Genomic DNA, 57,671 nt, shown 5'->3' with positions numbered 1-57,671 from the left:
ATTCGGCAAAGTATATCTGGCGAGCGAAGATACGTTGTTGCTCGGGCGCCAAGCTGGTGAAGTATGCCAATGCTTCATCCATGACCGATTCTTCACTGCTGGGCACAAAACCATAGCGCTCGCCCAGCCACTTGATCAATTCGGATTCATAGGTCTTGGCGACCATCCCTTCCTGATCAGCCAGCGGCATATCCGGGTCCGCCAAGTACTCAGTAGTTAGGTATTGGGCCAGGAAACCAGAATAGTTCCCGCCATTCGCCCCAAGCCCCACCTGAACAACAATACTCGCACCGGGGCGGCTGTCGCCCGCGACAACAGGTCCGATGCTCGTCAGATTGGCCAGGTTGTTTTGAACGATGTTGCGTCCAGCGCTAATCTCCAAAGTGCCAGGGCCAGCAACGTCGAAGTTGGCATAGAGGATATCGCGACCGGCTTCAATGACGGAGACGTCGTTTGCGTGGTTGTGGACGATCAGATTGCCGGAAGCCGTAACATATGAGGAATCACTGGTGAAGCCATCGAGCAAGGGCAACGTTTCGTCAGCGCGCGTCCCCGTGTAGACGATATCCCGACCCGCACGCACCGCGATCGGGCCAGCCGCCACGTAGTCCGTCTGGCTTGCACGCACACCATAGGTCGGATATTCCACCACAGTGCCGGTGCGCAGGCCAATGATGTCGCCATCCACTGCATAAAAACGCGAGGGCAAGAATTGGACATCGGTGACGCCCACATCACTGCCGATACTGTTGATACCAAAGGCGAATAACGGGTACAGACCAAGGTCCACGGCTGGTGCGTAGGCACTGGTATTACTGACGAGCAGGCTTCCTGAAGTACCATACCCGGCGAATGCCGGATTGAACACCGTGGCGATGCTGGAGGCATCGCCACCGGAACTGCTGATAGCATAGCCACCGCCATAGATCGAGTCACCCGCCAGCAGTTCAATGGTACCTTCGCCAAGCGGGGCCAGCAGCAGGCCACCAGTACCGTTGTAGAGAGACGACTTGAGATAACCCGCCGACGAGCCGTAGTAGATGCTCCCTTCGGCCGCCACAGCGCCGACGTTGCCGGGCAGCAGGAACCAGCCGCCATTGCTCTTGTAATCCCAGTGACTCGTGGCGTTGTTGGCAATAGTCTCGCTTGCGCGGGTATCGAGAGCCAGATTGCCCCCTGCAGATGCCAAACTCAAGGCCGTACTATCAGTCAACAGGCTAAACCAACTCTGGCCAGCTTCTCCAGAATCGGAGGCGCCGCTGAAGGCCGTGTAGTTGCCCGTCGTCTCCACCAGCCCTGCATCGGCGGTACCGCCCAACACCAGATTGCCACGGCTGGAAATGGTGGCCGTGCTGTCGCCTTGCACCAGCATCAGGCCGCCTGTCGCCAGCGACAAGCTGGAGGTGTAGGGATCGGATGCGCGAACTTCCTTGGCACCCTGATTGGCTTGAGTGCCCGAGCTGTTCAGACCGTAGATCTGTTCAATGGTGCCGATCTGGGCAGCCGCCATCGTAATCGGGCCACGCAAGTTGACCAACGCACCGTATAGCTCATGGGTCTGGGCCGTTTGACTGCCTGCGGTCAACCGGCCGCCGGTATAGCTATTCCAGCCACCGCCGATGCGCACATCCAGATCACCGCCGCCGGCCAGGATCAGGCTGCTATCCTCCAGCACGCGCCCGGTGCTGCCCACAGCCAGCACGATACCTTGGCTCCGCGCTGAGGCACTAGTGGAGAGACTGCTGCTGGTAACCATCGCGGTCGAACGAGTCGTAATGACGCCAGCGTTCCCGCCTACTTGGATGGTGGCATTACCTCCCCCGAGTGTTCCTATCCCTGTAAACCCCGTCAAGACTGGCCAGTCGGTATTGGCATAGGTGGAATAAGGGTCGTAGGTATAAGTACCAAAATTGATCCACCACGACGTGGGAACGTACGCCACGCTATCGGTGGTTCCCGTCCCCTGACGCCACAGCCAATTACCTACGCTGGAACTGGCTGTCGTCAATTCTCTACTCGAACTCCAAGAGTCGCCCGTCAGGTCACCGTCAACGGACACCCACAGATTACCCCCCTGATCCGGATACCAGGCCTGATACAGGCTGTGGGCCCCGCTGACCAATGCCTCATACTGCTCAGCCAAGTCGCCTGCATTGGTGCCCAAAACGCTCTTGGTGTTCGGGTCCACACCATTGGCGACGTAACCGCGCGCCCGGTTGTAGGCGGCATCAAGCGTAGCGTCACCCAACGTGCTCTGAGTGCCTGCGGTATATACCCCGTACGGTGACTGCATCGAGAAATCACCGCCAGCGGCGATATCCAGATCACCTTTGCCCGTGCGCAGCACACTGAAAACTGGCGACTTGGGCCTCACCGCGACCAGCACGGGTTCGCCCGAGCCGCCAACCGACACGCACTGTCCTGGCTCGAACTCACAAACGTTGTAGCCGCCCAGTTCCTCGAAATTGACAGGTTTGCCCGGCTCGTACCCCCAGTAGTTTTCGTCCGACCAGACCCACGAGACCTGAACGCATTGCCCAGGCTCAACCGAACACACGTCGTAGCCGCCCAACTCATCGAAGTTAACGGGCGTGCCTGGCTCGTATCCCCAGTAGTTCTCGTCCGACCAATACCAAACGTCGCTGCTGGTCGTTTCCCATTGTTTCTCGGCCGTGTAGTGAGTATCCGCCAGGATCATATTGCCGCCAGCCAAGCTCGTCAGGCGACTATCAACCGCCGTAGTGTCGGCCCCGGCCACCAGGCGCATGCTCCACGATTGCGATCCAGCTGGCAGCATCTCAGCCACTGCCCAGTTGCTACGCGAAATTGTGTTGCCTTCAGCGTCCCGAGGCCGTAAATCCACCGACAAAGTGTCATCAGGTAGCACAACATTGGTGCCGGAGGCGATCAGCGCACCCACCGGCAAGGCCAACGACCCGGACTGCACCATGGTCACCGGCAGCTCCACGCCCTTGGGCCAGGTCAGACTGGCCAGCGTCACCGCCACCGGCAGGCGGGTACCAGCCTGCAACTGCGCGCCGCCCGGCAGGGACATGCCACCCGTCCCCACCAACTTTCCCGCCGGCAGCAGCACACTGCCATCGGCAGCCAGCACATCGACTGCCAGCACCGTGCCCTCGGGCAAGTTCAGCGCGCTGCTCAGTGTGACGGTCTCCGGAAGCGTAGTGCCGCTGGGTAGAGTCACATTGCTGGCCGTGATGGCGTAGTTCAACGTCTTGCCCTGCGGATAGGTCGTACCCACGGCCAGCGTCACGCCTGGCACTGGCACCACCACGTCTCCACCGAAGGCCTGCACGCCCGGGGTCAGCAGCCAGCCATCGTCGTCCGGAGTGGTAGGCGGCGGCGCAAAGCCGTCGTTGATGCTGCCGTAGAGGGACAAGTCGCCGCCGGCGCGCAGGGTCAGTTGCCCCACCTCGCCCGAGCCGTAGATACTGGTTTGCTGGGTGTTGCGGTTCAGACTGGCATAGCGGTGGCCCGACATATCCAGATCACCGCTGACGATCAGGTCTCCATTGAGTGTGGCGCTGACGATCTCCACTGCGGGGCGCAGATGGAAAACCTCGGCATAGTTGCCGTTATTCAGTCCTGCGAGCTTGCTGTCCAGCAGACCGCTGTTGGCCAATGCCGCGTCGATGAAAGCGGTGCTGTCGGCGTGCTTGCCGTCTAGGTAGATCTGGTCGATGACCTGATATGGGCGGCCGCTGGCGGCCTCGTGGCTGCCATCCGGCGCATCGCTATAGGTTTGGCGGCCATAGACAGCGATGGACTTGGCACCCTGGATGTCCAGGTTTCCGCTGGCTTCGATGGCGATGTCGCCATGGGTGGCGGCATCCGCCGTTTGGGCACTGCCCGTGGCATCCAGGCGCGGCGCATACAGTTCTAGTGAGCCCCGGTTCTTGCCATCGCCACCCGTGGATTCGGTGCCGTGACGCAAATCAATGGTCGCTCCCTCGACCAAGGTGAGCATGCCGGCGCCGGCATCAAGTTCAACGAGGGCGCGATTAGGGCTATCGATGATCTTGCCGTAGCCATCCACCCGCAACACGGTGCCGTGGGCGTCGAGCACGGCATCCCCGGTCAGGGCCAGGCCATCCTTACCAGCCAGGCGGATGGAGCCGACCCGCTCGCCGCTGGCGTCGATGATGCCATTGACGGTGAGCGCACCACCGTCTAGCGAGACGTTGATCTCGCTGGCCTTGAGTTCGTCGCCGATGGTCAGGTCACCCTGCTTGAGCTGGAAGCTGCGCTCGCCCAGAAAGCCACCTTCATTGAGCCGGGTATTCAGGGCAGTGAACTCATCGGTCAGGCTGCCGCCACCGCCCAAGTGCTGGGCTGCAATGTCCACACCGCCCGCGCGGTAAGACACCAGGGTGCCGCCCGCATCGTAATGGCCGCTGGCGCTGCCTAGCAGCGCACCCTGGAAGTTCACGCGGCCGGCTGATTCATCCAGCGCGGTAGCGGTCAACACGCCAGCGTTGTTGTACTCCGCTGACAGGTCGATGGTGGAGCCCGCCGCCTGGGTGATGTTGCCCGCCATGCTGCGCAGGATCACGTCGCCACCCCAGCTATAGCTGCCTGTGTCGTACATGGCTATCTCGCGACCGGAGAGATCTAGGTATGCCGCGTCACCCAGGGTGATGTCACCATCGGCCGTGACCGAGAGCTTGCCGCTGGGCAGCGCCACGCTGGTGTCAATCAGGACAGAGAAACCGGTCAGGTTCAGTTCGGCACCGGTTTCCACATTCCCATCCAGGGCAACTACGGAAGCATCGGCTGCGCCGCTTTCAGGGGCCAGCACCTTCAGCGAGCCACCAGCCGTAATGCGGTTGATCGAGCCACCTTTGCCAGTGACCAGCGGAGCAGTAAGGGTCAGGCTGCCACCCTCGTATTGCATACCAGCCGCACCAACGGTCTTCGAGTGATAGACCGCCAACGAACCCTGCTGGCTAGCGGTAAAGCGCTCGCTGGCGTTGAAAGCCACGTCGGCAAAGCCCAGGATGGTGCGCGCGTAATCATCGATCCCGCTGACTTGGGCACGCTCATCGTAGCCGAACTCGATCAGGTCGGCATTAACCACCAAGCTGCCGTTGCCGGTGCCACGTCCGCCGACTACCGGCGTCGGAGCCTCGCCATCGAGCCCAGCCCAAGTAAGCTTGGCGGTGGTGATGCTGGCGGTGTCGCCCGCCTCGCCGTAGCCATAGATGGCTGGCGTGGAAAGCACTAGATTGTCAAGCGTGGAATCGCCGGTACCCGGATCGAGAGTATTCAAGCCGACATTACCGAAGAAGTTGAATGACTCGCCAGCGGTGAGCACCAGCCGCTCCAGCGCCGGAGCGCCGTAGGCAGTATCGCCCTGGAGCAGCCGATCAAGGAGCGACTGGTTGAGCGTCAGGCCAGTGGTGAGGGCGTCGCGCGCGGCGGCCGCAGCCAAGTCCTCGTTGCCGCCTGAATTGACCGTTCCCACGGCTAGCACCAGGTTGCGGGTGCCATAGCGCACAGAATCGTCGAGCTCGAAACTGGACAAGGTCGCCGCCAGAATTGTGCCTTCCGAATACAGTTCGGTGGCACCAGTGCAAGTGGCTCCGCAGACGCCAATCATAATGGGACCAGCGCCGCCGGCTGAAGCGCTGTCAGCTACGGGTGCCAGCATATCGAGCCAGCCGTTGGACGCAGCTACCACTGCGGCATCACCGGGCCGATAAACGTAACCATCGGTCGAATCGTAGGCAACGTCGCCCAGGCCAATGGTGTTGATACCTGCGCCGGCCTCGATGGTAATACCGCCATCAGCATGGGCTGCGATTAGAAACACTTCCGGTGCGCGCAGGATTGCTCCTTCCCGCATAAAGACGGCGCCCGTCTTGCGCTCTACGTTGAGGTAATTGCTCAAGTTCGCACCACTATTGTTTTCGCCATAGCTCGAATACAAGGCTCCACCAATTAGTAGGCGGCTGGCGCTCATGGCATTGAGGTCGTCCGCGTAGATGGAAGCCCCATTAAAACCTTCGGTCGACGAATAACCTGTAGCCAGAATCTCGATGGCACCATTGCTAACGCCTACATCACTGGTCACCAAGCTGGCCGTGCCGCCATAGCCATCTTTATCCGGCGCAAAGTCCACCAGGCCCTCGAAGCTGAAGGAACTCTCAGAAGACGATGGCAAACGAATCGCCAAAGTCCCCGCATCTGCCGGCAACAGCGCACGAACCGTTCCATTGAGCTCCGCCTGAGCTGTCACGAACTCCGTATAGGTGGTCTCGTTGTACTGCGAATAGGTGCGCAGCACGTCGGCAGGCGTGATGATCAGTTGACTGACCAAACTGTCGGCAAGGCTGGTGTTGACCACGCTCAGCACGGCAGAGGCCGTGTAGGAGCCATTGCGCATGGCGATAGCGCGGGAGGAGGCCCAGCCCATAGTCGCGTCATTGACTTCGACGCGAAAAGCACCCGGTAGCAGTGCGTAGTTGGACGGCAGCAGTGTGTAGGTGCCGGCCTCCAAACCGGGAATATCCCCCGTCTGTATGGTAATCTGCTGGCCGACAAGTGGATCGACCGCACCAGTACTATCCGCCGGGGCGTAGGCCGATGAATAGCTAGGCAGAATGGCGTAGACCGGATTAGTTTCCAGGTTCGGCAGAGTGAACCCATCGCTACCGACCTGGACCAGCGGGTTGTAGCGCGCGTCAGTGGAGCCGCCGCGGCCAGAGACAAAGCCCGCACCGACCAGCTCGCCGCCTCCAGAAAGATCCAGTGTGGCGCCATCCTTAACCGCCACGTCCGTCCCAGACAACGTAATTGTCAAGCCATTGCCCACGCCGTTAAAGCTGACTTTCTCATCCAGGTAGTACCAAGTTACCCCGTCGGGAGTTCCGCCATAGGGCATCACTAACCCTGCTGCGCTCACCGAGGTGAGGCTGTCCACTCCAAGCGTGACGACCCTTGTATTGCCGACTCCACCGCCCGAGGAGGCATCCGTACCCACCGTGATCGAACCCATTGGAGCGCGTACTACGCCGTTTTGCTCGATGTTGGCGGCGCTAAGAGTCAGGCTGCCGAATACCGAATAGGGCAATGATGGATCGGCCTCCGCCGCATCATAGCGCTCGATGACCAACCGTCCTTCCGGGTCATAGTTGCTTTCGCTTGCACGTCCCGCCACCACGCGCGCGCCCACTCCGGTTGCCGGATAGATTTGAGCGGCACGCAGCAAGATATCCCCGCTGGACTTCAGGTCCGTTGCCAAAGCTGCACTTCCACCATTCAAGATAGGCTCAGCATCCACGAAACGGACATCGCCGGTGCTGACCAGTTTCATTTGATCGAAACCCGCGCGCTCGACTCGCACCGAGTTCGCCGTCGCGTTGAGACCGGAAGTAACCACCCCCTTGATATCAAGCAGATCGGCCGTCGCACTCAAAGCGGCCCCTGCGGCCAACTTACTTACGCCGCCTTGATAGGACGGACGGTTATAAGTATCGGCCGAGGCCCCATTGTCCGTGATACCGGACAACAGTACATAAGGCGCCGACAGCGACACACTGACCGACGGATCAATACCCTCGGCCACTGCCAACGCGCCGGAATAGATGCGCAATTCTCGGTTCAACGCCAGATCGACGTCACCGCCAAAACTCACTACACCATTGCTGTAGAGCGAAAGCGAGGAAAACCCGCCCCCCAGGACCTGATCGACGCCAAGCACGGCATGACCGTAGACCAATCCTTCCGATTCATCTTCGGCGCCCGCCTCGCGCAGTGGCAGCAGTTTCAACTCTCGCATAGCCATCACTGCGGCATCCGCCGTGGCGCTCCGGTAGTTGGGCGCTTCCAACGCTACCGTCAGGCTACCGCCCGAAGCTTCCCCGCCACCGGTATCGGCCCTTAGCGTGCCGTTCAGGTACAGACCGCTAGCCGATGCGATGCTGATGCTGCCACCATCGCTAACGATGGTACTACTGCCGGCACCATTCACATTCAGCGACACAGATCCACCCGAGGCTTCGATCAACGCCCCGTCCTTGATGATGACGAAGGCATCTGAAGCGAGGGCGCGGCTGCCCGACTCCTGTATTGTGCCGCCGATAACGATGCTACCGCCATTGGTCAGCGTGCCATAGGACCGGCCCAAAATGTCATAGGCCACATATGACGCAGCCGAAGCATCTAGCACTGTATGCGCGCCGAGCATAATGGATCGCTCATTGGCCGAACCATCGGCAAGGCTGTTGCCGTCGGCCAAGATTTTTTCGGGCAAACTGGTCTGAGGCCCAAGCAGACTGATGTTGCCCCCCTTCGCCTGCAATAAGCCATTAACCATAAGGCTTCCGCGGCTGGACAGCGCAATCGACTGCCCTGGATCGACCCGCACTCTTGCCCCCGAGACAACATGCAGGCTTCCACTGTCGCCCACAGTTGCAAGCGATCCGTATCCTGCAGTCAATCCATTTTCAACACCAGCCGCCAGCGACACGCTTGCCCCAGCACGCTGGCTGATCTGGAGCTTTTCGCGGTCCTCTTGGTACAGATCGGGTAGCCAAACTTGCAGCAGATTGGGCGGGCTGCCAGGAGTCAGCGCTGCGGCATTCATACGCAGCACCGGCATAGCTACGTCCAGCGTGGTGTCGGCTACAACCAGGCCGTTATAGCTACGAATGTCATAATTGGAAAAGCCACTCGAAAACAGACCGTCTGACAGGGCGGATGTTTCCGCCACCACTGCCGACCTTACCAGAGAAGTACCTGCCGCCAACCTAGTCCCTGCAAGCACCGCGACGTCAGCCGGAGCAACTTCCCCTGCAGGCGTCATGATAGTCGCAGCCGTTCTTAGCTGCATACCGTCAGGAAAAACATTCTCTTCAACCACGTACCCTTCAAAGTATCCGGCTCCGTAGCTCGAAATACGCACCCTGGATCCCGCTGGAACAACAACACTCCCTGGCGTGGTATAGGAATACACGGTGTAGTCGGTGCCATCTTCGGTCGTTACTCGATTAACTCCGGACCTAGGAACTGGGATAACCCAATCGCCTCCGAGTACATACCAGACGTCCGTCGAGAGTGCCCCTCCCTTCAGAGCCTGACCCGGCTCGGCCGTATACGTTTCATATAAGTAGTCAACTGGCAGAACCTCTCCAACCCTGACCGCATAATCCTCCAAGAGAATGAGATCCACTAGTGTCGATTCGCCGGGTTGCAGCAGGCCATCGGTCTGCAGCAGTTCACCGCCGATAGAAATCGCACTGGCCGCTTCGATTTCCAGCGTGCCGCCGCCGTGAACTCCATAACCACGGATATCACCGTCGAACGTGAGAACTGCCGCCCCATTGCCCGCACCCGTACTTACCAAGCCCGAACCAAGTTGCACATTCCCGCCCGTGCCGCCGACTACGCTTCCATTGGCAAGTACCGTCGCACCTGATGACACGTCGATCAGCGAGCCACTGGCCAGCATCACGCTATCTGTCGAGCGGATACTGATGGTGCCACCATCTGCATAAGCCAAAGTGCTGTTGCTGCGAGCTTCTTCATTGTGCAAACCAGTGACTAGGCCCGTCGCATCCAGCGCGACGCCTTCGCGAATCATAACGCCGCCTTCGATAATGTCCGGAACGGTGATACTGTCGTCAATGACGCCGTATGTCGTACCTTCCGTGGATACCGTCACATATGGCCGCTCAAGCACATTGCCCAGCCGGATAGTACCGCTGTTGGCGGTTAGATTGGCCGCCACATTCACTGCCGGCGCATACAGCAGGATCTCGCCGCCTGGGGCCACTTCTAATATACCCTCGACGGCAACAATTTCCTTGGCAGCGATACGCAGCGCTCCCAGCCCGGACTTGTTCAGCAAGCCGCTATCGAGCACCAGCTTGCCATGGCGGTTTTCCGCTACAGTGTTATTCAGCTGCAATCCATCTGCAATGCTGTCTTCGACTTGGGCCAGCGTTACGCTGTCCAGCACTGGTGACAGCGCATAGCGCAGAAGACCGGCATCGGCATCGTAGATAGGCATGAATTGCCCGATGATCAACTGCCCCGCGCGCGCCACCGCTGTTTGCGACTGGTAGTAGCCGTCTAGCCCGGCCTGCGCCGCTTCTGTCTGAAAATCACCCTGGTATACATCGCTGAAGATGTCACCTTCAAGCGCGGCACTGCCGGTTGCGACCACCAACTTGCCAGAGTCACGACCTACGGTATACCCAGGCTCGTAGCGTCGCGTGGCTCCGACCAAGGGGCTGTAGTAGTTCTCGGTATGCCCCCAACGTTCGCTGGTTGCCTCATACCCTTGATACAATCCTTCATAAAGCAAGTCTCCCGGGGCAGTGGAGAGTTCATACAAACGCCCGTCATTGCCCCTGAGCCAGGTTTGATTGACGTAACCGCTTTGAACGTCGAGCGTACCGCCCGAGAGATTTACAGTGGAGCCGGCCCTTGTGACCAGGTCGCCGCCGGTAACCGTCACCGTACCTCCTTGAGCCATCCACTCACCTACCGTGTGACCGCTCGTAGCTAGGTAGCCACTGACTTCGAGCAAGCCTCCGGCGGTGTACCAGCGTTCGGTTTCGTAACCATTGGTTCCAGCTGGCACGTAGACGAGGCGGCGGCGGTCGACCCAGACGTTGCTATTGTTAAGGTTCTCACTGTCCCGATTGACCGAGCTGTCGCGCTGCTCATTCCCCTGCACGTTGATAGCGATGTTGTTGGACTCCATCGCAACCTGCACACCGACGGCACCAGAGACGTCAAGCGTGGCACCATCGTCGACCAGTGTGCGCCTGGTAGCCGAGACCGCGATCTCGCCGCCTGTGGCCAAAGTTAGGGAACCTCCTTGGAACTCAACCGTATTACCGCTGACGATCTCAATACGCGAAAGGCCAGATCGATCAACGATGGTGCTTAGGTTATCGAAGTTGCCAGTGGCCAATTGGTTGGCGACATTTCCATCCAGTTTCCCCAGAGCTGCATCGCGCTGGCTGTCCATTGCGGTTTTTTCAGTGTCAACCACCAGCACCGCTGTGGTGGCCCCATCAGCGAATGTTACTTTGCCCGTGCTGTCGCTGGCGCGGTTGGAGAGATGAACGGTGCCCCGCTTGTTTGTTGTGGTGGTGGCTACGGCGACGCCGGCCTGCAAGACTTCATGCCCGGTGAGGCTGATGTCGCCCGTGGAAGCGATGATCAGGCCGGTGTTGACAGCTCGCCCGGCCGTACTGTTGGTCATGCGTACCGTGGAAACCTCATTACCCGCCGTAGTGGAATCGACGTTGGCATCCGTGCCCACGCCCTTGCGAATGAAGAAGCTGTCGCCGGCTGCCAGCACAGCCTGGCCCGAAGCTGTAGTGATCTGACCGGCATTGGCGACATTGGCTCCAAGCATTAGCACATAGCCGCCATCGGTAGTGGAAGACACTGGAGAGTGCGTATTGATCTGAGCGCCGGCATGGAGCACGACGTCACCGCGTGCATCAGTGAAGGTGGGTTGGGTGCCGTTGGTGTTCACGTAAAGGCCATTGTTCGAGAACTGGCTGTCGGTGATGCCCCCCGCAGCGACTACCAAATTACGCACATTGACCTGACTGCTGCCGGTAAAAATGATCCCGTTCTGGTTGACCACCATTACAGTACCATCCCCCTGGATTGTCCCAAGGATCTGACTGGGTGTGGCCTCTACGCCGACCACGCGATTGAGTACGGCATCGGTGCTGTTCTGCTGGAAATCGACCGTGGTATCGCGGCCAACGTTGAAGGTATCCCAATTGAGAATAGCCTTGCTCTCGGTCTGCTTGATGACCACTTTCGTCCGGCCATCCACCACCGTCTGCGCTGCCCGGTCGGCTCCTGTCCACGGCAGTTGATTGCCCTCGGCATCACGATCCCAAAGTCCTCCTTGGATCAAACCGTTGGGCACACCCGTCACTGCAATGCTGGCTGCATCGCGTGCCGCGCGTTGCGCGGCCTGCTGAGCGGCAATCGCTGCCGCCGTTCGCTCCAGGTTGGCCACCGACCTCTGCAAGGTCTGTCGCGCAACCTGTTGCTGACGCAGCTTAGCCGCTTCCATTCCGGCATTGGCTTCTGCCACACCTCCGTGGCGCGCGCTGCGCGCTGAACTGGCACCCTGCGACGTGGAGAACCACGCACTCCCAACCGGCGTGGCAGACTGAGCTGCCACTGGAACCATAGCCAACCCCATCACCACAAGAGTGAGAGCTTCAGCAAGAGGGGAGAGGCGCAACCGTCCGCTCACGGGCTCGCCAGAACGCAGAGAAGAAATGGCGGAACGGGTATTGGCCATGTTGTAGGTTCTCCGTATCTATTTAAAGTGTGAATACACCAAAAGGCCAGCCGGATGCTTGCGCACCCGGCGGCCCAGTTCGAACTCCGCAAAAGACAATGACGCTGTCACTACCCTTGTGGATTTTTCATGTACAAGACTTACGAGGGACGACCTTGAACGCCATTGCAATTGTTGGCGTTGCCAAACTGCAGGTTTCGGCTGGTGCCGACCAGGAACTCTTCCTCGATAGCCTCGTTCCACGCAGGCGGGAGCTTGACGAAGTTGTGACTCGTGATCTTGGCGTCATATGCACCGTTGTTGAGCTTGGTGACGAAGTCCTTGATCGCGGCCCCCTTGCTACCCGCAATGAAGCCACCGGCGTAGCACTGCCCAACCAGCAGGTTGGTAGTGCCGAAAATCGGATAGGCCGCTGTCGGGAGACTGTAGGCCGGAACCCAGTTCACGGGATTGCTACGTGCGGCACCCACGGGAGGAGCCGGCAAGGCAGCTTGGATGCTCGCCGCATTAGGGAGGTGACCGTTGATCTTGGCGACAACGCTGTTGTCGTTTCCGGTGTAGTCGACATCCGGGCTCAGGTAACCCACGCGGCCTTCCGACGCAGTACCTTCATTGAAGGCATTCGAAACACCGCCGCTACCAGTGCGACCAACCCAGTGGCTAGGAATGGTACCGCCGGGCAGAGCGCCCGCCACCACGGTGGCGAAATTGGTGTTCTTCACGAAGCCCTTACCCGGGCACGCAGCGACCAGATAGTTGCTGAGTAGCTCGGTGGTACCGCTGCCTTCGAGACGGTATACGACGTTGACCAGCCCACCACCCGGCGTGCCAATGGTTCCTTCCGGAGCCGTCAGTTCATTCCACGTGTAGGCGGGATCGGAATAGAGCTCGCACAGGCGATTGTCCGTAATGTTGAGGTTAGCAAGGCCCGAACGCTTGTACGGGATCAGAACAGCAGTAGCCACCGCCGGCACTTGGATCAGCGGCCCCCACGAAGCACGGTTCGAACCGTTGTAGGCGCCGTACTCAGGAGTGGTCAGCGCTGAATCACTACCGGCGAAGTTCACGGTGTTGGTGGTGGTCAGGAAGCGGCTTTTACCCGAGCTGCTACCACCGCCCGCATAGGTCCAAGTGCCGATGACACCATTGGCACCGCCAGTGCTGAAGATGTCTTCATACAGCGGCTGCGGCAGGGTCGCTCCAGCACCGTTGACGCTCTGCGCCGAAGCAGCGCCAACTGCCATCATCATGCCAGTCGCGACGACCGCGGACAGCGCCTTGAGTTTGAACGTTTTCATCAGAATTGCTCCTTTGCAATTAATGAATCTGAGACAAAAAAATACTAACTAACCAACCATAAGGGCGTCGCATTAGCTATCTCGTTCACAACGCCCGTCACCCTTTGGGCCGACATGTCACCATTGCTTTGGCGACGGTTCCATTGTGAAGATCCAAGGTGACGTGGCGACTAAATAAAATCCCCAACACGAATAAAAATTCTCCCGATAATTCGGGCACTTACATTGAATAGTGATAGCTTGACATGGCCCGCCACCCTAGCTCTCCAACACAGCAAGAAAGACACGTAAAGGCTTGTAATTCCACGCATCCTGATGTGCTGCCGCACTGCGTCCCTGCATGGGATACTTGCGCCAAAGCGCCGCTCGGAATCTGCGCCATGCACGCCGTTCTCCCGACTTTTGAAATACAGCTCCCGAATACAAGCCCTCGTAGACCAAAACGACGCTCCACAATCTCTCCTGGGAGAACACAAGCCGCAAAACTCATCGTCTGTTTCATCGGAAAAAGGAATTGAGCCAACTCATTTCGAGCACCCGTACCATTCATCACTGCACCATCTGATTGATTTCCATGATCGGTAGCAATACCGCCAGCACGATCATCATTACTACGCCGCCCATGCCCAAAATCATCATGGGCTCAAGTACAGCACTGAGACGGGTAGCGCGACGCTCCAGGTCGCGCGATAAGTTCGTAGCCGCACGATCCAGCATTGGGGCCAGCGCACCGGTCTTCTCTCCACTAGCAACCAGGTGGATCAAATTGGATGGGAAGACCTTTTGCACACGTAATGCGCTGGCCAGCGGCGCACCTTCTCTTACCCGCGCCGTGGTATCGGCCACACATGCTTTGAGCCGTTCATTGCCCATGGTCTGCCGAGCTGCTTCAAGCGCACGCAGCAGTGGCACACCGGCGTCCATCAAGATCGCCAACGTCGACGCAAAACGCGCCGTATTCACGCCCAGCACGTACCGCCCGACCATCGGCAAGCGCAGCACGGCAGCGTGCCAGCGCAAACGCACACCGTCGTCTCGAAGCGTCCAGCGCCAAAAAGCAAATAGACCTATCAGCACAGCGGCCGTCAGAAAACCCCAGTCCCTCACGTAGTGGCTGGCGGCCAGCATGACCAGCGTGATCGTGGGTAATTCCTGGCGGGCCTGCGAGAACGCACCGACCACCTGCGGCACGACATAGCTCAACAAGAAAATCACTATGCCAACGGAGACGCACGCAATGACGCCAGGATAAATAAAGGCGGTCAGCATCTTGCTGCGCAAGTTGTCGCGATTCTCCAGGTAATCGGCAAGCCGTTCCATGACGCGCGCCAGATCACCCGAATCCTCACCGGCGCTGATCAGAGCTCGATAAATTGAGGGAAAGTCGCGCGGCCTCTGGCCGAGCGCATCGGCCAGCCTCATCCCCCCGCGCACCTGGTCGCGCACCACGATCAATGCCTCGGCGACGACCTTCTTTTCCGCTTGCTCAATGGTGGCGCTCAGTGCGCCTTCCAGCGGCAGGCTCGCGCCAAGCAGGCTCGCCAGTTCTCGGGTCGCCCAGCACAGGTCCGCTGCACTTAAGGCCGGGCTGAGCCACGACAGGTTGGTGCCAGCAGAGACCTCGCGCACGTCCAGCGCGGTCAGCCCGCGGTCACGCAGTTGTAGCCGTACCGCACGCGTTGACTCAGCCTCCATCGACCCTGTTTGGGTCTGGCCGGTAGCATTGGCGGCTTCAAAATGGAAACGAGGCATCATCGTGCTCCTATCCCTCGTCCCGGGTCACGCGAAGGATCTCTTCGGGTGTAGTAACACCGGCACTGACCCAACGCTGCCCATCTTCACGCATGGAACGCATGCCGCGTCTGCGAGCAGCATCGCGCATCGCCTGTTCATTGCCGCCGTCGTGAATGATGCGGCGGATCTCATCGTCGATAACAAAGAGCTCATGGATACCTGTTCGCCCCTTGAAGCCAGAGTTATTGCAGTGCACGCAGCCCACGGGCACCCAGCGCACAACGCCGTCTGGTAAGGTTTCTTGTCGCTTGCATTCCGAACATAGGCGACGCACCAGACGTTGGGCCAGCACGCCAAGCAAGGATGAAGACAACAGAAATGGTTCGATCCCCATGTCGGTCATGCGCGTGACAGCGGATACCGCATCGTTGGTGTGCAGCGAGGCCAGCACGCCGTGCCCGGTCAGCGACGACTGCACAGCGATCTGGGCAGTCTCCAGGTCGCGGATTTCACCGATCATGATGTTGTCCGGGTCCTGACGTAATGCTGCGCGCAAGGCGGCGCCGAAGCTCATGCCGATTTTGCTGTGGACGGGTATCTGGTTGATTCCGGGTAGGTCGTACTCCACCGGGTCCTCGACCGTCAGGATGTTACTGACGCTCTTGTCAAGCTGCCCCAGCGCAGCGTAAAGCGTTGTGGTCTTACCGCTACCGGTAGGGCCAGTGACTAACACGATGCCATGCGGCTGACGGATAAGCCGAGTAAGCTCCTCCAGCGTATCCGTGGCGAGACCCAGTTTTTGGAGCTGCAAGCGCCCAGAATCCTTCTCCAACAATCGCAGCACGGCTCTTTCGCCATGCACGGTAGGCACAGTGGAGACTCGTACATCAATTGGTCGGCCGGCCACCCGCAGGGTGATTCGGCCATCCTGAGGAGTGCGCTTTTCGGCGATGTCAAGCTGCGACATGATCTTGATGCGAGAGATCAACGCCGCGTGCAGGGCTTTACGTGGCGAGACCACGTCGCGCAAGGTGCCGTCCACTCGGTAACGCACCACTGAGTGCGTTTCGAACGCCTCGAAATGAACGTCGCTGGCACCGTCACGAGCAGCTTGAGTCAAGAGGGCGTTGATCATACGAATCACGGGCGCGTCGTCTTGAGCATCAAGCAAATCGGTGACGGCTGGCATGTCCTGCATCAACCGTTCGAGATCGACCTCGGATTCAGCCGCACCAACAACTTCGGCCGCACTACCGGCTTCCGCGTACGTCGCAGCAAGCAACGCATCCATCTGCTTGTCTTCGACCTCATGCCAACCCGCGATGCCAGTCTGACGCGCAGCTTCTGCCAATGCCCATCCAGGGGTATGCGAGCTAATCACAAGTTGAGGCTCGTCGCCGTCCTTACGCACGACGATGCGCTGAGCGCGAGCCCAAGCGTGCGGAAGAATCGGGATGACGTGCGACAAGGCATTCATCTCAACTCGGCCTCCACGTAGCGACGAAGTTGTTGCACTGCCTCCTTCGTCCCCCAAAGAAGCTCCTTCTCCTCCTGCGGACTCAACAGGGCCTCGTCAAGTGCCCGAACTGTCGAGCGCCAACGTCTGTCGACCGCCTCGGGAGCATCAAACAGATAGGCTTGAAGACGATTGCATGACTCGTCCCTTTGGCGTGGCCGGCGTCTTTGAATCAGGCGATACAAAATGGCGGCATACAAATTTGTGGCCTCACCAACGAACAACCAACCCGTTACACTGGCCCACGTTGTGCTTGCAGATAGTCTTTGGCGTGTGATCGGAGGAAAGCTGACGCCCAGCGCGCTCAGCGCATATTCGAGCTTCAGAAGTTGGCGACGCTGATGGCAATCTGCCGCCAGAACTCGCAAATCCGGTCTGCCATAGACCGCGTCGAGGTCTCGTTGCAGCAGATAGAGAACCCTTAGAAACGCACCATAGCGCCGGCTGCTCTCAACACCCTTTACTTCGATCTGCATATCCAAGGCCTCATAGGCACCTTCCACAATCGTTCCAAGGTGCCAGCTGCGTCTTGCAGTCTTCTCAACTCCATCGTGTTTCGTCTCATGAGAGGCCCGTCTCAACAGCAAACAGCTTTGATCAACACAGGTAGGTTGCACAGTGCTCATGGCGTCACCACCAGTTCTGGTCGATACCCCAGTTCGCGCAGTACTTGCGTAGAGTTGTCCACAGCGCGCGAGTCCCGCGGTAAATCGACACGAACGGCGTAGCCTGTTCCACCCGGCCCCACCACGATATATGCGGGCAAACCACTGATGCGGACTCGCTGGGCGATACGCGTCGCATCTCCTTCCTGCTGAACATCAGCAATCTGCACCACTGTTTTGTTGATAGAGCGTGGGGCGTAAAGTGCCGCGGGATCGCTACTCAATCCGACGTTCGCCGGCAGTCGTGAACGTGCGATGGACGACACGTCCTCGGGAGGTAGGGGCTGTTCCCTGATATCAGTTGTCACTACTGTGGGAGGCGCCTCCTGGTCCCGAGTGGTCTCCCATTGCTCGGGACGAAGATCCACAGAAGGCTTTCCGGCAACAGGCATATTGACAGGAGGAAGGATGGGGGCCGTCATATCTGGCAACAGGGGATGTCGGCCGGGTTGCACCAGGCTTTGCACTGATCGCATAAAGTTGTAGCGATCCTGCGTCAATCCACGTCCAGCATTGGCGTCCCTGATCACATAAGGACGCAGGAAAATCATCAGATTGGTCTTAACGCGCTGACGACTCTCGTAGCGAAACAGGTGCCCCAAAATCGGTATGGCACCCAACACGGGTACAGCGTCGGTGGTACTTTGCACACTGTCTTCGAGCAGACCACCGAGCACCATAATTTGGCCGTCATCGAGCAGGACGCTGGTATCCAGAGCACGCTTGTTGGTCACGATGCCCCCGATACCCGAGTTCTGCTCATCAATGCTGCTGACTTCCTGATAAATATCGAGTTTGACCGTACCTCCTTCTGATATCTGTGGCCGAATCTGGAGCTTCAATCCAACATCCTCTCTCTCGACTGTTTGGAACGGATTTTCAGAACTCCCGCCACCGGGGGTGATGTACTGGCCACTGACAAAGGGCACGGTTTTGCCCACCATGATCGAGGCCTCTTCGTTGTCCAGCGTGAGGATATTCGGTGTGGAAAGAATGTTCGCTCCGCCTTTGGTCTGGAGCGCACGCGCGAGGACTTCAAGATTCATGATCTCCCCCACGCCAGGCAGATTGATCGTCCCGTCAATAATGCCTAGGCTCAAACCTTTCGGAAGCAGATCAATAGAGTTGGTGGCGCGGGTGTTCAAGCCAGCGCCACCCAAATTGGTTCCGCCGATAAAGCGCCCACCTTGACGCATCCACTGAATGCCCAGCTCCGAGGCATCGCTCTCTGTCACCTCGACGATCAAGCTTTCAACGAGTACCTGCGCTCGCCGTTGATCGAGCAGGTCGATTACCCTGCGCAGACTTCGATACATCGGTTCGGGAGCAGAGATGATGAGCGTATTGGTGGTCGCGTCAGCTTGGACCGTCACGCCGTTGACCGAGAATGCGGTGCTGCCGTGCTGCCCCGAAACACCTGCTTCATTCGCAGTCGCGCCAAAACGTTGGCTACCACCTGCTGTAATCCCTGCGCCTGCGGCGGAGCTGCCGCTTGTACTGCTACCCCCAACTCCCGTATTACCCCCCGCCCCACTGAGCATGCCTCCGCCGCCCAGCGCAGCACGAGCGCTATTGTCACTACCTAGCGCCATATCTCCCGAATCGCCAGTCAGTAGCCCCCGCAAGACAGCCGCCAATGCAGTGGATTGAGCGTTGCGCAAATACACTACATGCAAATTCCCAGGATCCTCCTGGGCATTGTCCAACTGCACGATCAGATCGCGAGCCAAAGCTGTACGCGCGGGACTGCTGGAGCGAATCACGACACTATTGGAACGGGGATCAGCCAATACAGCGACGTCCTGTCTCGCGTTCTGGCCGCTTCCCTGCTGCTGAAGGAGATCGTTGGCAAGGCCAGCAATATCAACAGCAACCCCGTTGTAGACCTTGACAACTTCGGTATCGAGTGAGGCGGGCGTATCAATACTTTCAATGATCCGCGCAATGCGCTCAAGATTATCAACGTAATCGGTAATGACGATGGTGTTGTTGGCTTGATAGGCTGTAATGCTGTTCTCTGGCGCAATCATCGGCTTTAATACCGAGATCAACGCCTCAGCGTTCTCATAGGCTAGGCGAAACGTCCTAGTCGCGATACCGCCACCCACTTCCGGGTCATCGACGGCCCCACCTTGTAACTTGGCGTCAGCCACGGGCACTACACGGCTAACATCTCCAACATCTACGATAGTGAAGCCTTGCATACGCAACGCTGATGCCAGCATGCTGTACGCAGTGCCAGAATCAATTTCACCATCAGAGACAAGTGAAATCTGGCCTTTCACACGGGGGTCCATGAGAAAATTTCTGCCCAGAAAGCGCGAGAGTGCAGCAATGACTGCATCAATCTCTGCATTGTCGAAGTTCAGTACGACCTTGTCGTCAACATCTTGAGCCGGCCTCCGGGCTTGAGCGGGGTTGACGGTTGGACGCCCTGAACCTACTGGGCGGATGACGCGGGCATTGATACCTGGCGAAGTCGATGACGATGAATGATTGGAGACGGAAACGGGGCGAGCGCTCGCACTCGGCTCACCAGAGCTGGATACATAGGTGCCTTCCCGAAAGAGCGGCTCTTCATTGCCGGTAGTGGCGCATCCCGCCAGAACCAAGCACGATAAAAGCGCATACCTCCTGATGGCGATACCCGCGCCGTCATACTTCATGATCCGTTCCTTGGTTGTTGCTGCTGTTCTGCGAGGGTGACGGTAGCTGTGATCTGGCTTGTCTGTGCAGCAGGAGTACTGTGATCACGCTGGAGCGTTACCTGCTTTACGCTCAGACCAATCGTTGGAGGCGCGATCATCAGCCATGCTACGAGCTGCGTGGACGTCACTGGATGCTCGATCTGCACTACAATTTCTGAGCCACTGCTACGCACCTGATAAGCACCGTCGAAGCCACGCTGCTCAAGGCTTTCCCTGATGCGCTCGGAGGCCGACTGCGTAAATGCGCCGCTGGCGGAAGGTGGAGCACTGACGTCTGCGAGGACGTCCTGCAGCGCCACTGCCTGCGATCGCAGACGTGGCATTTCGTCCGCCCAGTAACGCAAAGAATCGAGCGCCGGCTTCGTGAACAGCAGCCAGAGCACCGCCGCAATGAGGACGCCCAGCATCACAAGAACCTGCTGGCGTTCGCGGGATCTCAAGCCATGCCATCGGTTCACTGCCTGAGACACTGACGGCTGTACACGATTGCGCCAGCGAGTGATAACGGCATTGGCGGGCGCAATGAACTTTCGGATGGATTTCGCTACACCTTGAGATCGAAACAGAGATAGCCGTCCGGTCATGATGCCGGCTCCACACGGATAGCTGGAGTAGAGTCCTTTTGCTCCGGGGCAAGCACACGCAAACGCAATCCGCCACCATCCGCCTCGACGGCAATACCGCGCTCACTCGCTGTCGTTTGCAGGCTCTCCAGCTCGCTTGACTTGAGCATGGCCCCGTCGCGCCAAGCTATCTGCAACTGTCCACTTCGATACTCAAGTCTCTCCACCTGACCATTCGCCTGAGCGAGCAGCAATGTGGCTCCACGCGCCATGGTGGCAAAATCATCCGACATCACCGAACCCAGGCCAGCTTGACGCGCGTCACGCAGCTGGCGCGCTTGCTGCAAAGGATTGAGTACTACGGACAGCTCTGGGAAAGCGGACTTGACCTGGGCCGCCATCGCTCGTTTAAGTGCCTGACCTTCATCTTCTACACGGTCGGCATAAAGGTTGAGGCCCACCAGCCAAACCAACGCAACGATTGCGCTCCATGCCATCGCTGGATGTTGCCAACTCGCTCCGCGCTTCTGCAAGAAGCTTTCTGCACGTGGCAACTCCCAACGCCAGCCAGTACCACTCCACATCCTCGACTCGCCGTCCGCGACAGCAATGGCATTACCCTCGTGATGCCACTCCACCTGAGCTGCCTCTGGAACGATGGCCCTTATCCGAGCCTCAAGCTTTGTGATATCCCTGGAACACTCGGGAACAGGCAACAGCGCTCCGAAATTGCTCCCTGTGCGAACAACCAACCAATCATCAAGAATCGCGGCACTCACAGCACTATCTTGGTCCGAACTGTCCGGCGCAGGTAGTAAGGCGGGCGGCGGGAACACGGCATCGACACGGAGCCCATGCTGCACCAGTTGCTCTAAATACCTCGCTATCTGTGCTTTTGCCATCCAGGCAATGGGGACTTTGCCGTCGTCGCTCCTTTGACCGAATCCTATTGTCAGGCTCAGTGGAGAAGTTAATGCCAACAACTCCACCGCACCGTAGACCGCCGATCGCATCTTTTTGCCTGACAACGGCGGCAGATCACTTTCGATCATCGAGATATCGACTGGATGCGGGAAAACCTCCAAACGCTTGATCTGAAACCTCGCTGCGATGTCACCTAGGCTATTGAATTTTTCGCTATACCATGCCCCGTCCGATTGACGCCAGGCACATCGCAAGTACGCCAATGTGTCGACTTTACTTGGTGATAAAACGATACGTAGCAGGTCAACTTTGGTGGTTGTCATACACCCTCCCTCAGCCACACCACTTGAGGGAGGGACTTCTTGTCGTCATGCAACAGAGCCTGTACCGCTAGCGTTGTACGCGGCGTCCGTAGAGCACCTGACAGCCGGAACCACTGGCTTGTGATACCGATGAGAATCTCGGTCTCGTCGATCTCTGGCATCTGCAGCCTGTTCGCGAAATCACCGCGGTTAATAAACCATTGGCCGCTATTGCGTGCGGCAAGCATGGCCTTGGCGCGATCAAACGATAAGCCTGGTACCCACGCAGCTAGCACTTCCGGCCCTGCAGTATTGGCGTTGATCCACGTACGTTGCGGCAGGACAGTCACGTACGGTCGCAAAAGCGCCACAATGTTGGGGTTGAGTCCAGGTTCACCCAGCAGGTCGTCAAGGTCGCGTAGCCGGGGAGCTTGTTCTCGACTGCTCAACATATCAATGCCCAGATTTTGTGCCGCAGCGCGAGCAACCTTGATCTCCGCTTCAGCAAGCGACAGCCCAGAATGCCGATCCGCTTCGACCAAGCTAACAATCACACGCCGAGCAATCCGGTTCGCCTGATCCCTGGGGACGCCCACCAGATCACACAAACGTAGGAAGGCAGCACTCTCGCCCGGGTCGACCTGGCCAGCCTCAACGAGGTTGCGAAGATTGAACTTGGATTGTTCGTCGATGATTTCGCTAAAGACAAGCGCCCGCTCCCCCCCGAGCTCCCCGATCACAGCACCCGCTACGGGCCGCGCCCAAAGCCCATCCAATCGCGTGGCGGCATCTCGCTGGGCATCGGCATAAAGAGCCGTTTGCGCACGGCTAACCTCTCCTTGGAGCAGCCAGCGAGCCTGAGTTTGGGTCTGGCCAGCCTGTGCCGCGCGAATCGCAGTCGCCTGTCGCGCCATCAACGCGGCAGCCAGAACCGCCACGATGGCGACAACGACAAGCACAGCGATAACAGCCATGCCTCGCTGATCATGGTCATGATGCCGTTTTGGTGTTAAACACCGCGTTTGCAGACCTGCTGGCTGCCCCCTTGCCCCTTTCATTGCTGCACCTACAACTGCCAGGAGCCGATATCGGCATTCACGCCCTCGCCACCAGGCTCACCGTCAGCACCAAGCGAGAACACGTCGATTTCGCCATTGGTACCCGGATTGAGGTAGTGGTACGGATTGCCCCAGGGATCAGCGGGCACACGCTCCAGATAATTGCGCCAGTTTGGTGGCGCCCGACCTACAGTCGGTTTTTCGACCAAGGCACCCAGCCCCTGCTCAGCACTTGGGTATTGCCCGTTGTCAAGCCGGTAGAGTTTGAGCGCTTGCATGATCGCACCCACATCCTGACGCGCGGCCGTGGCTCGGGCTTGATCGGGGCGGTCCATCAAGTTAGGTACAATCAGTGCGGCGAGAACCCCCATGATCACGACGACTACCATGATCTCGATCAATGAGAAGCCGCCTTGGTGTCTTAAAGCACCGCGCATTGATTCGTGAACGCCAGCGCCCATTTTTATCTCCAAGTCGAAAACTTTTTACACTTGGAAATGGTCTCAAATTGGCGTGTCATTACGATGGATTTTGTTCGGGATGATTAACCTCTCAAAGCCAGCAAATCTCCCAATCAACTCCCTTTGCGCCACTTTTCTCCCGAACAATATTCACAAATCTGTAATTAGGGCCCCCGGCGTTGCATGTGGCACCGTTGCAGATCGTCCATCCCGCAATATCCAATGCCAAATCTCTCCTTATACTAGACGCAACCAAGGCTCTCGAGATGTGCCTTGCGCACCATGACATGTGCGTAATCAGGTGCGCTGTATGCGACGGTAATCGCAGCAGCGACTGAGACCTATATTTGAGCGTTGTTCCAACGCCAACCGTAACCCGTATGGTTTGGGAGGCCACATGGATCTGCGGCATCTGCGGTACTTTATGGCCGTGGCCGAGGAGTTGCATTTCTCACGAGCTGCCGAGCGACTGCACATTGAGCCGTCGCCGCTGTCCCGAACCATCAAAGAATTGGAAGAAGAGTTGGGGATCATGCTGTTCAAGCGCGACCGCCGCGGAACACATTTGACCCACCCAGGACGAGTCTTCCTGGAAGAGGTTCGGCGGGTCTTCATGGCGCTGGATCATGCCAAGCAAAGCGTAACAGCCGCTGCCTCAGGCTACCGGAGCACCTTGCGAATTGCGCTGTCCGATAGCGTGGCCCAGCCTCGCCTGGCGACAATTTTGGCGCGTTGCCGGGAAGAGGAACCTGATGTGGACGTGCGGTTATTTGAGGTGCCGCTTTCAGTACAGTTGCGCGGACTCCGAGACGACACCTTTGATGCGGGGTTTTCCCGCTCAGCCGACGTCGGCGATGCCATCATCGCGCAACCAATCTGGTTAGATCCACTGGTAGTGACTGTGCCCACACGGCACCCATTGCTTGCTCACAAGGAAATACCTCTACAGGAATTACTGCGGTATCCACTCGTGATGTGCCACCCTGATGTCTGCGCAGGCTGCAACCGGCAACTTCAGCGTATCCTTCGCAATGCTGACACCGAGCCTCTGGTAGTGGAGCACGTCACATCGATGGACATGATGCTGACGTTGGTAGCTGCTGGCTATGGCCTGGGCTTTGCGACGATGGCGCACATTGCTATCTGCAAACATCCCGAGATCGTTGCGCGGCCTCTTGGCGTGGAGGGCTCCATACTTACCACTTATTTGCTAACGCCGGATATTGCCCCGTCTCCACAGTTAAGTGGGTTTATTGATCGGGTGATGGAAAATGCGGAGTGTTGAATTAATCCACGATTACGTCGAACGAAATAGTGCCAGCTTGATTCATGCCTCTGCCAGCATTGCTTCCATTGCAGCCAACAACTCGCTTGCGTTGCAATTAAGCCCTTTCGCGATTCGCAGAATCATGATCAAGGTCGGCATGTGTTCTCCGCGCTCAATTTTGCCCATGTGAGAGCGCTCAATACCAGCGCGATGTGCCAACGTTTCCTGAGCCACGCCTTGCTCCAAGCGCGCGGTGCGAACAACCTGCCCGAACGCTTTGGCCGGGACACTTCGGAATGTAGTCTTACCGGGAGGTCTTCCCTTAATGATCGAACGCTTCTGCATAGGCAAAAGCGTCGTTCAGCACCATGAATTAAACCACGTTAAGTTTAACTCATAGTACGATTTATATAGGACTTCCATCGTTTTTTGTTGTTTTCTATCGATGGCTGGGCGGTTTCCCTTACCTAGGCCCCTGCATTCACCCTTAGCGTCGGTGCTGCGGTGCGCAGGCTGTAGACGCAAGGTGTGCCCGGGGTTCTGGCGTTGAGGGGAAAGCCCCGAGCAGTTGGCGAGAACGTAAGGGGTAATGCGAAGCATCCTTCACGTTTTCAGGTAGCGGCTCGGCGAAGTGGGCTTAAGCGGACATTTCACCCGGATTCTCGTGATTAACGGAAGTCAGAATGTGCAGTAAAAATTCAGAATATTGACGTGCGCGTTATCCGGCCCTGTCTTTAACGGAGAACGACACTTTGCCAACATTGCCGGGGATGCCAATCATGCGCGCATGTACCGATGCCACACCACTCAGAATCGCTGTCTCCTTTGGCGCCTTCTCGCCGCGCCTAGCCACACTATTAGCACTCCAGCGCGCCGAAGAGCCACACACCCCTGTACTGCTGCATGAAGTGGAACTGACCGAACAACTGGACGGCCTGACCTACGGCCGCTATGACGGCGGCCTAGCTCTCACCGATGCCCCTGGGTCAGCACTACGGGCACAAGCCCTTTGGCACGATGAACTGGCTGTGGCCATACCGACTCAATCACCACTACACCGATTCGAAGCTGTCCCGTTGGAGGAAGCGGTTCGCTACCCGCTCATCAGTTGGCAAGCCCCGGTCTGCGAACCCCTCAGCGGATTGATCGACTCGCTACTCAGGACGCAGCGCTCACGCCGCCCCTGTATTCTCGTCCAATCCTACGAGGTGATGGTCGTCATGATCCTGGCCGGGTATGGGGTTGGTATCGGCCTGCAGTCTCGCCTTGCTGGGTTACGAGTGCCCCATATTGCGTCGCGACCTCTGGCCGGCTCCCAGTCCAACCTCACCACCTACCTACTGCAGCCTAGTAGCGGTGCGACGCCTGCACATGATAGGTTTGCCAGACGGGCGCGAGATCTTTGCGAGTGAAGTGCTGTACATGCCCACTGGATATGTACAGCCCAACCAGCGGCGCGGCATGGTCTAACATACTGGCCGCCCGCGCCTCTACTTACGATGACCTCGAGCAAGACGTCGCCTCGGCAAAAACGAAACCATCGATGCCAAGGGCGGACACATCCCCGGCGCCTACGCTGTCTTCCATGTCGGCCAGCTTGGCCTCGGCGGCGGTGCGTCGATATCGGACACGGTCCCGCTGGCTCAACGCAGCGTCTCGTTGACAAGTTTCAAGACAACACCTGAACCTGGCCGGAAATACGGGTTTTGGGTATCCGGGGAGCACAGCCATTAACGAGCCTAGCCGCTCCATCTGGGCACGCCTCAGCATTAAATACTAGCCTCACGCTTGAGCAATACCGGCTAACCTGCCCGGTAGCACCGATCAATTCTAAGATTGAGCGTTGCTTCAAAACAGCCGATCTGGCCTTTCCATCTGATCTGTCCGGAAACCCGAAAGAGCTTGCTTGCGGCGAGATGACTCAGACTCAGCCATTTCCCCGCTACGACAGTGAGTAGCTAGATAGGCCTACCTGACGCGGACTGAAGTATCTGAGAGTCATTGCACGGTGACATTGGCACGTCGGACAACTGCCGTCCATTTCTCGATCTCAGCATCGACAAACCGCGCGAACTCCTCGGATGAGCCACTAGCCACCGTGACACCGGATTGTTCCAGCTTGGACTTCACTTCGGGCTGACTGATCGCGCGGTGAAAAGCATCCTGCAGGCGCTGCGTAATTTCGGGTGACAAGCCTGCGGGACCGAACAGGCCTTGCCAAGCCACCGCCGAAAAACCCGGTGCACCCGACTCCGCGATGGTAGGCACCTCCGGTAACTGGGGCAATCGGGCCAACGTGCTGACAGCCACCGCGCGTGCTCTCCCCCCTTGGTGCTGGGGGATGGCTGTCGTGCTGTTATCCACGGTGAAGCCGATCGCGCCACCTATCAAATCTGTGGTCGCCTGCGGATTGCTCCGGTAAGGCACCGCTGTCAATGTCAGCCCAAATTGCGCCGCCAACATTTCCGCGGTGAGGTGGTTCGAAGTTCCCACCCCGGCAATACCGTAGGTCGTGCCCGGTGATGACTTCAGCCAATCGATGAACTCCTTCGCAGTCTTAACCGGCGAGTCGCTGCGCACCATGAACACATTGGCCATGTCGCTGAGCCGCGTGATAGGCGTGAAGTCCTGCGGCGAACGATAATTGGCGCGCTCGCCATAGAGTGACGGCGCGATAGCGTTGGTGCCAGTACCGCCCATACCGATCGTATAGCCATCTGGCTTGGCACGTGCAAGGCGCGCCATAGCGACCATGCCTGCCGCGCCCGTCACATTTTCCACCACCACAGGGACTCCCAGTATTTCTGCCGCCGGCCCTGCCACCAAGCGCGCAAGGATGTCAGCGGATCCGCCTGGGCCGAAACCAACGATGAGCGAAATCGGCCGCTTGGGTGTCCAGGTTTGTGCCTGCACGCCCGCCCCACATAGCAGCCCCCCCGCCAGTATCGCTATAGCAATCCTTCGCCCGCCTTTGATGGTTTTCATGAAGATCCCCGGTCTTGCGTTGATTGAATGGCATTGATGACGCAGCGCAGTGCAGAAGCGACCAACTGGTTCGCGCGCAGCACGATTCCTGGCGCATGCCGGCTGACCTCTGCCTGCATCTCAGCCGTGTAGCCCATACAATGGAGAATAACCAAGTCGCATTGCGCCAACGCCTTTCCCGCCTGCGCAAAGCGATCACGGGTATATGGAGAGGCATGGGCAGTCTCGACTGGCACGTTGACTTCATAGGCAAGGTGCAGTTCGCGGGCCTGCTTCTCCAACGGGACTACCACACCCAAGCGATTGAAGTTAGCCGCCAGCGCCGCGGCGCCTGCGTCAACAATGCGCTGCGCTTCGAACATCGGGGTATGTTGCAATCTCGGAATGCGCGTGCCCGTGCACATTACAACGATAGCGTCATAGCCTTGTTTGTCGAGCGCATGCAGCCGCTGCTCCAGACGAACCTCGATCTGTGCTCGGCTAAAAATGCCATGGTTGCCACCGCGCAGACGAGCGACGAATGGATACTCGTCACCGACCGGAGCCAGCTCAGCTAGTTCCACGTCGGACAGTCCGTCCAACAATCCGATATCATCGGCATCAATAGGCTGTCCGATCTCCGCCAGCATGCTTGGCATAACATCATCCCGGGGCGACTGGCCGATGCCGACGAATGCAATGCGTGGGCGCCTCATCATTCGTTACCGAGCTGCTGTAGGTGGCCCAGCGAGCCGTAGCGTCGCTGAATGGCCTGCCACTCGTCCTCGTCGTAAAACTTGCACTGGTTCTTGCCAAAGACCTTGGCAACTTCGACGACAAATCGGGTGGCCGACTCAAGGTCTCGACTATTCGTCGCACCAGTGGCGCAGCCCGGCACAGCGGCGACAGCGGTAAAGGCCACGCCCACTACGGGCGCGGTCGTGACCGTAGCCGGTTGCACAATGGAATTCAGGCGACGCAGGCCGTTGTCCGCAGGGGTGGTGTCCATGGTCGTTAGGGGCATCACATGCGGCAGTTCACCTGTCGTCCAGCTCAACAGATCCAACAGCGTTTCGGGCACACGCAGCATGTACCCTTCCTTGATGGTCGGTGTGAGGGCAATACCGTTATGGTTGAGAAGGCGATTGCCGCGCGAAGTGTCCAGAGACAAGATAGCCTTCATGTCGGGGTGCACTTCACGCTTCATCATCTCGAACATCGGCAGCGGCCCGCGCATCTGCGGCACGGGAATATTTGGCTTGGTCGACGCGTTTGGGCAGATATGAGTATGGATTCGAACCGGACCGGGCATTACGTCCCCGACGCGGGCCATTTCACCCAGTTTCATCGCTGCTGCAATGGCGGCGATTGCGCCATCGGCGTCCGACACCAGACCAATCAACTCGGGTCGCGCGCCCACGCCGCCCAGCCTTCCGATCACGCCCAGCGTCGGTCCCTCGGGATCTTGCCCTGGAATTCGGCATGAGACAAAATCGGTTTTACCTCTCTCCCCGGTGACCGTCTCTACCATGACATCAGTCACGCCGCACTCGTGCAGTAGCGATGCGACCTGATCGCCGTTGACGTTAGGGTTGGACAACAGATCGTGCGCCTCGATAACTTGCTTAAGTGCCATGATGTCTCCTAAATATCCGCTGGTGAATAGAACAGTGGCCCTGGCGAAATTTCCTCTACATCACCAGGAGCACGGAACCAATAGCCAACATGTTTTCCACCCATGACGCAATCAGTTCCATGCACGCGTACCCAATTGCCTTCGGGTAGCCCCAACACAGGCATGGCTGGGTTCTTACGCATGAATTCGTCCAGACGCTGGTTACGACTCTCGCCCATATGGCCCGGGACTGTCCTGGCGGTATAGTGGCAATTCAATTGAAACGGCAGTAGACCTAGCGCATCAAGACCTTGAGGATCCACGATGGGCATGTCGTTCGTGGTACGTATCGTTGGGCAGCATAGCAGGCTGCCCGCGCTCCAGCCTACGTATGGCAGCCCCCCTGCCACCCGGTTGGATAGCGGTACAAGCAAGCCGCGTGTACGGCACTCCAGAAGCAGGTTGAACGTGTTGCCGCCCCCTACCATCACCATATCGGCTTGCTCCAGCGCCAGCCGCGCGTCCTTGCTGCGATGGATGGAAACCACATCCACTTCCGTGTCGCGCAGGGACTCACGCACTAGCGCCTCGTAAGCATCCCAGGTACGGCTGATACCTGCATAGGGAATGAACAGCGCAGTCTTGCCGGCCATGCCCATCGAGCCGATCGGCTCGATGGCATCGGCCAGGTAGCCGCGGGCGCTACCGGCATTGCTTAGTAGCAATAGATTCTTCGATGCAGTCATTATGCGGCCTTGACCATGTCAGCGGGCCGGCGCCAACACGTCGCTCAGCGCATCGAGGTACCCGAACAGCGCCGTACTACCGCCGGTATGCACGAAAACGACGTTCTCGCCCCGCTGGAATTGGCCTTGACGAATCAAATCGATGAGACCGGCCATCCCCTTGCCGGAGTACACGGGATCGAGCAAGATGCCCTCCAGGCGTGCCAACAGAGATACCGCTTCGATCATCGACGACGTAGGCAGGCCGTAGCCGTCGCCCACATAGTCGCAATTGGCCTGCACGCGCTCCCGTCGCACGACGCCAGCCACACCTAGAAGATCGGCAGTTTCGCACGCCAGCTTGTAGACGTTATTCTCTTGGGCCTCCCGTACGGCGCGTACGCCGATTCCCAGCACGCTGACGCCGCTACTCATCGCCTCGAACCCGGTCACCAGCCCGGCCTGCGTTCCGGCGCTTCCCGTCGCATGCACCACACGATCCACCACTAACTGCTGGTCATTAGCCTGCTGTACGATCTCAAGCGCGCAGTTTACGTAGCCTAGAGCCCCAATACTGTTGGAGCCACCGCCCGGAATCACGTAAGGCTTACCGCCCTTGGCACGGATCTCCGCTGCTACCTCCTCCATGGCCGCGCTCATGTCGGTTCCGCCGGGATAGGTGCGAGTGGGGGCCCCCATCAGCCGGTCCAGCAGCACGTTGCCCGACTCCACGTAGTCGGCGTTCCGATAGCCCGTGCGGTCTTCGAGCAGGATCTTGCATTTCAAGCCCAACCTGGCCGCCGCCGCAGCCGTTTGGCGCGCATGGTTGGATTGCGTAGCGCCCTGGGTGATCACGGTATCTGCCTTTTGCGCCAGAGCGTCCGCCATCAGGAACTCCAGCTTACGCGTCTTGTTGCCGCCCGTGGCAAGACCCGTGCAATCGTCGCGTTTGATGTAGAGATTAGGACCGCCCAGGTGTGCGCTCAGCCGCGTCAGCGGCTCCAGGGGAGTATCGAGGTGGCCTAAACGGATACGTGGGAATCGTGAGAGAAGCATGCGAGAAGTTCCTTGTCGTCTGCGATCGGTTCAAGAGATCAGGATCTTGAGGGTAGTGGCTCCAGGCCACGCGCATAACGCACGCAACGAGTAGCCAGGTTCTGTGTGGCGTCCAGAAGCGGGACAGCCAAGTCGTCTTGCGATAACACCAACGGCACCTCGGTGCAGGCTGCGATCACCACATCAGCGCCGCTCGCCACCAGTTTTTGAGCCAACGCCGCCATGCGTGGCCGCGTCTCGGAGACAGGTCTGCCCAGCTTGATGTCATAAAGCAAGGCGTTAAATCCATTCTGCTCGTCGGCTGACAGACAGATTGACGTTATGCCACGGCGACCTAGTGCATTTTGGTATAGCCCGGTATCGATGCAGCCCTGCGCGGCCAACACGCCGACGCGGCACGCCACAGGCCATTGGCGAATGCAGGCATCGCACGCTTCCGCCACGATACTGATGAACGGCACCCGGACAGCTGCCCGCACGTCACGCTCAAACGCGTGAGCGGTATTGCATGCCATGACCAGAAAATCCGCACCGGATCGCTCTAGCCCTCTAGCCATCTCAACCAACGCTCCGGCTGGTGAAACGCCCTGGCCCGCGATCGCCCGATTACGGTCAGGCACCTTGGGGTTGCAGTCGATGAGGACGTGCAGGTGATCCTGCTCGGTCACGGCGGGCGTGGCCTCGGTCAACTTGACAAGGAAATCCGCAGTCGCCTTCGGGCCCATGCCCCCCAACACACCGATGATCTTGTCTGTCCCCATGGTCATTTTCCTATTAATACTAAACTCTCATAACCTCTACACTATCAACGTAAAATAGCGTCGTCCAATGAAGAATTCGGGCTAAACTATGCATATTTGGAATAACCAAGGAACCCAATGGAAATTGCCTGGCTGAAGGACTTCGTCGCCATCGCCAACCTGCGCAGCTTCTCGAAGGCCGCCCAAGCTCAACATGCCACGCAATCGGCGGTTAGCCGACGGATCAAAGCACTGGAGGACTGGTATGGTGTGGCCTTAGTCGACCGCAGCAGCTACCCTGTCACACTCACTAAGGCAGGCAGTCACCTTGTACCTATCGCCCAGGCACTGATCGCCGATCTCTATCGCAGCCGTCGCGAAGCCCGTGCCGAAGCGGACGCAGAAGGCCGTCGACTGCACTTCACAATGCCGCACTCGCTGGCATCCGGGTTCTTTCCGCACTGGTGGCGACAATGCAAACAAGGCCGCGACTTAGACGCCACTGTCACGGCAGCTGACCTTTGGAATTGCGTCGAAATGCTGCTTAATGGCGACGCGCAATTCCTGGTGTGCTACAGCCACCGAGAGGTGGCCAGTGGCTTGGAGAACGTGAATCTGCGGCGCCTACGAGTAGGCCAGGAAAAGCTCATTCCCGTCACGGCAATCGACACGCATCAGCGTCCTCTCTATAACCTGATGCCAGGTGCATGCGAGCTCGAGATCCCCTTGCTGACCTATCCGAGCCAGTCGTTCCTGGGCAAAGTCACCAGCCATATGCACGCGTGGCTGGAATCGCAATACACCCTCCATGTGCGTTACGAAAGTGCTTATGTCGAAGCGATCAAGGCCGAGACTCTTCTGGGCGAAGGCATCGCCTGGTTACCAGAGCGCCTCGTGGCAAACGAACTGGCTGCAGCTCGGCTAGCCCGGCTGGGAGACGACTTGCTGGCGATCGAACTGGATATTTGGCTTTGCTCTTCGGCCTGCTCGACCATACCAGCCTATGCAGAGGATTTATTTTCTAGCGCACAAACGCAGGAAAGCGCTCCAAGGGGTACAACAACGCCGCAGATGCAACCGGTCTAGCTAGGCTGCTCGGTTTCTCGCCAGGGAAGCCCCCCTGGACCAATTTCGTAAACGCCATCTGCTTGATGAAATCGGTAATCGCGGGCGCTTCCAATAGCCGACGAGCCGTTAAGTCACCAGTCGCGCCCCTTAAATCTCGCCTGATTCCGACAGACGTATTTTCCACAGAACTGTCATCAGTTGAATCTGCAAAATGCCTTCGGTCAGAAATACTGGTCGGGCGTGTCGCAATGGAGGCCTTTGCGCTCGGTTCACCGCGCACACCGTCCCCTTCTGCATCGCCTTCCGAAACCCGTCAGCCCGCCCCACCCTGTTGAAAAAAGGCTTGCACGTTTAGAGTACGTACGTCTACGTCAAATACCTTGGTACAAAAGACAACAGATGTTCCAACAGCTTCAAGAAAATGGATTATTGGCATGCGTCTCTCAAACGATTGTCTCAATGCCTGAGCGAGCCGGTATCACTATCGCAACACTCACAGACTTGGGTAGAGAGAAGTTGACTCGTCTGACGGATTGCCCGCCGGAAGGGGTTTGGTCAATCGGTGAAGATTGACCGTGACGTAATACAGCAACAATCTGCCAGATCTAGCTCTACGTCTTTCGGGCCAAATCAGGCGCAGCGTGTTCCGTGCTGCGCGCTGAAGCTGCCACGCTCCGAGTTCGAACGAGGCAGAGGGAGCAAGATGTAGCTCGAAGACTAATGGGAAAGGCAAGAGTGACCCGAGAACGCTCTCGCACCGTCCGTTACCTGCTCGCCACCAAACGCGTCTGACCCAGGCCATAATGATGCTGATGCCTCGACGGCTTCGCAAACCAGTGCGCACACCCGTTCCAAATTGCTGGCGGTGACCGCGTCAATCGGCGAAAGACCGTTGAGCGACGAATGCGGCAACCTCAGGGCATGGTAAATCTGCCAACTGTCGATGCCCGGGCTGGTACGGGTGAGCACCGAGCTAACGAGCCGTCCTTTGATGGGTTCCAGTTGCCACTCCGGCACCCGCATTCCGCGATGCCCCACACTCAAAGCAAGCACATTGCGCGCCTGGATTTCATAACTTATCCAGCGTCGTGACTTACCCGCCAGCCTGGCATAGTCCACGACCCGCAGGTTCTGAGGCGACTCGAACATGTCCAGTAATTCATTACGTTCTCGCTGCAATTCTGATGGTTCCGGCTCGAGGCCATCCCGACCTGGCACCGCGGGCAAGCGGTGCATTTTCGGTTCCACGGCAGGAGTGCCCCAATCTGATCCTACTACAACTACTGGCGCGCAATCGTCAGCCGCAGGCGGATCGACGGCGGCATGACCCGCTGTGACTGGCAACCCTCGCAGCGTCACCGTCAACGGCTGACTGGCCAGCTGAACCATCCCTTGCTCGAACAAATCGAGCCGATCGGCCCAGTCCTGTATCATGACGCGGCGCTGCTCAACATATTCGGCATGGTTATAGGTGGCGCTGATGCGGTTGGGGTCTGCGTGCGAGAGCTGAGCATCGACCCAGACTTTGGGATAGCCGAGCTCGTTGAGCGCGGTCGAAAGCGTGGCGCGTAGCCCATGACCGGTCAGCATTCCGTCATACCCGATGCGCTTGAGCGCTTGGTTGACCGTGTTCTCGCTGAAGGGGTATTTAAGGCACTGCTGACTTGGGATCAGATAGACTTGGGCGGGCTTAAAGTCGGCCAGCAGATGTCGCACAATTTCCTGAGCTTGAATAGAGAGCGGCACGATATAGGGTGGTATCTCGATCAAGCGCTGGCGCTTATTGCGTTTAAGTTGCCTACGCTGCTTGAGTCGGTGGGCCGGAATGCACCACAGCCCGTTATCGAGATCGAACTGGTCAGGTGTGGCGTAACGCAGCTCACCCGTGCGCACGCCGGTCAACAACAACAGGCGGACCGCCAGTTGCGTGTTCAACCTACCGCGGTATTTGCGCAGCGATTGAAGCATTGCAGGCAATTCGGGCATACGCAAGAACGGGTTGTGGTCGACCGGCGGTAGCGGCAGCGCGACAGCGTCCAGATCAAGGGCCGGGTTCTCGGCCATGCCCGGGATGGCCACCTTCGCGAACCGGAATAGTTGTCTGAACCACGTGCGCAATTTTTCCGCAACTGAGAGCGACCCACGTTTCTCGATACGTCCGATGATCTCCAACAAATGTGCGCTGGTGATCTCGTGGATGTTTAGGTGACGCAGCACCGGAAAGACATCTTTGTTGAAGACACGCTTGATCTGGCTGAGACTCGTCTGGCGGCCCTCCTCCAATGAGAGCTTGCGGTGGTCGCGCCAGCGCTCGTAGACCGCCATGAACGTATGTTCATCGGCGATAACCGCCGCTAGGTGCTTGCGCTTGCGTTCGGCGCGCGGGTTCAACCCCTTGGCCAATTGCGCACGGGCCGCCTCGCGCAACTCGCGCGCCTCGCGCAAGGAGACCTCTGGGTAAGTGCCCAGTGAAATGCGCCGCTCCCGGCCCGCGAACGTATACCGGAGATGCCAGGCCTTCCGGCCCTTGACCGGAACAAATAGAGACAGGCCGTCGCCATCGAGTAGGTTGCGGGGTTTGCCAGAGGCCCGAGCTTGTCGGACCGCCATATCAGTGAGTGCCATGTGTTCAACTCCTGTAAAGGTCAGGTTGAACGCATGTTCCCTTCATCCCGCGAACCGGCCCACAAACAATCCGACATGGCCGCTACCCGTATTGATGTACGGATAAATGTACGGATTTGGACTGGATGTACGGAGCTTTCAGTAGACGTCAGTGGAACATCAAGGCTTGGAAAACTTCCTAACAATCAAGCACTTGCAGAACTTAGTGGACGTCAAAAGAACTCCGTGGAAAGTAACTATGGAGCGGGTGATGGGAATCGAACCCACGACGGATGCTTGGGAAGCATCAGTTTTACCATTAAACTACACCCGCCCTGATGGAGAAGTCTGCGTCAAAAGCAGACGATCCCGCGAATGGGGAAGCGAAAATTATAGCGCGATCTCCGGATCATGCGTTGCCCCCACCCTATCTTTTTCACGCACTTCCCCATGAATTCAGCGGCAAGACTCACTACAATAGAGCTTTCCCGCTTTTAGCTAATACGCGAGCCATTCCTGATGCCCGCGCCCCAACCATGACCACCAGCAACGAAAAAACATCCCTGCTCTCGCCCAATGTCGCGAACAGCAACTCCGGCGAGACCCATATCCGTAGCTTTGTTCATCGGCGCGCGCACATTACGCCCAGCCAGGAGCAAGCCTTGGCGCGCCTCTTGCCTCTGTGGTCGATCAGCTACCGCGACAGCATTCTGAAACCGGAAACCGTGTTTGGCAACGACCACCCCCTGATCCTGGAAATCGGTTTTGGCATGGGTGAAACCACCCAGAAAATTGCTCAAGCCCGCCCCAACGACAACTTCCTGGGTGTGGAAGTGTTTAACGCCGGTGTCGGCGCCTTGCTCAAGCGTATTGATGACAACCAGATCAGCAATATCCGCATCATCCAGCATGACGCGGTGGAAGTGGTGCGCGACATGATCGCCCCTGCCTCGCTGGCCGGTATTCACATCTACTTCCCGGACCCCTGGCCCAAAAAGCGCCATCACAAGCGTCGTCTGGTGCAATCGCCCTTTATCCAGTTGCTGACCAGCCGTCTAAAACCCGGCGGCTACATTCATTGCGCAACGGACTGGGAAAATTACGCCGAACAAATGCTGGAAGTGCTGTCGGCCGAGCCTATGCTTAGCAACACGAACGAAGGCTATGCACCCCGCCCTGACTTCCGCCCACTGACCAAGTTTGAAAACCGTGGGCTGCGTCTGGGTCATGGCGTGTGGGATCTGATCTTCACCCGCAATGACACCCCGACCCCTGAACTGAACTGGCCCAAGAAAGAACAATGAGCGCTACCCTGTTCCCGCCTATAGAGCCTTACGCCCAAGGCACCTTGCACACCGAGGATGGGCATCATATCTACTGGGAATGCTGCGGCAACCCGGCAGGTAAACCGGCTATTTTCTTGCATGGTGGGCCGGGATCAGGATGTTCTACCGATCACCGCCGCTTGTTCGACCCGCAAAAATATAATGTGCTGCTGTTTGATCAGCGCGGTTGCGGGCGTTCCTACCCTCATGCCAGCCTGGAGAACAACACCACCTGGCATCTGGTTCAGGACATGGAGCGGCTGCGCCAGGAAAAGCTCAAAGCCGACAAGATGCTGGTCTTTGGCGGCTCCTGGGGTTCGACCCTGGCGCTGGCCTATGCCCAGACCCACCCCGAACACGTCAGTGAATTGATTGTGCGCGGTATCTTCATGGCCCGCCCTGAAGAGTTGCGCTGGTTTTATCAGGAAGGTGCCTCGCGCTTGTTCCCGGACATCTGGGAACAATATTTGGCCCCTATCCCCAAAGAAGAGCATGGTGACCTGATTACCGCCTATCACAAGCGTTTGACGGGCGATGACCCCGCTGTACAGCTACGCGCCGCACATGCCTGGTCGCAGTGGGAAAGCAATACGATCACGCTCTTGCCCAGCCAGAATCACCTGGATGCCAAATCCAGTGATAAAGCCGCCCTGGCCTTTGCGCGTATTGAAAACCACTACTTCATGAATCAGGGCTTTTTGGAGCCGGATCAGTTACTTAAAAACGCCCACCGCTTGCATGGCATTCCAGGCGTGATTGTGCAGGGACGCTATGATGTGTGCACTCCGGCGCATACAGCCTGGCAACTGCATCGCGCCTGGCCACAAGCAGAGTTTCACATGGTTGCAGACGCAGGCCACGCCTACGACGAACCCGGCATTCTGGCTCGGCTGCTGGCCGCCACCCAGAAATTTGCCATCTGAATCACTCGTCCGGCACTATCCGGACCATATCCAGAGACAAGAATGAACATTACCCTGAACGGCCAGAGCAAGACTCTGGCAAACTCCGACACGGTTGGCACACTGATTATCGAGCTGGGCTATGAGAACAAGCGCATTGCCGTAGAGCTGAACGGCGACATCGTGCCCAAAAGCCAGCACGCCAGTACCCCTATTCAAGAAGGCGACACCATCGAGATCGTGGTTGCCGTCGGTGGCGGCTGAGACTCACCCTTTAAAATGCACAATTGCTGACATTCGAGTACGGCTTTACGGCTAAAAATAAGGTCATAATGAACCGTCTCGCCTGCCATCACGCAGGTAGCAGCCATAGAACCCTAACTTCAGGAGCAAAGCGATGGGCGTATTCAGTTTTCTTAAAGATGTCGGCGAAAAACTCTTTGGTGCCAACGAAGCCAACGCAGCCACAGCAGACGAACTCCAGAAAGAACTGGCCAAACACCAACTTTCCGCCGACGGTCTGAATCTGGCGGTTGATGGCGACAAAGTCACGGTTAGCGGCCAAGCTGCCTCCACTGAACAAGCCGAAAAAATTGTGCTGGCTCTGGGTAACACCCTGGGGGTGTCTCAAGTCGACAACCAGCTCAGCGTTGCTCAGCCTTCCGCCGAAGCCACCATGTACACCGTACAGAAAGGCGACACACTGTGGAAAATTGCTGAAACCAATTACGGCAAGGCAAACGGTGCAAAATACACCGTTATCTTCGAAGCTAACCAACCCATGCTTAGCCATCCTGACAAAATCTACCCTGGTCAGGTACTACGTATTCCGGCGCTGTAATAGCAACAGCCCAGGACGAAAAAAAGCCCGCATACGCGGGCTTTTTTCTTGGTGGTCCTGTCAGAGCGATTCACGCCCTTGCGGCAAGCTCCAAGCGCTTCTTAGCGAAAGCCCTTGAAGCCTTTACCAGCCAGACCTTTCAAGGCGCCCATACCGCCCAGGCCGCGCATCATTTTGGCCATGCCGCCTTTTTTCATCTGCTTCATCATGCCTTGCATTTGCTCGAACTGATTCAGCAGGCGGTTAACCTCTTGCACAGGCACACCCGAACCCGCCGCAATACGGCGCTTGCGCGAGGCCTTCAACAATTCAGGCTTGGCGCGCTCGGCTGGCGTCATGGAGTTCAAGATGCCTTCGGTACGACGCAATTGCTGCTCGGCTTGGCCGCCTTGCAACTGAGACGCCGCCTGGGAGAACTGCGCGGGCAGTTTTTCCAGCAAGGAGCCCATATCACCCAGCTTTTTAACTTGCTGCAACTGGTCGCGGAAGTCGTTCAAATCGAACTTGTCGCCCGCCTTGATCTTGTCGGTAATCTTTTGCGCATCGGCAATGTCGATATTGCGCTGGGCTTGTTCAACCAGAGAAACAATGTCGCCCATACCCAGCACGCGCTGAGCCATACGCTCGGGGTGGAATGGCTCAAGACCGTCCAGTTTCTCCGACACACCCACAAACTTCAGCGGTTTGCCGGTGACATGGCGCACCGACAAGGCGGCACCACCACGGGCGTCACCGTCCAGCTTGGTCAACACCACACCGGTCAGCGGCAAGGCGTCTGCAAAGGCTTTGGCGACGTTCACCGCGTCCTGACCCTGCATGGCATCGACCACAAACAAAGTCTCGATGGGGTTCAGCAGGTCGTACAGAGCGCGAATCTCGCGCATCATTTCTTCATCAATACCCAGGCGACCGGCCGTGTCGACAATCAGCACATCAAAGTGGTGACGCTTGGCGTGGTCCAGGGCATTGCGGGCAATGTCGGCCGGTTTCTGGCTGGGATCGGAAGGTAGGAATTCGACACCCACTTGGGCGGCAACGGTTTTCAACTGCTCGATAGCGGCGGGACGGTAAACGTCAGCACTGACCACCAGCACTTTTTTCTTGCCCGTTTTACGACCATGCTGAACATGACCGCCTTCACTTAACCACTTGGCCAGCTTACCGGTAGTGGTGGTTTTACCCGCCCCTTGCAAACCCGCCATCAGAATAATGGCCGGTGGCTGCGCCGCCAGGGACAACTCGCTGGCGTCATCGCCCAGGTCTGCCCCCATCAGATTGGTCAGTTCCTGGTGGACAACCCCCACCAGCGCCTGACCAGGATTCAAACTGTCGGCCACTTCAACGCCAAGTGCCTTTTCTTTGACCCGTGCAACAAAATCGCGCACGACAGGCAAGGCCACGTCCGCCTCCAACAGCGCCAGACGCACTTCCCTCAACATCTCCTGAGTATTGGATTCGGTCAGACGAGCCTGTCCGCGCATGGTTTTCACCACACGCGACATACGCTGGGTCAGATTTTCAAACATAGGACTGGGTTCGCTTAAACTAGGTTATCGTGTGGTCTACGAATAAGAATAAAATGGCCACTTGAGGTACGCCCCGTACCGTTTTTCAGGAAATCCGGGACTTATGTCTGCAAGTATTGTATTTCACTTGCTCGCCGCACTGGCGTACATCGTGCTGTCGATCTCGCTATGGCGTCCGTTGACTCGCGGCAGCACCCGAACCGTACTGAACGCCCCTAGCCGGGTGGCTTTGCTCTGCGCCATTATTGTGCACGGAGCGGGCCTATTGCTGACGATTGTACTGCCCCAAGGGCTGCATCTGAGCTGGGCACTGGCCCTGTCGGCGGCAATCTGGCTGGGCATGGTGGTGTTCTGGTTCCAAAGCCTGTATCTGCGTCTGGACGGCCTGTTGCTCATTCTACTGCCTGCGGCCACAATCGTCAGCCTGCTGGCCATGGCCTTTCCCAATGGCCATATCGTCCACCATGCAGGCAATGAATGGCTACGCATCCACTTGCTGATTGCACTGGTCGCCTACGGGCTGAGCACCGTGGCCGCCCTGCACGCCGTCTTGATGACAGCGCTGGACCGCCAGTTGCACCGTCCTATTTTGCATCAGGAACAACGTGGTTTATTCAGCCGGGTGCTGGACACCATGCCGCCCCTGCTGGTGCAGGAAGAACTGCTGTTTCGCCTGATCCGCGTCTCTTTTGTCATTCTGACCTTCACGATCCTGAGCGGTGCCGCCGTCTCCATGGCAATAGACGGTAAATTTTTACCCGCTGACCATAAAACTGTCTTTACCTTGCTATCCTGGGTTACATTTGGTGGCTTACTATGGGGCCGGAAACAGTATGGATGGCGGGGTCGCGTTGCTTTGCGCTGGACCTTGGCCGGTTTTGCCTTCCTGCTGCTGGCCTATACAGGCAGCCACTTTGTACTGGACGTCATCTTGCAACGAGGGAAAATTGGGTAAAGTCTTATTCTGGGTTGTCGCTATCCTGGTGGCCATGATCATTGCCCGCATCGTGTCACAAAACAAGGCCCGCAAACGCAACCCACCCAACCCGACCATGCGCCCGCCACGCAAACCAGGCAAGGCAGAAGAGATGGTTCGTTGCGCGCACTGTGGCATTTTTCTACCTCGCTCCGAAGCCTTGATGAGCAATCATCACACTTGGTGCAGCCTGGAACACGCCAAGCGCGGCCCGCGCAGTTAAGCTCATGGCCCGCATGCACCACGCCTATGACCTGGACCGCCAGGGCTGGCTTAAACCCCATGCCAATGTCCTGCGTGCCTTGTCACCCAATCAGGATGACCGCCCCGAGGGCGACACCCCAACCCTGCTGGTGCTGCACAATATCAGCCTGCCACCGCAAGAATTTGGCGGGCCGTATATCCGGGATTTCTTCCAGAACAAGCTGGATATCAGTGCACACCCCTGGTTCGAGAACATCCGGGACCTGAAGGTTTCAGCCCACTTTCTGATCCAGCGTACCGGCCACATCATCCAGTTTGTCCCTACTACCCGCCGCGCCTGGCACGCAGGTGTGTCGCGTTTTAAAGACCGCGAACGCTGCAACGACTTCTCTATTGGTATCGAGCTGGAAGGCAGCGATTTCGAACCCTTTACTGAAGCGCAGTACCGGGAACTGTCCCGTTTGAGCCGCGCCTTGCGCATGCGCCATAACCTGAACGCAGTACGAGGCCACGAACATATCGCCCCAGGACGCAAGACAGATCCGGGGCCGTTCTTTGACTGGGAACGGGTAAAACGCGAGCACGGCTGGCCCAAAGAAACCTTGCCGGAACAAGAACTGGATCAGGGCCGATAAAGTACGTCGGGGCTGATATCGGCCAAAGTATTACAGCCGGTCAGTGCCATGGCCACTTCCAGCTCCGCCCGCAGAATATGCAATACATGGGCCACGCCAGCGGCTCCGGCAGTCGCCAAACCATAAATATAGGGACGGCCAATCATCACCGCCGTCGCCCCCAAAGCCAGAGCCTTGAGTACATCGGTACCGCGTCGAATACCGCCATCCATCAATACCGGCACCCTCTCCCCCACGACCTGACAAACCTGTGACAGGACGTCCACAGAGGCGGGAGCACCATCCAAAGTGCGCCCACCATGATTGGACACAACCATTCCGGCGACCCCTACATCAAGCGCTCGCTGAGCGTCACGGGGGCGCATGATTCCCTTGACCCAAACAGGCAAAGGACTGTGCTGCACCAGCCAGGCAAGGTCATCCCAGGTGGGGGCACTATTTAATAGGCCACTGCCAAATAAAGGGCTGGTGCCTGCTGCACCTAAAACCGCCTGCTGCCTGGGAGCGCCCCGCAGATTCACGGCGTCCACACCCTCGGGCAAAGCAAACCCCGCACGCTGCTCCTGATTACGCGAGCCATTGACAGCAGCATCCACCGTCAACATCAAAGCGGCATAACCCGCTGCCTTGAGCCGTCCCAATAAATCCGACGTAAATGCGCGATCCGTTTGCCAATACCACTGTGCCCACAACGGGGCATGCGCCTGTGCGGCAATCTCTTCAAAGGAATGACTGGCCTGCATGCTGATTACGCTGGTCGCGCCCATCGCACCCGCGCCCAGCACACTGGCCAATTCACCTTCAGGATGAGCCAAGCACTGATAAGCCACGGGCGCCAGAAGAATCGGGTAGTCCATAGACTGCCCTTGCAGTGTCAAACGGGTGGAAGGCTGATCAAACTCACCTAGAGCAGCAGGCCATAAACCCCAGCGCCCAAAGCTGGCCAGGTTGTCTTGCACAGTAAACTCATCGGCCGCCCCTGCACTGAAATACGCCCAGTCCTGTGCGCGCATACGCACACGGGCATAGGGTTCGTAATCCCTCAGGCAGGCAATCTGGGCCGGAATATTACTGAGCGGGGGCAGCCGTTCTTGGGACATGATCAATCAAGCTCCTGGCGATCAGACATCGCTCCATTCACGCAGCAAATTATGATAAATCCCCGTCAGGCGCGACAGCTCCTGAGCATCTGCGTTCTGCTTGGCCAGTTGCTGAATGCTCTGATCCAGCTCCCACAGCAGTTTGCGTTGATGCGCATGACGCACCATGCTTTGCGTCCAGAAAAACGAGGCATAGCGTGTTCCTTTAGTCACCGGCTGTACACGATGCAAACTGGTCCCCGGATACACCACCATGTGCCCTGCAGGCAGTTTGATGGACTGTGTTCCGTATACATCTTCGATGATCAGTTCCCCGCCCTCGTATTCGTCGGGGTCGCTAAAAAACAAGGTTGTGGAGACATCAGTACGCAGACGCTGTCCCGTGCCAGGAACCGTAAAAATCGCGTTATCGATATGGTTGCCGTACTCCCCGCCGCCCTCGTAACGGTTAAAACGTGGTGGCAACATACGCAGGGGCAAGGCAGCGGCAATAAAGCCGCTGTGCTGACCCAATACATGCATTAAAAACTCCCCCATCTGCCTGGCGACGGCTGTATCAAGAGGCAATTGCAGATTGCGTTTGCTGTGCTGGGCCAGATAACCCGCCGTCGTGCGCCCATCTTCCCACTGTGCCTGCTCCAGGGCCTGGCGACAGTCATGCAACTGTTCAGCATTGAGCACATCGGGGATCGTAATCAGCATGGGGCACCTGCCAAAACAAAAGGAATACAAGGTAAAGCAAGAAACAGACAGGCCGCCCCAAAAGGCGGCCCATCTGAATTTACACGACAAAACGCAACTTACTCGAAGCGGTAAGAGGCATTGAACATGTAAGAGCGGCCTGGGCCAACGTTGGCAAAAAGGCCGACGTGGGAAGCATCATACATGCGCACATTGCTGATGTTGTTGACGTTGAACTGGAAAGATACGTTCTTGTTCAGGTCGTAGCGCGCCATTGCATCGTAGCGCCAGTAGGAAGGCAGCTTCAATTGATTGGCGTCATCCACAAAGCGTTTGCCCACAAACGTGGCACCTGCGCCCAAGGTCAGCTCGGGCATGACTTTGTAGGTCGTCCAGACGTTGAAGCTCTGCTTGGAGATGAACTTCATCTGCTTACCGTCAAAGACATTATTGCCGCTGCGGTATTTCTTGATCTTGGGGTCCAGATAGGTGTAACCCGCCCATACATTCCAGTTCGGGGTAATTGCACCGGCCGCACCCAACTCCAGGCCACGTACACGGTTGCTGCCGCTCAAGGACACATCGCCAGTCAAAGGATCGGTAGAACGAGCATCTTTCTTGTCGGTCTGGAAAATGGCCGCTGTCAAAGACAACTTCTCGTCGGCCACGTCCCACTTTGTCCCCAACTCCCAGCTGTAGCTGCGCTCGGGCTTCAGGTCACGAATAGCGGCGCCACCTGCCGGGCCATCTGCACCACCGGCCTGACCCAGGTTCTCCCCTGTCGGGTTGGAAGAGGTGCCATAGCTCAGGTAGATAGAACCATTGCGCGCTGGCTTATAGACCACACCCAACTGATAGTTCCACATGTCATCTTTGCGGGACTCCTGGGTATTGTCGACCTCAAAACGATCAAATCGCACGCCACCATTGACCGACCATTGCTCATTAAACGCAATGGTGTCAAAGATATACGCCGAGCGTGTCTTGATATCGCCTGCTTTGGTTTTGGAGCCATAGTTCAAGGAATAGCTGTAGCTGCGATTGGGATTCGGATTATAAAAAGAGTCCGTATCCGAGCCAGGCGTGCCCGTGATGCTTCGGTTGTAGATATCCTCCTTGCTGAACTCAAGCCCGGCTACCACATCATGTTTCAAGGTACCCGTTGTAAACGTACCGTATACGTCGGTTTGGTTCAGCAGGGACTCCGAACTGCGCCAGCGCGCCCGATCCGATCTTGTGAACAGCAAGCCCTCCCCCTCACTGGCGCACGCACCACCCGAATTGGCCTTGCAATTGTCAAACGACGGTCTGGTCATCAAGTAATGATTCAAGGTCTTGCCATAGCGCGTCACGTTGCGAACTGTGAAACGCTCATTAAGGTCATGCTCAATCTGTGCCGTGGCGGTATCTGCCGTATATTCACGAAAATCGACCTGATGACGACCGTAGAAATTGTCTCGGTCTGCTTCCAAGGGGGTCACACGATCCGGATTGGCCGCGTTCCGGAAGGGAAAGCCCAGGTCCGGCATATCTTTGTTTTCAAGATGCGAATACGACAAGGTCACACGTGTGGGGGTACCCAAACCAAAAGCAATGGAAGGAGCGATCCCCCAACGGTCGATTGTCACGCCATCACGACCTGCGACGTCACCCCCCATGCGCATCAGGTTCAAGCGGATTGCACCTGTGTCCGAAAAAGCATAATTGCCGTCTGCCGTCAGACGATATTGGTCCGACGTCCCGTAACCTGCTTCCACCTGGAAAAAGTCTTTCAGCTTGGGAGACTTGGTCACCAGATTCAGGCTACCGCCAGTGCCGCCACGGCCTGTATACGCCGAGCTGGGGCCCTTCAAGACTTCAACCGATTCCAGGTTGAAGGTCTCGTGCGAGCCACGGGAGTAATCACGCACACCGTCAATAAAAATATCGGTACTGGCCTCATAACCACGGATAAAAGGACGATCTCCCACGGGAGTGCCGCCTTCGCCCGAACCCAAAGTAATGCCGGGAGTGGTGCGCAACACGTCTTGCAGCGATGTCGCACCACGATCCTTGATCACCTCCTCTGGGATCACGGTGATAGAGCGCGGTGTGTTAAGCAAAGTCTCAGAGAACTTCACCGATTGCGCTTTATGGGCCTGAAAGCCCTCAATGCCATTGGCATCTTCCGAGCCTTGAACTTTGATCGACTGCAACTCGGTCACGCCTGGATTGGCGGTTTGAGCGATCACAGGACTCGTCAGGGCGGCAAACAGGGCAGCAGACAAGACCGTCTCGGCAAAGCGACGAGGCGGCACAGAGGAAACGAACGACATTACCAGCTCCATATGGTAGGTATCACTTTTTCAAGGCTGTGCGATCAAAGCAGGGTTGATCGCGCGCATTAGCGGTGTTTCGATGCCTGATAAGTGCTTTTAATAGGAACCGTAATATTAATCATTCCTATTCTTAAGTCTATCCAAATATTACGATTTCCTTAAATTCAACTCAAAACCAGCGGGTTTTGGCCCGCAGTGTCGTGTGCATGCATCGTATTACGATCAATTCTCATTAAGATAGACAAAAACCAAGAAATCGCTTAACACCCCTTTCCCTTTAACTACGCCCTTTTTCCATCAATGGTCTGTCAACACGCACAAAAAAGGCCTCTATCGTACACATCACGATAGAGGCCTATGTATTGGCAACTGACTCCACCTTCAGGCAGAGCCAGCAAGCTTCAGATTTACAGATTCAACAGCAAGCGATTCACACGTTTCACAAAGCTGGCGGGATCTTGCAAGGCGGCTCCCTCAGCCAGCATGGCTTGTTCCAGCAACAACTGGGCCCACTGTTCAAAGGCTTCATCGTCAGCGGCCTGAACCTTGGCGATCAAAGCATGCTCCGGGTTGATTTCCAGGATTGGCTTAACTTCAGGGGCTTCCTGGCCAGCGGCTTGCAGCATGCGCAGCAAATGCGGGCTCAGTTCGTTGGCATCAACCACCACACAAGCGGGGGAATCGACCAGACGGGCCGTAATACGCACTTCCTTGACCTTCTCGCCCAGCGTGGCTTGCAAACGCTCGACCAGCGGCTTGAAGGTTTCAGCCACTTCGGCTTGGTGTTTCTTTTCTTGCTCGTCTGCCAGCGAATCCAGGTCCAGACCGCCCTTGGCCACGGACACCAGTTGCTTGCCTTCAAATTCGCGCAGATAGGACAGCATCCACTCGTCCACGCGGTCGGACATCAGCAGCACTTCGATGCCTTTCTTGCGGAATACTTCCAGATGCGGGCTGTTCGATGCAGCAGCAAAGGTGTCAGCGGTGACGTAGTAAATCTTGTCCTGACCTTCTTTCATGCGACCGATATAGTCGTTCAGGGACACGGTCTGGGCCGAGCCTTCCTGATGCGTGGACGCAAAGCGCAGCAAGGCTGCAATACGAGCCTGATTGCCCATGTCTTCGCCGGTGCCTTCTTTCAGCACCTGACCAAACTGGCCCCAGAACTCGGCGTATTGCTCGGGCTGGTTCTCGGCCAGATCTTCCAGCAAGGACAGGATGCGCTTGGCGCTGCCTTCACGGATGGCACGGACATCACGGCTTTCTTGCAGAATTTCACGCGAGACGTTCAGCGGCAGGTCAGCCGAATCGATCACGCCACGCACAAAGCGCAAGTAGGCGGGCAACAGTTGGTCGGCGTCATCCATGATGAACACACGCTTGACGTACAGCTTTACGCCACGGCGGGCATCGCGGTCCCACAGATCAAAAGGAGCTTGCTTGGGAACGAACAGGAGCTGGGTGTATTCGCTACGGCCTTCGACCCGGTTATGTGTCCAGGCCAAAGGGTTCTCGTAATCGTGAGCGATGTGCTTGTAGAACTCCTGGTACTGCTCGTCGGTAATTTCCGACTTGGAGCGTGTCCACAAGGCGCTGGCCTGGTTCACGCTTTCCCATTCGTCCTGCGTGACTTGTTGCTGCTTCTCTTCGTCCCACTCTTCCTTGCGCATTTGCACCGGCAAGGAGATGTGGTCGGAGTAGCGACGCAGCACGTTGCGCAAACGCCAGCCGTCCAGGAAATCGTCCTCGCCTTCACGCAGATGCAAGGTGATGGTGGTGCCGCGCTCGGCTTTTTCAGCGGCGGCAATGGTGAACTCGCCTTCGCCGGAGGATTCCCACAGCACCGCTTCCTGATCCTCACCGGCGCGACGTGTCAGCACGGACACCTTGTCAGCCACGATAAAGGAAGAGTAAAAGCCCACGCCAAACTGACCAATAAGCTGAGTATCTTTTTGCTTGTCGCCCGTCAGTTGGGAAAAGAACTCTTTGGTGCCCGAGCGGGCAATAGTGCCCAGGTTGGCAATTGCCTCGTCACGCGACATGCCAATGCCGTTGTCGGAAATGGTGATCGTGCGCTGTTCTTTATCGAACTCCACACGGATACGCATTTCCGGATCGCCTTCCAGCAAAGCTGGATTGTCGATGGCCTCGAAGCGCAGTTTGTCACAGGCATCCGACGCATTGGATACCAGCTCACGCAGGAAAATCTCCTTGTTGCTGTACAAGGAGTGAATCATCAAATGCAATAATTGTTTGACTTCAGCCTGAAAACCTAGGGTTTCGGACGTATTCGCAGTGTCAGTCTGGCTCATGGTGAAAAAGCAAAAAATGGGTTGATTGCCGCGCGCCAAAGCACGCCCTATTGCAAGCAGATAGGGACAGCCTGCGATATTTCAAGAGAGCGATCAGGCAGCAGGACCGGAGGTCAGGGCAATAACCCCGCTGATCATGACGGCACAGCCCAACAAACTCCAGATATTGGCCTTCTCGCGCAGCACGACCATGCCCAACAGCGTGCCTGCCATCATGGACATTTCACGAGCAGGGGCCACCATGGACAAGGGTGCTCCCAGCCTCAAGGCCTGCAAAACCAGAATGTAGGACATGGGCGAGAGCAGGCCCACGGCCGCCGCCAATTTCCAATAAGGTTTAAGTTTGACGAAACCATCGCGCCCACGCTTGGCGATGAAGGGGGCCAACATGCCCAGCCGCAGCACATTGCTGAACCAGTCCAGCAGAAACGGCGAGATCAACAAAACGGTAACGCCATAGGCATCCACCACGGTATAGGCGGCAATCAGAACCCCGGTCTGCATGCCCCAGCGCACCCCCGTCAATGCAGAGGGGCTGAAAAAACGTCGTAGGTGACCTTGTGTGGCAATGAGCAAAATCCCCATCACCACCAGCAAAATACCGAGCACGCCCAAAGGCCGTACCGGTTCGCCCAGCAAGATGAAGGCACCAATAGACGAGAGCATGGGCCCGGTGCCCCGAGCGATGGGATACACCACCGATAGGTCTGCCACCTGATAGCCTTTTTGCAGACTTAGGCTATAGCCCATATGCAGCAAGGCGCTGAGCAGCAAACAAGTAATGGTTTCGCTGGTCCAAGGCATATTGCCTTGAGTGAAAACCACCCACAGCATGATGGGGAAGTAAAACAGGATGGCGAAAAAAGAGTAGGCAAATACGAAATGCGCTCCTGCCATCGCAGCCCGTTTTGAGAGCAGATTCCAACCCGCATGAATGAACGCAGCACACACCACCAACAACAACGCGGTCCAGGACATGAGGGCTTCCAGCAGCAAATAGCAAAAGAAAAACTATACGCGCCCTTCATGGGCGAGGCCAGCCAATCAAGCCGCCCGCAACGTCCTATGACAAATAAGAGACAGTAACGGGCAATTCAACCATCAAGGTATGATGTTCGGCACGTATTTTGATATGGAGCCAATCATGAGTACCTTGCTGTATGTTGATTTTCCTTACCCAGGCCCGTGGGGGTCAGAGATGAGCGACGCCATGCAAGAACTGGCGCAATCAATCAGCCTGGAACCGGGTCTGATTTGGAAAATCTGGACAGAAAACAGAGAGCAGTCCAAAGCCGGTGGCGTGTATCTGTTCAAGGATAAAGCCAGCGCACAGGCTTATCTGGACATGCACAGCAAGCGGCTCAATAGCTTTGGCATCACCGGCATTGATGCACGCTTCTTTGATGTGAACCAGCCACTGACAGACATTAATTCTGGCCCCTTGTCGGCCAAGTAAAACACGGCTTGCAAACGCAGAAAAGGCCCCCACGCTGCGCCTTTGGCTTGCTGCCCCCCAAGGGGGTGCGTTTTGCCTTGGGGCGGCCCGGCGGCAAAACAAGCCCCCACGCTACGCCTTCGGCTTGCTGCCCCCCGAGGGGGGCTTTTTGTCTTGGGGCGGCCCGGCGACAAAAAAAGCCCGCCTGCCAGTACGCGGGCGGGCCATCACACAGCGTGCTTACGCAGTCAGTTCAACAGCCTTGAAATCAACCGGGACTTCCAGCGCGTTATTGATGTAGTTGGTGAACAGGTTCAAGGCGGTCACACCGACCAGTTCCACCACTTCACCTTCAGAAAAACCGGCATCGCGCACGGCTTGCACATCGGCAGCCGACACTTGCCCACGCTGATCCACCAGCTTGAGCACAAACTTCAAGGCCGCTGCGGTACGTGGATCATCGGACTGACCACGCTGGGCCTGGGCCAGCGTCTCCGGACTCAAGCCGGCATTGGCGCCGAGCACGTTGTGGGCGGCCAGGCAGTATTCGCAACGATTGCGATCAGCAATGGCTACGGCCAATTGCTCACCTAATTTCGCACCCAGCTGGCCACCGGCAAAAGCGCCGAAGGAGCCCCACATGCTGCGCAAGGCGGCGGGCGAATTGGACACCATACGGAACATGGCGGGCACGCTGCCACCAAACGCTTTTTGAATTTCCTGCAAAGCGGGCTGGCTGGCAGCGGGAGCTTGGGCAACGTCGGGCAAAGTAAGGCGGGACATGGTGATCTCCTGGTGAGGACGGCCAAGGTGGCCAAAAAGAAGCGAGTAGGCATAGTTTCTCGCCAAGAGCAGGATCATTGGATAAGATTAGTCTCGACAACTTACCTTTTCATCCAGACAAGGATGGTTTCATGAACCTGGATCGCCTCTCCCTTCTGCTGGAACAGTTCCGCGTTCGCGCCCATTTGTTCTACAACGGCTCTTTATGTGGGGTAACCCGCTTCTCGGCCCAGCCAGGGCGTGCCTTCTTGCACATTCTGCGACGCGGCCAGTTAAGCGTGCGCCACGACCCGCGTGATCCGGTGCCGGAAATCATGACGATTGATCGCCCCAGCCTGTTGTTTTATCCTCGCCCGCTGGAGCATGCCTTTTACGATCTACCTGAGGAGGGCTCGGACTTCACTTGCGCCACCCTGGATTTTGACGGGGGAGAGCATCACCCCTTGGCCCGCTCTCTGCCCGATCTGATTATTGTCCCGCTGGAAGAGGCCGCTGGTCTGGAGCAGGCACTGGACCTGCTCTTTGCGGAAACGGAGTCGGTACGCTGCGGCCATCGGCTGTTGGCGGACCGTCTGTTCGAGATTGTCTTGTTGCAATTGCTGCGTTGGCTGTTTGACCATCCTGATCGTTGCGAGATTCCCGTAGGTTTGTTTCGCGGCTTGTCGCACCCGCCTGTGGCGCGAGCTTTGCTGGCCATTCAGGCCGATCCGGGCCGGGACTGGACCGTGCAATCGTTGGCACAGGAAGCCAAGATGTCACGCAGCGCATTTGCCGTGCAGTTCAAGCATTGGGTCGGCGATACGCCAGCCGACTATCTGGCCCAATGGCGCCTGTCGCTTGCCTGTCAGCGGCTGGCCCAGGGCCAGTCTGCCAAACGCATTGCCCTGGATCTAGGCTATGCCAATCCCTCTGCCCTATCCCGTCTGTTTCGGCAGCGCACGGGCCAATCCATGCGGCAATGGCTGGCTGCCCGTCAATCAGCTTGAGCGATGCTGCTCCAGCACCGCCAGAAAATTCACCAAAGCCGGGTTGGTATTGTCCGAGACATAAGCACTCATTAGCTCGGCCGTAATATCGTCTGCGTCCAGCAAAGGCAGATACTCCAAGGTATCGGTACGCAAGCGCGCCAAGGACGCGGGCACAATCGCTGGAGCAATACCCGCTTCGACCATGACCAGCACCGTAGGCACCATGCTTTCCTGCGCAAAGCGCGGCAAGCAGCCCGAGCGCTGCAACATGCGCTGCTGCAGCAGATGAAAATAACGCGACTGCTGGCGTGAGTACGCCACCATTTCATAAGAAAAAGCCTGATGCAAGGTCAGTCCCTGGCTATGTTCCTGGGCACGTGGATCATCACGCCTGAGCACAAACATCATGGGTTCGGACTCCACCAACTGCGGGTTCAAGTCCGGCACAGCAAAGGAAGGCCGGATCATGGCCACATCCACCCGGCGCTCGTACAGGGCAGCGGGCATCTCGCTGGAATTCATCTCGTAGATCTGAATATCTACTTGGGGGAAGTCCTGGCGAAAGCGATACAGATGCTTGGACACGCCGGCATAGGCACTGCTGGGCGTCAGTGCAATACGCAACATGCCGGTTTCGCCTCTATGCACTTGCTGTACCGCCTGCAGCGTCTGCTCCAGCTCGTTGCCGATCAGGCGCAGGCGACGCTGCAACTCCTGTCCGGCCGCCGTCAATTGCACCGTGCGCGTGGTGCGGATAAACAAGGTCGCCCCTATCTGTTCTTCCAGCCTGCGTATGGCCTGACTCAAGGGCGGTTGGGTCATGAACAAACGCTGAGCAGCACGGCCAAAATGCAGCTCTTCGGCCACCACCAAGAACATCTCGCTTAATTTGGAGTCCAGCATATGCCCGCCAATAAGGTTTAAAAATGAATTAATAATGACTATTTTTAATATTAGACAACATAATTAGCGCTTACTACCATCCATCCTGACACTTATCAAAAACAGGGCCATACTGCACGTCACTGCGAATATTGGCCCAACGCAGGAGATGAACATGACTGTATTCAAGCATCGCGCCCCCTTATTGAGTGGCCTGCTCACACTGACGTTGTTGGGTTCCGGTTCGGCCATGGCCGACGCGCCTTACCCGTCGCAAGCCATTACCTTTGTGGTGCCTTACGCTGCAGGTGGCAGCTCGGACACCCGTTCGCGCATGCTGGCTCAAAAAATGAGCGACAGCCTGGGGGTGACGATTGTGGTGGAAAACAAGCCCGGAGCCAGCGGCAATATCGGCACCAGCATGATTGCCCGCGCCAAGCCCAACGGCTACACCATCGGCCTGGGCAACTTTGGCCCCATGTCGGTGAACAAGGCACTGTACGGCAGCAACCTGCCCTTCGATCCTGAACAGGATTTGCAACCCATCGCCCTGATCGAGCGCGGCGCCATGGCGCTGGGTGTGAACAGCAGCTCGCCCTACCAGTCCTTGGCCGATCTGGTGGCTGACGGCAAGCAAAACCCCAACAAACTGGACTACGCCTCGACCGGCGCAGGCGGTGCATCGCACTTGCTAACTGAACAATTCAAGGCCACCTCCGGCTTTGATGCCGTACACGTGCCTTACCGTGGTGGTGCTCCCGCATCGAACGATCTACTGGCCGGTAATATTTCCTTCTATCTGGAGCTGGCCAGCTTGTTCCTGCCCCACATGCAAATCGACAACCCGCGCCTGCGCGTGCTGGGCGTGACCTCGCAAGAGCGTCTGAAAGCCATGCCGGACACCCCCACCTTCAAAGAACAAGGGGTGGACCTGGTGGCCTCGAACTGGTTTGGCGTGATTGCTCCCGCAGGGTTGCCCGCTGATGTGCTGGAAAAACTGAACACTGCTGTCAATGACGCCCTGAAAGATCCAGACTATCGTCAGATTGTGGAGTCCCAAGGTGCGCAAGTCGTAGGTGGCACGCCTGAAGAATTCACCGCTTTTGTGAAAGAAGAAACCAAACGCTGGACTGCACTGATCAAGGATCAGAACATCTCGATCCAGTAGCCCTGCTTCTCCCTTATGACTGCCCCCCCTTCCTCTCTCGCTTTGCAGGACCAGTCCATCCAGGCCTGGTCCTGGTTGGCTGATCCGGCCACCTGTATCAGCACTGCCCCCGACGGCCCCTTGGCCGGCCTGACTTTCGGCGTAAAAGACGTGTTGGATGTCCAAGGCATGCCGACACGTTATGGTGCACATTTCCCCCATGCCTTGCCCGCAGAGCGCGATGCAGCTTGCGTCGCCTTGTTGCGCCAGGCCGGTGCGATTGCCTTGGGCAAAACCGTAACCGCCGAATTTGCTTACGCCGCCCCCGGACCCACCCGTAACCCGCTGAACCTGGACCATACGCCTGGCGGTTCTTCCAGTGGTTCAGCAGCAGCCGTAGCGGCCGGTATGGTGGATTTTGCATTGGGCACCCAAACGGGAGGCTCCATGATGCGCCCCGCTGCGTTTACCGGCATCCTGGGTTTCAAACCCAGCTTTGGTGCGGTGCATCGCAGCGGTCTGTTCTTGTTGTGCGACAGCCTGGACACCATTGGCTACTTCAGCCGGGACTTGTCTGTGCTGCGCCGTGTCGCCTCGGTCTTGCAAGGGTTACCGGATAGTCGAGTCCCCAGCGCGCCACGTATCGGCGTGCTCGATGGCAAAGACCTGGGCCCGATTACCCCCGCTGCGCTGGCCGCCTTGGAACAGGGCTGCCAGCACCTGGAGCAACAAGGCGCCCGACTGGAACGTCTGCCTGCAGATGCGCAACTGAAAGAACTGCTGATCCTGCAAGGACAGATCATGGCGTATGAAATGGCCCGCAGCCTGCTGCCCGTCTGGCAAGCCAGCCCGGATGCCTTGCGGCCCGTTACGGTGCAAGCCATCAAGCAGGGCCTGGATCTGCCCCCGGCGGACTACCACGCCTGGCAAGCGCGCCGCCGTCAACTGCAACAGGAATGGCAGGATCGCTATGGGCATTTTGATGCCTTATTGACCCCGGCTGCTCCTGGGCCTGCGCCCTATGGGCTGGACAGTACCGGTTCTTCAGTTCTGAACCGCCCCTGGTCCTTGCTGGGCTGGCCTACCTTGAGCCTGCCCGCACCGGGACAAGACAGCCCGCTGCCTTTGGGTTTGCAACTGATCGGACAAACTCATCAAGATGGGGCATTGCTAGACCTTGCCTCACTGCTGTGCCCCGTCAAACAGGTCTGAAAAGCAATCGAGCCACTTACTCTGCAACACGCGGAAACAGAGTAAACAGCAACCAGAATCATTAACAAATATTTTAAATAACAACTATTTAGAGGTGTTTTGAGCTTTCTCAACTGGCCCTTGAATACAGGCTCCACAAACGACTAGGCAACGTATTACCCTGAATGAAGTGTTTTCAGTGCGCTGCGTCAGTACGTTCTTCACATCACGACCACGCAGCGCTCAGTTCTTTCAAACAATTCGGAACAGGCCATGCGTCGCCCTCTCTTATTGCTGCTCTCTGCCTTCTTTTTGATCTGGGCTGTTGAAGCCCTGTGGCTTGCCCCTTCGCCGCCTGGCGATACGCTGTGGGTAGTCCGACAAGAAGGCATGCTGCTGACCGGCATTCTGGCCTTGGGCACCATGACGGCCATCATGGTCCTGGCCCTGCGCCCCCGCCGTCTGGAGCCTTGGCTAGGGGGCATGGACAAAGCCTACAGACTGCATAAGTGGCTGGGCATCATCGCCATTTTGTTCAGCCTGGCCCATTGGCTCAGCAAGGAATCCAAAGGTCTGATTTCTGCGGCGATTGGCACGGGCGGCCGGCTGGCCAAAACTCCTGTTCCTGAATGGGTCAGCCTGTTCAAACCTTATGCCAAATCACTGGGCGAATGGACGTTTTACGCGCTGATTCTGATGCTGATCATCACGCTGGCGCGCCGTACGATTTCCTATAAGAAATGGTACAGCCTGCACCGCCTGATGCCCGTGGCCTATCTGATCCTGATCTTTCATGGTGTGGTGCTGACACCCCCTGCCTACTGGAGCGGCATAGGCGGCTGGGCACTGGCCATCACCATGGTGATCGGGACGGTAGCAGCCGGCATCCAACTGCTACGCAACCTGAGTTCGGCCTATCCACACACAGGCACCGTCATCTCCTGTACGTCACAAGGCGATGTGCTGGAGGTGCAATGCCGCATGGACCAGTCCTGGCCTGGGCACCAGGCCGGACAGTTCGCCTTTCTACGCTTGAAGGGGGAATCTGAAGCCCATCCGTTCACCTTGTCCGATGCCGATCAGGACAACCAGATTGTGCGCTTTCATATCAAGCAACTGGGCGACTGGACACGCGAATTGCCCGAGCGTTTGCATATCGGCCAAAACATCGAGCTCGATGGCCCCTATGGCCGCTTTACTCAGCCGGAAGGTGACGACAACGGTATCTATATCTGGGTCGGTGCCGGTGTAGGCGCCACGCCCTTTCTGTCCTGGTTAAGCCAGGAGCACAAAGAAGGTCATGCTCCCTACGCCTATCTGCAATATGCCTGTCAGCATGGCTATGATCCGCTGGCGCAAGCGTTGAGCAAAGCCGCCAAGGAACACCCGGATGTGGATCTTGAAATTTATGCCGATGGCCGTCGTTGGTCACCCAAAGAGGTCATGCAACACTATCACGCCGACAAGCCCATGCATATCTGGTTCTGTGGGCCGGCGGCCATGGGCAGGCAATTGAAGCGCGAACTCAAGCAGACCTTACCGGCGAAATCCTGGACTTTGCACAAAGAACACTTCCAGTTCCGCTAAGTCTTTGCTGATCCAAAAACTGGCCCTGCTTCGATTAAGGAGCAGGGCCAGTTCTGTTGATGACTGTCTACATCCAGGAAACACCGCTCTGAGACCGCTACCGGTTCTGGTTCAGCTTCTCTGAATGCCGCGTAAACACACAGCACCGCTCTACCACGCTATTTATACGGGTGAGGGAGCTTCGCCCCAAGCATGGACACAAAAAGAGTCACCAGATTGTCTTCCAGGGCTGCCCACTGCTCAGCGGTTTCCAGACCCATATTATCGACTGCGCCGTGCATGCCCTGGTAGATCACCCAAGCGGTCAAATCCACATCCGCCACAGACCAGACTCCGGCGTTTTGCCCTTCGCTCAGGATCCGGTGCAGTGGCTCGGTCACCACGTTGCGCTCACCCTGGTAATTGCTGCGTATATGGTCTGAAAACACCAAATCATGCATGTCCAGCGTGTCTCTATACCCCTGTACCGAGGCCCGAATCCAACAGGTCAGACGCTGCACCCAATCATCTTCCGGGGCCTGCTCCAACGCCCCTTGCACCCGGTCATGAAACTGCTGGATGAACTGCTCGCGCAAGGCGGCCAGGATCTCCTGTTTGGAACTGAAATAGTGATAGAACAAGCCCTTGGACATGCCGGCCCGCAACACAATTTCATCGACTGGCGTGGCATCAAACCCCTGTTGCAGAAACAAGGCGGCGGCCGCCTCCAATAAATCTCGGCGACGAACTTCAGAGGGTTGGGTACGAGGTGTTTTAGCGGCGGTCATGGGCGTCAAGGTATCAGAAAAAACCCGACAATGTGCTTGGTCGGAGCTTACCGCGTTATTTTAGCCAGCCTGTTTATTTTTCATTGACTGACAGTCAGTCAATATTCTATAGTCGTCGATAATAATTCTCATTTATCAAATCTTATGACTCGCCGACTTGCTCTAACCATCGCCATTTACCTGGGGACCTTCATGGTTACCCTGGACATCAGCATCGTCAATCTTGCCTTGCCCCGCATGCAGCAAGCCCTGCAAACCGATATGGCCGGGCTGCAGTGGATTGTGGATGCGTATGCGCTGTGTCTGTCCGCCTTCATGCTGTCCGCCGGCCTGCTGGGGGATCGCTACGGACGCAAGAAAAGCTGGCTGCTGGGCGTGCTGGCCTTCACCGTCGGCTCCATGATGTGCGCCTTGGCCGGTTCATTGAGCGCCCTGCTTTGGGGCCGCATCGTGCAAGGCATGGCGGGGGCTTTGCTTATTCCCGGTGCCTTGTCCATCCTGACACACGCCTTT

At 57.5% G+C, this 57,671-nt stretch carries 43 protein-coding genes and 1 tRNA gene (2 of these 44 cut by a window edge); 16 read left to right on the top strand and 28 right to left on the bottom strand.

All coding sequences use genetic code 11. The features are described 5' to 3' along the window. The 10 genes from AB7E06_RS10150 to gspG form a co-directional block, all read right to left on the bottom strand. Nucleotides 1-12,310, bottom strand: the 5' portion of a protein-coding gene (locus AB7E06_RS10150; protein WP_427956743.1) for a filamentous haemagglutinin family protein. Its footprint begins 836 nt before the window's first position; only the first 12,310 of its 13,146 coding nucleotides appear in the window; it begins with the start codon at nt 12,308-12,310; its stop codon lies off the left edge, out of view. 140 nt (nt 12,311-12,450) lie between these two features. Continuing rightward, nucleotides 12,451-13,608, bottom strand: a complete 1,158-nt coding sequence (locus tag AB7E06_RS10145; protein ID WP_427956741.1) for a substrate-binding domain-containing protein — start codon at nt 13,606-13,608, stop codon at nt 12,451-12,453. A 549-nt stretch (nt 13,609-14,157) separates the two neighbouring features. Beyond that, nucleotides 14,158-15,360, bottom strand: coding sequence for a type II secretion system inner membrane protein GspF (gene gspF, locus AB7E06_RS10140; RefSeq protein WP_427956763.1), 1,203 nt, complete (start codon nt 15,358-15,360; stop codon nt 14,158-14,160). A gap of 10 nt (nt 15,361-15,370) precedes the next feature. After that, nucleotides 15,371-16,819: a type II secretion system ATPase GspE gene (gene gspE, locus AB7E06_RS10135; protein ID WP_427956738.1), complete on the bottom strand. Its 1,449-nt coding sequence runs from the start codon at nt 16,817-16,819 to the stop codon at nt 15,371-15,373. Next, nucleotides 16,816-17,484: a hypothetical protein gene (locus AB7E06_RS10130; protein WP_427956735.1), complete on the bottom strand. Its 669-nt coding sequence runs from the start codon at nt 17,482-17,484 to the stop codon at nt 16,816-16,818. Before AB7E06_RS10130 ends, gspE begins: the two co-directional genes overlap by 4 nt. After that, nucleotides 17,481-20,189, bottom strand: coding sequence for a type II secretion system secretin GspD (gene gspD, locus AB7E06_RS10125; RefSeq protein ID WP_427956732.1), 2,709 nt, complete (start codon nt 20,187-20,189; stop codon nt 17,481-17,483). The genes AB7E06_RS10130 and gspD overlap by 4 nt, the downstream gene beginning before the upstream one ends. After that, nucleotides 20,186-20,815, bottom strand: coding sequence for a type II secretion system protein GspM (gene gspM, locus AB7E06_RS10120; protein ID WP_427956729.1), 630 nt, complete (start codon nt 20,813-20,815; stop codon nt 20,186-20,188). The genes gspD and gspM overlap by 4 nt, the downstream gene beginning before the upstream one ends. Next, nucleotides 20,812-22,041 (bottom strand): type II secretion system protein GspL, encoded by a 1,230-nt coding sequence (gene gspL, locus AB7E06_RS10115; RefSeq protein WP_427956726.1) that lies wholly within the window; start codon nt 22,039-22,041, stop codon nt 20,812-20,814. The genes gspM and gspL overlap by 4 nt, the downstream gene beginning before the upstream one ends. After that, a complete protein-coding gene (gene gspK / locus AB7E06_RS10110) occupies nt 22,038-22,994 on the bottom strand; it encodes a type II secretion system minor pseudopilin GspK (protein WP_427956723.1) in 957 nt (318 codons plus the stop codon). The genes gspL and gspK overlap by 4 nt, the downstream gene beginning before the upstream one ends. Nucleotides 22,995-23,086: 92 nt before the next feature. Further along, nucleotides 23,087-23,539: a type II secretion system major pseudopilin GspG gene (gene gspG / locus AB7E06_RS10105; protein WP_427956720.1), complete on the bottom strand. Its 453-nt coding sequence runs from the start codon at nt 23,537-23,539 to the stop codon at nt 23,087-23,089. 397 nt (nt 23,540-23,936) lie between these two features. Between gspG and AB7E06_RS10100 the strand changes: the two genes are divergently transcribed. Continuing rightward, nucleotides 23,937-24,824 carry a LysR family transcriptional regulator gene (locus AB7E06_RS10100; protein WP_427956716.1) on the top strand — a complete coding sequence of 296 codons (888 nt, stop codon included), beginning with the start codon at nt 23,937-23,939 and terminating at the stop codon, nt 24,822-24,824. Nucleotides 24,825-24,866: 42 nt separating this feature from the next. Here the strand turns inward: AB7E06_RS10100 and AB7E06_RS10095 are convergent, their stop codons facing one another. After that, a complete protein-coding gene (locus AB7E06_RS10095) occupies nt 24,867-25,151 on the bottom strand; it encodes a helix-turn-helix domain-containing protein (RefSeq protein WP_427956713.1) in 285 nt (94 codons plus the stop codon). Nucleotides 25,152-25,576: 425 nt separating this feature from the next. On the opposite strand from AB7E06_RS10095, the gene AB7E06_RS10090 reads away from it, so the two are divergent. Next, nucleotides 25,577-26,218: a LysR substrate-binding domain-containing protein gene (locus tag AB7E06_RS10090; RefSeq protein ID WP_427956760.1), complete on the top strand. Its 642-nt coding sequence runs from the start codon at nt 25,577-25,579 to the stop codon at nt 26,216-26,218. 586 nt (nt 26,219-26,804) lie between these two features. On the opposite strand, the gene AB7E06_RS10085 is transcribed toward AB7E06_RS10090, so the two are convergent. From AB7E06_RS10085 to AB7E06_RS10060, 6 genes are read right to left on the bottom strand one after another with little or no spacing between them, the layout of a single operon-like run. Continuing rightward, nucleotides 26,805-27,791 (bottom strand): Bug family tripartite tricarboxylate transporter substrate binding protein, encoded by a 987-nt coding sequence (locus tag AB7E06_RS10085; RefSeq protein WP_427956710.1) that lies wholly within the window; start codon nt 27,789-27,791, stop codon nt 26,805-26,807. Then, the gene (locus AB7E06_RS10080) at nt 27,788-28,486 is read right to left on the bottom strand and encodes an AroM family protein (RefSeq protein ID WP_427956707.1); all 699 of its coding nucleotides are present in this window, start codon (nt 28,484-28,486) and stop codon (nt 27,788-27,790) included. The genes AB7E06_RS10085 and AB7E06_RS10080 overlap by 4 nt, the downstream gene beginning before the upstream one ends. After that, nucleotides 28,486-29,406: a DUF1177 domain-containing protein gene (locus AB7E06_RS10075; protein WP_427956704.1), complete on the bottom strand. Its 921-nt coding sequence runs from the start codon at nt 29,404-29,406 to the stop codon at nt 28,486-28,488. The genes AB7E06_RS10080 and AB7E06_RS10075 overlap by 1 nt, the downstream gene beginning before the upstream one ends. 8 nt (nt 29,407-29,414) lie before the next feature. Then, a complete protein-coding gene (gene pepE, locus AB7E06_RS10070; RefSeq protein WP_427956701.1) occupies nt 29,415-30,131 on the bottom strand; it encodes a dipeptidase PepE in 717 nt (238 codons plus the stop codon). An 18-nt stretch (nt 30,132-30,149) separates the two neighbouring features. Continuing rightward, on the bottom strand, nt 30,150-31,166 hold the full coding sequence (locus tag AB7E06_RS10065) for a D-cysteine desulfhydrase (RefSeq protein WP_427956698.1): 1,017 nt from the start codon (nt 31,164-31,166) through the stop codon (nt 30,150-30,152). Nucleotides 31,167-31,204: 38 nt separating this feature from the next. After that, the gene (locus tag AB7E06_RS10060; protein ID WP_427956695.1) at nt 31,205-31,927 is read right to left on the bottom strand and encodes an aspartate/glutamate racemase family protein; all 723 of its coding nucleotides are present in this window, start codon (nt 31,925-31,927) and stop codon (nt 31,205-31,207) included. Between the two features lie 117 nt (nt 31,928-32,044). On the opposite strand from AB7E06_RS10060, the gene AB7E06_RS10055 reads away from it, so the two are divergent. Further along, on the top strand, nt 32,045-32,992 hold the full coding sequence (locus AB7E06_RS10055; RefSeq protein WP_427956692.1) for a LysR family transcriptional regulator: 948 nt from the start codon (nt 32,045-32,047) through the stop codon (nt 32,990-32,992). 699 nt (nt 32,993-33,691) lie between these two features. On the opposite strand, the gene AB7E06_RS10050 is transcribed toward AB7E06_RS10055, so the two are convergent. Both AB7E06_RS10050 and AB7E06_RS10045 read right to left on the bottom strand, forming a co-directional pair. Beyond that, nucleotides 33,692-35,599: a tyrosine-type recombinase/integrase gene (locus AB7E06_RS10050; RefSeq protein ID WP_427956689.1), complete on the bottom strand. Its 1,908-nt coding sequence runs from the start codon at nt 35,597-35,599 to the stop codon at nt 33,692-33,694. A 239-nt stretch (nt 35,600-35,838) separates the two neighbouring features. Then, nucleotides 35,839-35,912 (bottom strand) — tRNA-Gly (locus tag AB7E06_RS10045). A gap of 202 nt (nt 35,913-36,114) precedes the next feature. Between AB7E06_RS10045 and trmB the strand changes: the two genes are divergently transcribed. From trmB to lysM, 4 genes are all read left to right on the top strand, one after another. Continuing rightward, nucleotides 36,115-36,882, top strand: a complete 768-nt coding sequence (trmB, locus tag AB7E06_RS10040) for a tRNA (guanosine(46)-N7)-methyltransferase TrmB (RefSeq protein ID WP_427956686.1) — start codon at nt 36,115-36,117, stop codon at nt 36,880-36,882. Next, nucleotides 36,879-37,826 carry a prolyl aminopeptidase gene (pip, locus tag AB7E06_RS10035; RefSeq protein WP_125277411.1) on the top strand — a complete coding sequence of 316 codons (948 nt, stop codon included), beginning with the start codon at nt 36,879-36,881 and terminating at the stop codon, nt 37,824-37,826. Before trmB ends, pip begins: the two co-directional genes overlap by 4 nt. 42 nt (nt 37,827-37,868) lie before the next feature. Then, nucleotides 37,869-38,069 (top strand): sulfur carrier protein ThiS, encoded by a 201-nt coding sequence (thiS, locus tag AB7E06_RS10030; protein ID WP_094195548.1) that lies wholly within the window; start codon nt 37,869-37,871, stop codon nt 38,067-38,069. A 133-nt stretch (nt 38,070-38,202) separates the two neighbouring features. Further along, a complete protein-coding gene (lysM, locus tag AB7E06_RS10025) occupies nt 38,203-38,646 on the top strand; it encodes a peptidoglycan-binding protein LysM (RefSeq protein WP_094195547.1) in 444 nt (147 codons plus the stop codon). A gap of 101 nt (nt 38,647-38,747) precedes the next feature. Here the strand turns inward: lysM and ffh are convergent, their stop codons facing one another. Next, nucleotides 38,748-40,172: a signal recognition particle protein gene (gene ffh, locus AB7E06_RS10020; protein ID WP_094195545.1), complete on the bottom strand. Its 1,425-nt coding sequence runs from the start codon at nt 40,170-40,172 to the stop codon at nt 38,748-38,750. Between the two features lie 103 nt (nt 40,173-40,275). On the opposite strand from ffh, the gene AB7E06_RS10015 reads away from it, so the two are divergent. The 3 genes from AB7E06_RS10015 to ampD are packed head-to-tail and all read left to right on the top strand — an operon-like array spanning nt 40,276 to nt 41,987. After that, on the top strand, nt 40,276-41,127 hold the full coding sequence (locus tag AB7E06_RS10015; protein WP_094195544.1) for a cytochrome C assembly family protein: 852 nt from the start codon (nt 40,276-40,278) through the stop codon (nt 41,125-41,127). Then, entirely contained in the window at nt 41,120-41,371 is a 252-nt protein-coding gene (locus tag AB7E06_RS10010; RefSeq protein WP_094195543.1) for a PP0621 family protein, read from the top strand. Before AB7E06_RS10015 ends, AB7E06_RS10010 begins: the two co-directional genes overlap by 8 nt. Before the next feature lie 4 nt (nt 41,372-41,375). Then, nucleotides 41,376-41,987, top strand: a complete 612-nt coding sequence (gene ampD / locus AB7E06_RS10005) for a 1,6-anhydro-N-acetylmuramyl-L-alanine amidase AmpD (protein WP_094195542.1) — start codon at nt 41,376-41,378, stop codon at nt 41,985-41,987. On the opposite strand, the gene AB7E06_RS10000 is transcribed toward ampD, so the two are convergent. From AB7E06_RS10000 to AB7E06_RS09980, 5 genes are all read right to left on the bottom strand, one after another. Next, on the bottom strand, nt 41,975-43,087 hold the full coding sequence (locus AB7E06_RS10000; protein WP_427956678.1) for an alpha-hydroxy acid oxidase: 1,113 nt from the start codon (nt 43,085-43,087) through the stop codon (nt 41,975-41,977). The genes ampD and AB7E06_RS10000 overlap by 13 nt on opposite strands. 21 nt (nt 43,088-43,108) lie before the next feature. Continuing rightward, nucleotides 43,109-43,789, bottom strand: a complete 681-nt coding sequence (locus tag AB7E06_RS09995; RefSeq protein ID WP_094195540.1) for a Fe2+-dependent dioxygenase — start codon at nt 43,787-43,789, stop codon at nt 43,109-43,111. 98 nt (nt 43,790-43,887) lie between these two features. After that, the gene (locus tag AB7E06_RS09990) at nt 43,888-46,083 is read right to left on the bottom strand and encodes a TonB-dependent receptor (protein WP_230018973.1); all 2,196 of its coding nucleotides are present in this window, start codon (nt 46,081-46,083) and stop codon (nt 43,888-43,890) included. A gap of 410 nt (nt 46,084-46,493) precedes the next feature. Continuing rightward, the gene (gene htpG / locus AB7E06_RS09985) at nt 46,494-48,398 is read right to left on the bottom strand and encodes a molecular chaperone HtpG (protein WP_094198249.1); all 1,905 of its coding nucleotides are present in this window, start codon (nt 48,396-48,398) and stop codon (nt 46,494-46,496) included. Between the two features lie 93 nt (nt 48,399-48,491). Next, the gene (locus AB7E06_RS09980; RefSeq protein ID WP_094195538.1) at nt 48,492-49,376 is read right to left on the bottom strand and encodes an EamA family transporter; all 885 of its coding nucleotides are present in this window, start codon (nt 49,374-49,376) and stop codon (nt 48,492-48,494) included. 166 nt (nt 49,377-49,542) lie between these two features. Between AB7E06_RS09980 and AB7E06_RS09975 the strand changes: the two genes are divergently transcribed. Beyond that, a complete protein-coding gene (locus tag AB7E06_RS09975; RefSeq protein ID WP_094195537.1) occupies nt 49,543-49,854 on the top strand; it encodes a monooxygenase in 312 nt (103 codons plus the stop codon). Between the two features lie 219 nt (nt 49,855-50,073). Here the strand turns inward: AB7E06_RS09975 and AB7E06_RS09970 are convergent, their stop codons facing one another. Beyond that, nucleotides 50,074-50,616, bottom strand: coding sequence for a carboxymuconolactone decarboxylase family protein (locus tag AB7E06_RS09970; protein WP_094195536.1), 543 nt, complete (start codon nt 50,614-50,616; stop codon nt 50,074-50,076). Between the two features lie 131 nt (nt 50,617-50,747). On the opposite strand from AB7E06_RS09970, the gene AB7E06_RS09965 reads away from it, so the two are divergent. Beyond that, nucleotides 50,748-51,602 (top strand): AraC family transcriptional regulator, encoded by an 855-nt coding sequence (locus tag AB7E06_RS09965; RefSeq protein ID WP_094195535.1) that lies wholly within the window; start codon nt 50,748-50,750, stop codon nt 51,600-51,602. Here the strand turns inward: AB7E06_RS09965 and AB7E06_RS09960 are convergent. Further along, nucleotides 51,594-52,487 carry a LysR substrate-binding domain-containing protein gene (locus AB7E06_RS09960; RefSeq protein WP_108728166.1) on the bottom strand — a complete coding sequence of 298 codons (894 nt, stop codon included), beginning with the start codon at nt 52,485-52,487 and terminating at the stop codon, nt 51,594-51,596. The genes AB7E06_RS09965 and AB7E06_RS09960 overlap by 9 nt on opposite strands. Before the next feature lie 154 nt (nt 52,488-52,641). Here AB7E06_RS09960 and AB7E06_RS09955 point away from each other — a divergent pair, with 154 nt between their 5' ends. The 3 genes from AB7E06_RS09955 to AB7E06_RS09945 all read left to right on the top strand — a co-directional run bounded on the left by AB7E06_RS09955 (nt 52,642) and on the right by AB7E06_RS09945 (nt 56,391). Beyond that, on the top strand, nt 52,642-53,634 hold the full coding sequence (locus AB7E06_RS09955) for a Bug family tripartite tricarboxylate transporter substrate binding protein (protein ID WP_094195533.1): 993 nt from the start codon (nt 52,642-52,644) through the stop codon (nt 53,632-53,634). A 15-nt stretch (nt 53,635-53,649) separates the two neighbouring features. Next, entirely contained in the window at nt 53,650-54,825 is a 1,176-nt protein-coding gene (locus tag AB7E06_RS09950) for an amidase (protein WP_427956671.1), read from the top strand. A gap of 252 nt (nt 54,826-55,077) precedes the next feature. Further along, nucleotides 55,078-56,391, top strand: coding sequence for a ferredoxin reductase family protein (locus AB7E06_RS09945; protein ID WP_108728168.1), 1,314 nt, complete (start codon nt 55,078-55,080; stop codon nt 56,389-56,391). Between the two features lie 158 nt (nt 56,392-56,549). On the opposite strand, the gene AB7E06_RS09940 is transcribed toward AB7E06_RS09945, so the two are convergent. Beyond that, on the bottom strand, nt 56,550-57,158 hold the full coding sequence (locus AB7E06_RS09940) for a TetR/AcrR family transcriptional regulator (RefSeq protein WP_094195530.1): 609 nt from the start codon (nt 57,156-57,158) through the stop codon (nt 56,550-56,552). 144 nt (nt 57,159-57,302) lie between these two features. Here AB7E06_RS09940 and AB7E06_RS09935 point away from each other — a divergent pair, with 144 nt between their 5' ends. After that, on the top strand, nt 57,303-57,671 hold the 5' portion of the coding sequence (locus AB7E06_RS09935) for a DHA2 family efflux MFS transporter permease subunit (RefSeq protein ID WP_427956667.1). The gene runs 1,140 nt beyond the window's last position; only the first 369 of its 1,509 coding nucleotides appear in the window; the start codon lies at nt 57,303-57,305; the stop codon falls past the right edge of the window.

Source organism: Alcaligenes sp. (assembly GCF_050255915.1).
GTDB classification, from domain to species: domain Bacteria; phylum Pseudomonadota; class Gammaproteobacteria; order Burkholderiales; family Burkholderiaceae_B; genus Alcaligenes; species Alcaligenes aquatilis.
The sequence above is the reverse complement of the archived record's forward strand: the minus strand, read 5'-3'. Positions and strand labels throughout refer to the sequence as shown.

What these genes read in the sequence shown, in the direction of transcription:
- AB7E06_RS10145 (WP_427956741.1), bottom strand. Translation starts at nt 13,608, where the DNA reads ATGAAAACGTTCAAACTCAAGGCGCTGTCCGCGGTCGTCGCGACTGGC.
- gspF (WP_427956763.1), bottom strand. Translation starts at nt 15,360, where the DNA reads ATGCCTCGTTTCCATTTTGAAGCCGCCAATGCTACCGGCCAGACCCAA.
- gspE (WP_427956738.1), bottom strand. Translation starts at nt 16,819, where the DNA reads ATGAATGCCTTGTCGCACGTCATCCCGATTCTTCCGCACGCTTGGGCT.
- AB7E06_RS10130 (WP_427956735.1), bottom strand. Translation starts at nt 17,484, where the DNA reads ATGAGCACTGTGCAACCTACCTGTGTTGATCAAAGCTGTTTGCTGTTG.
- gspD (WP_427956732.1), bottom strand. Translation starts at nt 20,189, where the DNA reads ATGAAGTATGACGGCGCGGGTATCGCCATCAGGAGGTATGCGCTTTTA.
- gspM (WP_427956729.1), bottom strand. Translation starts at nt 20,815, where the DNA reads ATGACCGGACGGCTATCTCTGTTTCGATCTCAAGGTGTAGCGAAATCC.
- gspL (WP_427956726.1), bottom strand. Translation starts at nt 22,041, where the DNA reads ATGACAACCACCAAAGTTGACCTGCTACGTATCGTTTTATCACCAAGT.
- gspK (WP_427956723.1), bottom strand. Translation starts at nt 22,994, where the DNA reads ATGGCTGTTATCGCTGTGCTTGTCGTTGTCGCCATCGTGGCGGTTCTG.
- gspG (WP_427956720.1), bottom strand. Translation starts at nt 23,539, where the DNA reads ATGGGCGCTGGCGTTCACGAATCAATGCGCGGTGCTTTAAGACACCAA.
- AB7E06_RS10100 (WP_427956716.1), top strand. Translation starts at nt 23,937, where the DNA reads ATGGATCTGCGGCATCTGCGGTACTTTATGGCCGTGGCCGAGGAGTTG.
- AB7E06_RS10095 (WP_427956713.1), bottom strand. Translation starts at nt 25,151, where the DNA reads ATGCAGAAGCGTTCGATCATTAAGGGAAGACCTCCCGGTAAGACTACA.
- AB7E06_RS10090 (WP_427956760.1), top strand. Translation starts at nt 25,577, where the DNA reads ATGCCAATCATGCGCGCATGTACCGATGCCACACCACTCAGAATCGCT.
- AB7E06_RS10085 (WP_427956710.1), bottom strand. Translation starts at nt 27,791, where the DNA reads ATGAAAACCATCAAAGGCGGGCGAAGGATTGCTATAGCGATACTGGCG.
- AB7E06_RS10080 (WP_427956707.1), bottom strand. Translation starts at nt 28,486, where the DNA reads ATGAGGCGCCCACGCATTGCATTCGTCGGCATCGGCCAGTCGCCCCGG.
- AB7E06_RS10075 (WP_427956704.1), bottom strand. Translation starts at nt 29,406, where the DNA reads ATGGCACTTAAGCAAGTTATCGAGGCGCACGATCTGTTGTCCAACCCT.
- pepE (WP_427956701.1), bottom strand. Translation starts at nt 30,131, where the DNA reads ATGACTGCATCGAAGAATCTATTGCTACTAAGCAATGCCGGTAGCGCC.
- AB7E06_RS10065 (WP_427956698.1), bottom strand. Translation starts at nt 31,166, where the DNA reads ATGCTTCTCTCACGATTCCCACGTATCCGTTTAGGCCACCTCGATACT.
- AB7E06_RS10060 (WP_427956695.1), bottom strand. Translation starts at nt 31,927, where the DNA reads ATGGGGACAGACAAGATCATCGGTGTGTTGGGGGGCATGGGCCCGAAG.
- AB7E06_RS10055 (WP_427956692.1), top strand. Translation starts at nt 32,045, where the DNA reads ATGGAAATTGCCTGGCTGAAGGACTTCGTCGCCATCGCCAACCTGCGC.
- AB7E06_RS10050 (WP_427956689.1), bottom strand. Translation starts at nt 35,599, where the DNA reads ATGGCACTCACTGATATGGCGGTCCGACAAGCTCGGGCCTCTGGCAAA.
- trmB (WP_427956686.1), top strand. Translation starts at nt 36,115, where the DNA reads ATGACCACCAGCAACGAAAAAACATCCCTGCTCTCGCCCAATGTCGCG.
- pip (WP_125277411.1), top strand. Translation starts at nt 36,879, where the DNA reads ATGAGCGCTACCCTGTTCCCGCCTATAGAGCCTTACGCCCAAGGCACC.
- thiS (WP_094195548.1), top strand. Translation starts at nt 37,869, where the DNA reads ATGAACATTACCCTGAACGGCCAGAGCAAGACTCTGGCAAACTCCGAC.
- lysM (WP_094195547.1), top strand. Translation starts at nt 38,203, where the DNA reads ATGGGCGTATTCAGTTTTCTTAAAGATGTCGGCGAAAAACTCTTTGGT.
- ffh (WP_094195545.1), bottom strand. Translation starts at nt 40,172, where the DNA reads ATGTTTGAAAATCTGACCCAGCGTATGTCGCGTGTGGTGAAAACCATG.
- AB7E06_RS10015 (WP_094195544.1), top strand. Translation starts at nt 40,276, where the DNA reads ATGTCTGCAAGTATTGTATTTCACTTGCTCGCCGCACTGGCGTACATC.
- ampD (WP_094195542.1), top strand. Translation starts at nt 41,376, where the DNA reads ATGGCCCGCATGCACCACGCCTATGACCTGGACCGCCAGGGCTGGCTT.
- AB7E06_RS10000 (WP_427956678.1), bottom strand. Translation starts at nt 43,087, where the DNA reads ATGTCCCAAGAACGGCTGCCCCCGCTCAGTAATATTCCGGCCCAGATT.
- AB7E06_RS09995 (WP_094195540.1), bottom strand. Translation starts at nt 43,789, where the DNA reads ATGCTGATTACGATCCCCGATGTGCTCAATGCTGAACAGTTGCATGAC.
- AB7E06_RS09990 (WP_230018973.1), bottom strand. Translation starts at nt 46,083, where the DNA reads ATGTCGTTCGTTTCCTCTGTGCCGCCTCGTCGCTTTGCCGAGACGGTC.
- htpG (WP_094198249.1), bottom strand. Translation starts at nt 48,398, where the DNA reads ATGAGCCAGACTGACACTGCGAATACGTCCGAAACCCTAGGTTTTCAG.
- AB7E06_RS09980 (WP_094195538.1), bottom strand. Translation starts at nt 49,376, where the DNA reads ATGTCCTGGACCGCGTTGTTGTTGGTGGTGTGTGCTGCGTTCATTCAT.
- AB7E06_RS09975 (WP_094195537.1), top strand. Translation starts at nt 49,543, where the DNA reads ATGAGTACCTTGCTGTATGTTGATTTTCCTTACCCAGGCCCGTGGGGG.
- AB7E06_RS09970 (WP_094195536.1), bottom strand. Translation starts at nt 50,616, where the DNA reads ATGTCCCGCCTTACTTTGCCCGACGTTGCCCAAGCTCCCGCTGCCAGC.
- AB7E06_RS09965 (WP_094195535.1), top strand. Translation starts at nt 50,748, where the DNA reads ATGAACCTGGATCGCCTCTCCCTTCTGCTGGAACAGTTCCGCGTTCGC.
- AB7E06_RS09960 (WP_108728166.1), bottom strand. Translation starts at nt 52,487, where the DNA reads ATGCTGGACTCCAAATTAAGCGAGATGTTCTTGGTGGTGGCCGAAGAG.
- AB7E06_RS09955 (WP_094195533.1), top strand. Translation starts at nt 52,642, where the DNA reads ATGACTGTATTCAAGCATCGCGCCCCCTTATTGAGTGGCCTGCTCACA.
- AB7E06_RS09950 (WP_427956671.1), top strand. Translation starts at nt 53,650, where the DNA reads ATGACTGCCCCCCCTTCCTCTCTCGCTTTGCAGGACCAGTCCATCCAG.
- AB7E06_RS09945 (WP_108728168.1), top strand. Translation starts at nt 55,078, where the DNA reads ATGCGTCGCCCTCTCTTATTGCTGCTCTCTGCCTTCTTTTTGATCTGG.
- AB7E06_RS09940 (WP_094195530.1), bottom strand. Translation starts at nt 57,158, where the DNA reads ATGACCGCCGCTAAAACACCTCGTACCCAACCCTCTGAAGTTCGTCGC.